General features: G+C 45.6%; 52 protein-coding genes and 1 CRISPR repeat array (2 of these 53 only partly in view). Of the genes, 30 read left to right on the top strand and 22 right to left on the bottom strand.

Going from position 1 to position 57,671, the window contains the following annotated elements:
- The 4 genes from QUB13_RS04265 to menA all read right to left on the bottom strand — a co-directional run.
- Window positions 1–403: the 5' end (the start) of an o-succinylbenzoate synthase gene (locus tag QUB13_RS04265; RefSeq protein WP_333379248.1), read on the bottom strand. It extends 707 nt beyond the left edge of the window; only the first 403 of its 1,110 coding nucleotides appear in the window; it begins with the start codon at window positions 401–403; the stop codon falls past the left edge of the window.
- An 11-nt stretch (window positions 404–414) separates the two neighbouring features.
- A complete protein-coding gene (menH, locus tag QUB13_RS04260; protein ID WP_333379246.1) occupies window positions 415–1,215 on the bottom strand; it encodes a 2-succinyl-6-hydroxy-2,4-cyclohexadiene-1-carboxylate synthase in 801 nt (266 codons plus the stop codon).
- Between the two features lie 190 nt (window positions 1,216–1,405).
- Window positions 1,406–1,672, bottom strand: coding sequence for a hypothetical protein (locus tag QUB13_RS04255; RefSeq protein WP_333379244.1), 267 nt, complete (start codon window positions 1,670–1,672; stop codon window positions 1,406–1,408).
- 151 nt (window positions 1,673–1,823) lie between these two features.
- On the bottom strand, window positions 1,824–2,720 hold the full coding sequence (gene menA, locus QUB13_RS04250; RefSeq protein WP_333379242.1) for a 2-carboxy-1,4-naphthoquinone phytyltransferase: 897 nt from the start codon (window positions 2,718–2,720) through the stop codon (window positions 1,824–1,826).
- A gap of 59 nt (window positions 2,721–2,779) precedes the next feature.
- On the opposite strand from menA, the gene QUB13_RS04245 reads away from it, so the two are divergent.
- The 3 genes from QUB13_RS04245 (at window position 2,780) to menD (ending at window position 6,884) form a co-directional block, all read left to right on the top strand.
- Window positions 2,780–3,070 carry a hypothetical protein gene (locus tag QUB13_RS04245; protein ID WP_333379240.1) on the top strand — a complete coding sequence of 97 codons (291 nt, stop codon included), beginning with the start codon at window positions 2,780–2,782 and terminating at the stop codon, window positions 3,068–3,070.
- A 247-nt stretch (window positions 3,071–3,317) separates the two neighbouring features.
- On the top strand, window positions 3,318–4,751 hold the full coding sequence (locus QUB13_RS04240) for an isochorismate synthase (RefSeq protein WP_333379238.1): 1,434 nt from the start codon (window positions 3,318–3,320) through the stop codon (window positions 4,749–4,751).
- Between the two features lie 183 nt (window positions 4,752–4,934).
- Window positions 4,935–6,884, top strand: a complete 1,950-nt coding sequence (gene menD, locus QUB13_RS04235; protein ID WP_333379236.1) for a 2-succinyl-5-enolpyruvyl-6-hydroxy-3-cyclohexene-1-carboxylic-acid synthase — start codon at window positions 4,935–4,937, stop codon at window positions 6,882–6,884.
- 71 nt (window positions 6,885–6,955) lie between these two features.
- Here the strand turns inward: menD and grxC are convergent, their stop codons facing one another.
- Window positions 6,956–7,270 (bottom strand): glutaredoxin 3, encoded by a 315-nt coding sequence (gene grxC / locus QUB13_RS04230; RefSeq protein ID WP_333092249.1) that lies wholly within the window; start codon window positions 7,268–7,270, stop codon window positions 6,956–6,958.
- 260 nt (window positions 7,271–7,530) lie between these two features.
- On the opposite strand from grxC, the gene QUB13_RS04225 reads away from it, so the two are divergent.
- Entirely contained in the window at window positions 7,531–7,746 is a 216-nt protein-coding gene (locus QUB13_RS04225; RefSeq protein ID WP_333092248.1) for a hypothetical protein, read from the top strand.
- A 255-nt stretch (window positions 7,747–8,001) separates the two neighbouring features.
- Here the strand turns inward: QUB13_RS04225 and QUB13_RS04220 are convergent, their stop codons facing one another.
- On the bottom strand, window positions 8,002–8,868 hold the full coding sequence (locus tag QUB13_RS04220) for a WYL domain-containing protein (RefSeq protein ID WP_333379233.1): 867 nt from the start codon (window positions 8,866–8,868) through the stop codon (window positions 8,002–8,004).
- Between the two features lie 97 nt (window positions 8,869–8,965).
- On the opposite strand from QUB13_RS04220, the gene cas3 reads away from it, so the two are divergent.
- The 9 genes from cas3 (at window position 8,966) to cas2 (ending at window position 20,519) form a co-directional block, all read left to right on the top strand.
- Window positions 8,966–11,146 carry a type I-D CRISPR-associated helicase Cas3' gene (gene cas3 / locus QUB13_RS04215; RefSeq protein WP_333379231.1) on the top strand — a complete coding sequence of 727 codons (2,181 nt, stop codon included), beginning with the start codon at window positions 8,966–8,968 and terminating at the stop codon, window positions 11,144–11,146.
- A 404-nt stretch (window positions 11,147–11,550) separates the two neighbouring features.
- Window positions 11,551–11,802, top strand: coding sequence for a hypothetical protein (locus tag QUB13_RS04210; RefSeq protein WP_333379228.1), 252 nt, complete (start codon window positions 11,551–11,553; stop codon window positions 11,800–11,802).
- A 137-nt stretch (window positions 11,803–11,939) separates the two neighbouring features.
- The gene (gene cas10d / locus QUB13_RS04205; RefSeq protein ID WP_333379226.1) at window positions 11,940–15,308 is read left to right on the top strand and encodes a type I-D CRISPR-associated protein Cas10d/Csc3; all 3,369 of its coding nucleotides are present in this window, start codon (window positions 11,940–11,942) and stop codon (window positions 15,306–15,308) included.
- Window positions 15,309–15,377: 69 nt separating this feature from the next.
- Window positions 15,378–16,391, top strand: coding sequence for a type I-D CRISPR-associated protein Cas7/Csc2 (gene cas7d, locus QUB13_RS04200; protein WP_333379224.1), 1,014 nt, complete (start codon window positions 15,378–15,380; stop codon window positions 16,389–16,391).
- Window positions 16,392–16,396: 5 nt separating this feature from the next.
- Window positions 16,397–17,101, top strand: a complete 705-nt coding sequence (cas5d, locus tag QUB13_RS04195; protein WP_333379222.1) for a type I-D CRISPR-associated protein Cas5/Csc1 — start codon at window positions 16,397–16,399, stop codon at window positions 17,099–17,101.
- A 200-nt stretch (window positions 17,102–17,301) separates the two neighbouring features.
- Entirely contained in the window at window positions 17,302–18,141 is an 840-nt protein-coding gene (gene cas6 / locus QUB13_RS04190) for a CRISPR-associated endoribonuclease Cas6 (protein ID WP_333379220.1), read from the top strand.
- Between the two features lie 106 nt (window positions 18,142–18,247).
- Window positions 18,248–18,844, top strand: a complete 597-nt coding sequence (cas4, locus tag QUB13_RS04185) for a CRISPR-associated protein Cas4 (protein ID WP_333379217.1) — start codon at window positions 18,248–18,250, stop codon at window positions 18,842–18,844.
- 395 nt (window positions 18,845–19,239) lie between these two features.
- Window positions 19,240–20,241 (top strand): type I-D CRISPR-associated endonuclease Cas1d, encoded by a 1,002-nt coding sequence (gene cas1d / locus QUB13_RS04180; RefSeq protein ID WP_333379214.1) that lies wholly within the window; start codon window positions 19,240–19,242, stop codon window positions 20,239–20,241.
- 2 nt (window positions 20,242–20,243) lie between these two features.
- Window positions 20,244–20,519 (top strand): CRISPR-associated endonuclease Cas2, encoded by a 276-nt coding sequence (gene cas2 / locus QUB13_RS04175; RefSeq protein WP_106150523.1) that lies wholly within the window; start codon window positions 20,244–20,246, stop codon window positions 20,517–20,519.
- A gap of 253 nt (window positions 20,520–20,772) precedes the next feature.
- Window positions 20,773–26,092: a CRISPR direct-repeat array (repeat unit 37 nt; unit sequence GCCGCAATAAACTCCACTCCCTTCTAGGGATTGAAAC).
- 7 nt (window positions 26,093–26,099) lie between these two features.
- Here cas2 and QUB13_RS04170 read toward each other — a convergent pair.
- Both QUB13_RS04170 and QUB13_RS04165 read right to left on the bottom strand, forming a co-directional pair.
- Window positions 26,100–27,302, bottom strand: a complete 1,203-nt coding sequence (locus QUB13_RS04170) for a glycosyltransferase family 4 protein (RefSeq protein WP_333379212.1) — start codon at window positions 27,300–27,302, stop codon at window positions 26,100–26,102.
- A 549-nt stretch (window positions 27,303–27,851) separates the two neighbouring features.
- Window positions 27,852–30,143: an IMS domain-containing protein gene (locus QUB13_RS04165; RefSeq protein ID WP_333379209.1), complete on the bottom strand. Its 2,292-nt coding sequence runs from the start codon at window positions 30,141–30,143 to the stop codon at window positions 27,852–27,854.
- Between the two features lie 261 nt (window positions 30,144–30,404).
- On the opposite strand from QUB13_RS04165, the gene pdhA reads away from it, so the two are divergent.
- Both pdhA and QUB13_RS04155 read left to right on the top strand, forming a co-directional pair.
- Entirely contained in the window at window positions 30,405–31,439 is a 1,035-nt protein-coding gene (gene pdhA / locus QUB13_RS04160; protein ID WP_333379207.1) for a pyruvate dehydrogenase (acetyl-transferring) E1 component subunit alpha, read from the top strand.
- Between the two features lie 112 nt (window positions 31,440–31,551).
- Window positions 31,552–32,004, top strand: a complete 453-nt coding sequence (locus QUB13_RS04155) for a clan AA aspartic protease (protein WP_333379205.1) — start codon at window positions 31,552–31,554, stop codon at window positions 32,002–32,004.
- A gap of 333 nt (window positions 32,005–32,337) precedes the next feature.
- On the opposite strand, the gene galT is transcribed toward QUB13_RS04155, so the two are convergent.
- Both galT and QUB13_RS04145 read right to left on the bottom strand, forming a co-directional pair.
- The gene (galT, locus tag QUB13_RS04150) at window positions 32,338–33,444 is read right to left on the bottom strand and encodes a galactose-1-phosphate uridylyltransferase (RefSeq protein WP_333379203.1); all 1,107 of its coding nucleotides are present in this window, start codon (window positions 33,442–33,444) and stop codon (window positions 32,338–32,340) included.
- A gap of 289 nt (window positions 33,445–33,733) precedes the next feature.
- Window positions 33,734–34,240, bottom strand: a complete 507-nt coding sequence (locus QUB13_RS04145) for a hypothetical protein (RefSeq protein ID WP_333379201.1) — start codon at window positions 34,238–34,240, stop codon at window positions 33,734–33,736.
- Between the two features lie 379 nt (window positions 34,241–34,619).
- On the opposite strand from QUB13_RS04145, the gene QUB13_RS04140 reads away from it, so the two are divergent.
- The 6 genes from QUB13_RS04140 (at window position 34,620) to QUB13_RS04115 (ending at window position 41,016) form a co-directional block, all read left to right on the top strand.
- A complete protein-coding gene (locus QUB13_RS04140) occupies window positions 34,620–34,862 on the top strand; it encodes a hypothetical protein (protein WP_194011923.1) in 243 nt (80 codons plus the stop codon).
- Between the two features lie 130 nt (window positions 34,863–34,992).
- Entirely contained in the window at window positions 34,993–36,075 is a 1,083-nt protein-coding gene (locus tag QUB13_RS04135; protein ID WP_333116071.1) for an ATP-dependent 6-phosphofructokinase, read from the top strand.
- Window positions 36,076–36,430: 355 nt separating this feature from the next.
- Window positions 36,431–37,879 (top strand): YcjF family protein, encoded by a 1,449-nt coding sequence (locus tag QUB13_RS04130; RefSeq protein ID WP_333379199.1) that lies wholly within the window; start codon window positions 36,431–36,433, stop codon window positions 37,877–37,879.
- 130 nt (window positions 37,880–38,009) lie between these two features.
- A complete protein-coding gene (locus QUB13_RS04125) occupies window positions 38,010–38,618 on the top strand; it encodes a Uma2 family endonuclease (protein WP_333116065.1) in 609 nt (202 codons plus the stop codon).
- 197 nt (window positions 38,619–38,815) lie between these two features.
- Window positions 38,816–40,360 carry a GTP-binding protein gene (locus tag QUB13_RS04120; protein WP_333379197.1) on the top strand — a complete coding sequence of 515 codons (1,545 nt, stop codon included), beginning with the start codon at window positions 38,816–38,818 and terminating at the stop codon, window positions 40,358–40,360.
- Window positions 40,357–41,016 (top strand): type I restriction endonuclease subunit R, encoded by a 660-nt coding sequence (locus tag QUB13_RS04115; RefSeq protein WP_333379195.1) that lies wholly within the window; start codon window positions 40,357–40,359, stop codon window positions 41,014–41,016. Before QUB13_RS04120 ends, QUB13_RS04115 begins: the two co-directional genes overlap by 4 nt.
- 164 nt (window positions 41,017–41,180) lie before the next feature.
- Here QUB13_RS04115 and QUB13_RS04110 read toward each other — a convergent pair whose 3' ends face one another.
- Together QUB13_RS04110 and QUB13_RS04105 are read right to left on the bottom strand one after the other, a co-directional pair.
- The gene (locus tag QUB13_RS04110) at window positions 41,181–41,870 is read right to left on the bottom strand and encodes a hypothetical protein (protein WP_333379193.1); all 690 of its coding nucleotides are present in this window, start codon (window positions 41,868–41,870) and stop codon (window positions 41,181–41,183) included.
- 136 nt (window positions 41,871–42,006) lie between these two features.
- Entirely contained in the window at window positions 42,007–42,933 is a 927-nt protein-coding gene (locus tag QUB13_RS04105; RefSeq protein WP_333379191.1) for a TlyA family RNA methyltransferase, read from the bottom strand.
- Between the two features lie 321 nt (window positions 42,934–43,254).
- Between QUB13_RS04105 and QUB13_RS04100 the strand changes: the two genes are divergently transcribed.
- Window positions 43,255–43,443, top strand: coding sequence for a hypothetical protein (locus QUB13_RS04100; protein WP_333379189.1), 189 nt, complete (start codon window positions 43,255–43,257; stop codon window positions 43,441–43,443).
- Between the two features lie 107 nt (window positions 43,444–43,550).
- Here the strand turns inward: QUB13_RS04100 and apcB are convergent, their stop codons facing one another.
- The gene (apcB, locus tag QUB13_RS04095; RefSeq protein WP_333379374.1) at window positions 43,551–44,060 is read right to left on the bottom strand and encodes an allophycocyanin subunit beta; all 510 of its coding nucleotides are present in this window, start codon (window positions 44,058–44,060) and stop codon (window positions 43,551–43,553) included.
- Window positions 44,061–44,419: 359 nt separating this feature from the next.
- Here apcB and glnA point away from each other — a divergent pair, with 359 nt between their 5' ends.
- Window positions 44,420–45,841 carry a type I glutamate--ammonia ligase gene (gene glnA, locus QUB13_RS04090; RefSeq protein WP_333379186.1) on the top strand — a complete coding sequence of 474 codons (1,422 nt, stop codon included), beginning with the start codon at window positions 44,420–44,422 and terminating at the stop codon, window positions 45,839–45,841.
- A 427-nt stretch (window positions 45,842–46,268) separates the two neighbouring features.
- Here glnA and QUB13_RS04085 read toward each other — a convergent pair whose 3' ends face one another.
- Complete coding sequence (locus QUB13_RS04085; protein WP_333092226.1) at window positions 46,269–46,769, bottom strand: hypothetical protein; 501 nt, start codon at window positions 46,767–46,769, stop codon at window positions 46,269–46,271.
- A 16-nt stretch (window positions 46,770–46,785) separates the two neighbouring features.
- Between QUB13_RS04085 and QUB13_RS04080 the strand changes: the two genes are divergently transcribed.
- The 4 genes from QUB13_RS04080 (at window position 46,786) to QUB13_RS04065 (ending at window position 48,888) form a co-directional block, all read left to right on the top strand.
- Entirely contained in the window at window positions 46,786–47,112 is a 327-nt protein-coding gene (locus tag QUB13_RS04080) for a hypothetical protein (RefSeq protein ID WP_333092225.1), read from the top strand.
- 2 nt (window positions 47,113–47,114) lie between these two features.
- On the top strand, window positions 47,115–47,339 hold the full coding sequence (locus QUB13_RS04075) for a hypothetical protein (RefSeq protein ID WP_194008599.1): 225 nt from the start codon (window positions 47,115–47,117) through the stop codon (window positions 47,337–47,339).
- Window positions 47,340–47,523: 184 nt separating this feature from the next.
- Window positions 47,524–47,805 (top strand): hypothetical protein, encoded by a 282-nt coding sequence (locus tag QUB13_RS04070; protein WP_333379183.1) that lies wholly within the window; start codon window positions 47,524–47,526, stop codon window positions 47,803–47,805.
- Window positions 47,806–47,982: 177 nt separating this feature from the next.
- Window positions 47,983–48,888 (top strand): ferritin-like domain-containing protein, encoded by a 906-nt coding sequence (locus QUB13_RS04065; RefSeq protein ID WP_333379180.1) that lies wholly within the window; start codon window positions 47,983–47,985, stop codon window positions 48,886–48,888.
- 508 nt (window positions 48,889–49,396) lie between these two features.
- On the opposite strand, the gene QUB13_RS04060 is transcribed toward QUB13_RS04065, so the two are convergent.
- From QUB13_RS04060 to QUB13_RS04045, 4 genes are all read right to left on the bottom strand, one after another.
- Window positions 49,397–50,089: a hypothetical protein gene (locus QUB13_RS04060; protein WP_333379178.1), complete on the bottom strand. Its 693-nt coding sequence runs from the start codon at window positions 50,087–50,089 to the stop codon at window positions 49,397–49,399.
- Window positions 50,090–50,223: 134 nt separating this feature from the next.
- Complete coding sequence (locus tag QUB13_RS04055; RefSeq protein WP_333379176.1) at window positions 50,224–50,664, bottom strand: hypothetical protein; 441 nt, start codon at window positions 50,662–50,664, stop codon at window positions 50,224–50,226.
- Between the two features lie 607 nt (window positions 50,665–51,271).
- On the bottom strand, window positions 51,272–51,631 hold the full coding sequence (locus QUB13_RS04050; RefSeq protein WP_333314788.1) for a hypothetical protein: 360 nt from the start codon (window positions 51,629–51,631) through the stop codon (window positions 51,272–51,274).
- A gap of 1 nt (window position 51,632) precedes the next feature.
- Window positions 51,633–51,863 carry a hypothetical protein gene (locus QUB13_RS04045; protein ID WP_333379174.1) on the bottom strand — a complete coding sequence of 77 codons (231 nt, stop codon included), beginning with the start codon at window positions 51,861–51,863 and terminating at the stop codon, window positions 51,633–51,635.
- Between the two features lie 855 nt (window positions 51,864–52,718).
- Here QUB13_RS04045 and QUB13_RS04040 point away from each other — a divergent pair.
- A complete protein-coding gene (locus QUB13_RS04040) occupies window positions 52,719–53,222 on the top strand; it encodes a YbjN domain-containing protein (RefSeq protein ID WP_333379172.1) in 504 nt (167 codons plus the stop codon).
- A gap of 74 nt (window positions 53,223–53,296) precedes the next feature.
- Here QUB13_RS04040 and QUB13_RS04035 read toward each other — a convergent pair whose 3' ends face one another.
- The 3 genes from QUB13_RS04035 to QUB13_RS04025 all read right to left on the bottom strand — a co-directional run bounded on the left by QUB13_RS04035 (window position 53,297) and on the right by QUB13_RS04025 (window position 55,773).
- Window positions 53,297–53,755 carry a divergent PAP2 family protein gene (locus tag QUB13_RS04035; protein WP_194008601.1) on the bottom strand — a complete coding sequence of 153 codons (459 nt, stop codon included), beginning with the start codon at window positions 53,753–53,755 and terminating at the stop codon, window positions 53,297–53,299.
- A 14-nt stretch (window positions 53,756–53,769) separates the two neighbouring features.
- Window positions 53,770–54,696, bottom strand: a complete 927-nt coding sequence (gene crtE, locus QUB13_RS04030; protein ID WP_333379372.1) for a geranylgeranyl diphosphate synthase CrtE — start codon at window positions 54,694–54,696, stop codon at window positions 53,770–53,772.
- Window positions 54,697–54,885: 189 nt separating this feature from the next.
- Window positions 54,886–55,773 carry a LysR family transcriptional regulator gene (locus QUB13_RS04025; RefSeq protein WP_333379169.1) on the bottom strand — a complete coding sequence of 296 codons (888 nt, stop codon included), beginning with the start codon at window positions 55,771–55,773 and terminating at the stop codon, window positions 54,886–54,888.
- A 112-nt stretch (window positions 55,774–55,885) separates the two neighbouring features.
- Between QUB13_RS04025 and QUB13_RS04020 the strand changes: the two genes are divergently transcribed.
- A complete protein-coding gene (locus QUB13_RS04020; protein WP_333379167.1) occupies window positions 55,886–56,374 on the top strand; it encodes a GNAT family N-acetyltransferase in 489 nt (162 codons plus the stop codon).
- Window positions 56,375–56,443: 69 nt separating this feature from the next.
- The gene (locus tag QUB13_RS04015; protein ID WP_333379165.1) at window positions 56,444–57,208 is read left to right on the top strand and encodes a methyltransferase domain-containing protein; all 765 of its coding nucleotides are present in this window, start codon (window positions 56,444–56,446) and stop codon (window positions 57,206–57,208) included.
- A 206-nt stretch (window positions 57,209–57,414) separates the two neighbouring features.
- Here QUB13_RS04015 and folD read toward each other — a convergent pair whose 3' ends face one another.
- Window positions 57,415–57,671, bottom strand: partial view of a bifunctional methylenetetrahydrofolate dehydrogenase/methenyltetrahydrofolate cyclohydrolase FolD gene (gene folD / locus QUB13_RS04010; protein WP_333092612.1) — the end only. Its footprint extends 619 nt past the window's final position; the window shows 257 of its 876 coding nt (coding positions 620–876); its start codon lies off the right edge, out of view; its stop codon occupies window positions 57,415–57,417.

The raw sequence follows: 57,671 nt of genomic DNA, 5'->3' as shown, positions 1-57,671 counted from the left end.
CGTTCCCAGGCTCTGCCTGGGAATGCTTTTCTGGCGGCTCTGCCGCGTGTAAAATGGAGGCAGAGCCTCCGAATATGTGTTCCCAGGCAGAGCCTAGGAACGAGTTTAAAAAGTTTGATAGTGCTGACTCAAAGCCAAATTGACAAGCTGGTAATTCAGCAGAAATCGCCAAAATCATCTCTGATGAAATCTTAGCAGGTAACTGGTGACAAAAATCTAAAGCTTGCTCAAAAGTTTCGGAACCAAACCAACTTAAAGGGGCAATTTCTCCCCAACCAATGCGGTTGTTTTCACCAATAAGTCGCAGAATAATTCCTTCTCGAATATCCCAAATGCCGTGACTTGTTCGCAGCGGGCGCTTAAATTTTCGCTGATAGGCGCGAAACTCGAATTTATATAGCATTTGTTTTGTAGTTAATCATAAAATTGTCTCACAACAGATCCAAATTGATCAATGTTTTCAAAATGGATATTGTGACCTGCTTTTGCTATAACTGCTAGACTCGCGGCCGGACACAAGCTAGCAATTTCTGCATTGATAGCTTGAAATTTTTCATCATCTTCTCCCGCTAGCAAGAGGAGAGGGATTTGATTTTGTGTTAGTTTTTCCCAAAGAGATGGTTGGTTGCCGGTTCCCAGGTTGCGGAGAGATTTCGCTAATTCTAAGCGATTGTTTGCTAAGCGGCTTTCGATGAGTTGGTCGAATTTGGGAGATTTTTTTAAGGATTTGAATAAAGGGCGATCGTACCAGTTTAAAATAAAATCTTTAATGTTGCTATTTTCCAGATTTTGTGCTAGTTGTAAATCGGATTGCAGTCTGTGCGATCGCTCTTTTTCACTTTTCAATCCCGGAGAAGCTGACTCTAACACGACTTTCTCGAATCTTTCAGGAAAATGTAATGTCATGTACAGCGCCAATCGCCCGCCCATTGAATAGCCCAACAACAAACATTTGTCTATTTGTAAATCATCTAATAAGTCTATCAAAGCTTGGGCTGTATTTGACATATTGTAGCAACTTTCGTCGCCGTTGACTCTAGTTTTTCCGTGACCGGGAAGGTCAACGGCAAGACAGCAGTATTTGTGAGATAGTAAGGAAATAACGCTGCTAAAATCTTGATTTTTGCCTGTAAATCCGTGCAATAATAAAATTGTTGACTGATTTTTATTGCCAGTTAAGGAATAGTAAAATTGATATTTTTTAAATCTTTCCATATACAATTTTTACTATAATTACCGGATTTACTGACATCTAATTTCCGCAGTGCCAACAGAGATGACTGCCTGAAAACGAGTGAGAAACTCCATACCAAGAAGACCGTCTATGCGGATATTTGGCGGTATATCGTGGGCAACTACGTCAAGATTTTCTATTACTTGACCCACGCAATTAAACCAAGATACGTTAATTACAGGAACATAGATTATTCCTTATTACTGCTATGTTATCAGGTATCGAGCCAGTATACTCTATTGCGACAGATTTTCCATTCCTTAATGAAAGCTTGCTGTAAATTTCATCGCGTTCTGCTGCATGGGCTAAAACTTCCCCTCGAATCACGTTTAATTCTTCATCTAATTCAGGATTGACAATGAGCACCCACTCATCAGGATACAGGCGAAAAATTTCTTCTAAGCTCAATATTTTGCTAATTTCTGTTTGCGTACTCATGATTTAATTCTCTTTTTTTACGATGTAATGTGAGGTAAGGATTGCTAAACTAAAGAAGATTTTGAGAATTCGCCGAAAAAGATTAACTCCGCCAACTCCCTCAACTTAGCAAACCATACCTCCATTTTACCGGAATTCTTGATCGCCCGAACTACAAGACAAACCCCAGCGCCAGCAGCAATCCGCTCGAAAAATGCAGCGCGACTGCGATAAACTTACAGTTGCTGACCTTTGCCGGTTGGTCGTGATATTCTGCGACATGGCGAGAAAGGTCGATCGCAAAAAACAAACTCCCAAAAATCAACAGCGTCCAAATTGGAAACATTCGCAACGCCACAAACAGCACAGTCAAAGCATAAATGCTGCCGCACGACCACTGCAACAACAGTGCACCTTTTTTCGTACCCAACCGGACAATCGGTGATTTTTTGCCCGCCGCCAAATCGTCATCAACTTGATGAAAATGCGAACAAAATAAGATGATACTCGTAGTAATTCCCACGATTGTCGAAGCAGCAAAATTAGTCGCAGACCAAGTTTGAGTTTGACTGTAATAAGCAGCAGCTAAAGCTAGCGGCCCGAAGGTAAAAAAGCAAATTATTTCGCCTAAACCCTGATAGCCCAAACGAAACGGAGGCCCTTGATAGGTATAGCCGAGGGCGCAAGACAAAACAATTAGCAAAATTACTGTTGGGTCTTTTTGCCACCAGGAAATAGCGCAGATTCCCGACACTCCGACGGCTAAAAATAAATTGGCAATCCAGAAAACTAAAGCTTTATTTCCGGTTAAGTTAACTACGGAATGCGCTTTGTTTTTATCGATGCCTGTTTCCGAGTCAAATACATCATTGCTGAGATTCAGCCATGCTATAATTAAAATGGCTGACATTAAAAATGTCGAAAAAATTGACGAATTAATCGTTTTAGTTTCGGCAAAAGCTATTGCAGTTCCTACTGAAATAGGAATCACCGCAACACTGTACATAGGCGGCTTGATAGCGGCCAGCCACAATTTACTATTTGGACGTTCAATTATCTTTGTTGTCATTACACAAACTGGATGCAATTGATAGCAGCTTGGTAATTTTACAATTTTATTGGTGAACAATGTCTGCTCTGTATCCGCTTGAGTGCGCCTCCGGCATCCGTCGATCGCCTTTGTGGGTTCTGGCGCGCCCGAGAATGCCCGCCAGTCAACCTCTGCGGGGTCGATCGCAGGCGAAGCCCAGACTTAGCGGCTCAATCTTAAGTTTTATGTCTAAATGTTTCGGTCGATCGCGCGTTGGCGCAGCCCTAGAACAGGATCGTCTGTTTTTTGCCCGCAGCGCGCCCAAACTGTCGGGAAACTCGAAAGGTCATGTTTTGCGATCGACCCAGACCGTGGTTAGATCGAAATAGGGTTTCTAGCGCCCTACGCTTGGGCTCAGAAGACCGGGCGCTTGAAACCGCGTCTATACAAACAAAACCCCAGCTCAGAGGGGTTGAAGAGTGGGCGGTTAAAATTACGCTATCTTCTTCAGTTCGCGGAGGCGGACTTCGTTTGATTTGACAAGAAGCGGTTTCAACCGCCGACTTATCAATCGCGCATTGGGTTCTAGCGGGACAAAACCGCACTCTTTCTGACAAATCTGCTATTCTCGATTTCATGACAGTAATACCGCACCGCCCTAATATTTTGCAAGACCGCAATCAACTGCATAAGTTTCTGTTAGATTGTCAGCAGTCTTTAACAGAAAAAGATCGAACAAAAATAGTTAGTATTTCTCAGGAGATTTCCCCCGTCGATCCGCTAGCGGTACTGCAAGAAATTGCCGCACCCGACGGCAGACATTTTTATTTTGAAAAAAGAGACCCTCTTGGAGACAATAGTTTTGCCATCGCCGCCCTAGATTCCACCATCCATTTCACAGCAGCGGGAAGCGATCGATTTACCCTCACTCAAAATTTTATTCAATCTTGTCTTGCTCGAACAATTACCATCGGTACAGAACGCTTGCCCTTCAGCGGGCCTCACTTTTTTTGTAGCTTTGCTTTTTTCGATGAAAATTTCGCCACCAATTCTTATTTTCCACCGGCCACCATATTTTTACCAAAATGGCAAATTACTAGCCTAAAAGATAGCTGTACGCTAGTCGCGAATACCATCATCAGCCGAGATATAAATATTAAAGATATTGCCAAAAATATTTGGTTAGAAATTGACAAAATTGCCTCTCTAAAATTTATTAAAAAACCTAGCAATAGCAACCTTCCAATATCTTTAAAACAAATTCCTGTAAATGATGCGGCTCAATTCAAAACATCTGTAAAATCTGCCTTAGAATCGATCGACTCTAAATATTTCAGTAAACTTGTGTTGTCTCAAGCCATAAATGTCATTTCTCCAACACCTTTTAATTTAATAGATTCCTTAAACAACTTGCGCCTTTCCTATCCAGGTTGCTACGTATTTTCCACCAGTAACGGCAAAGGTCAGCAATTTATCGGTGCCAGTCCCGAACGGTTAATCAGCATTTACAACAATCAGTTAGTAACATATGCCTTAGCAGGTTCTGCGCCAAGGGGAAAAACAGAGGTGGAAGATGCGGATTTAGGCAAAGGTTTACTGAACAGCGAAAAGGATATTAGAGAACATCAAGTTGTGATTGATTTTATAGTCGATCGCTTTTTGACTCTGGGTATAAATCCCGACTTTTCCCCGCTGCCGAAACTGCTGAAACTGTCAAATATTCAGCATTTGTGGACACCAATCACTGCTCGAATTCCCGTAGATATTCACTTGTTAAAAATTTTAGCACAACTGCATCCAACACCAGCGGTGGCAGGCCTGCCGAGGGATATTTCCCTACAGCAAATTCGCGCTTGCGAAAGCTACGATCGCTCTTTGTATGCAGCAGCCCTGGGCTGGATCGATCGCAGCGGTAACGGCGAATTTGCCGTGGGCATCCGATCGGCATTAATCGACGGATCTCGCGCTATACTCTATGCTGGCGCTGGTATTGTAGCAGGTTCGGAGCCCGAAAAAGAACTTGCAGAAATTCAACTGAAATTACAAGCACTTTTAAACGCTTTAGTTTAGGAATATAGCCTTTCAAGCTCTCATATGAGGTACTATCCGGCATAGGGCATAGGGCATAGGGCATAGGGCATAGGGCATAGGGCATAGGGCATAGGGCATAGGGCATAGGGCATAGGGCATACCTCACCGCGCTTGAGAACCGCTATATCTCATAAAAATACCATCGATCGCCAAAACAACAAAATGCTTGACTTTCGGAACACAAACACCCTCTGGGCTTCCATAATAGCCGAGACTTTGCAGCGACTGAAACTAACAACAGCCGTAATTTGTCCAGGTTCGCGATCGGCACCGCTAACAATAGCCTTCGCCCAAAATAATCAAATAGAAACTATCCCCATACTCGACGAGCGATCGGCAAGTTTTTTTGCATTAGGAATAGCCAAAAAATCCGGTGTACCAACTGCACTAATTTGTACCTCTGGAACCGCTGCAGCCAACTTTTTCCCTGCGATAATAGAAGCAAGAGAAAGCCGAATTCCGCTGCTAATTTTCACAGCAGACAGACCTCCCGAACTCCGCGACTGTCACGCCGGACAAGCCATAGATCAAGTGAAAATCTACGGCAATTATCCCAACTGGCAAGCCGAATTAGCAATCCCTTCAGCAGAATTAGGAATGCTAGGCTATCTGCGACAGACAGTAATGTATGCGATCGAGCGATCGACCTTTCCCACACCAGGCCCCGTCCACCTCAACATCCCCCTGCGCGATCCGCTGGTACCCGTTCCAGATCCTGCGGTACAATCCTTAGAAACACAATTTGATATCGAATATTTTTTTGCAGGATTAGAACCCATTATTGCAGGAGAAACCTCTACCCCCCCCAGCCCCCCCTTGTTAAGGGGGGGGGCAGGAATTACAGTAGAACAATGGCAGAAGTGTAGCAGAGGGATAATTATTGCTGGAGTTGCACAGCCTCAGAATCCAGAAAAGTATTGTAGCGCGATCGGCCGAATTTCCCAACTATTAAACTGGCCAGTTTTAGCAGAAGGATTATCGCCCTTAAGAAACCGCGCCCAACTCAACCCTCATCTAATTTCCACCTACGATATAATCCTGCGAAACCGCGAACTAGCAGAAAAATTAAGACCAGAAATCGCCATTCAAATCGGAGACTTACCCACAAGTAAAGAACTGCGAAACTGGCTAGACAAAACCCAACCCAAACGCTACATAATCGACCCAGCCCACCACAACTTCGATCCCCTACACGGCCAAACAATTCACCTGCGAACCTCCGTAGAAAACCTAGCAACTAATCTCGCAACTAAATTAACTCCAGTCCCCCCCCTTACCAAGGGGGGGTTAGGGGGGGATCGAACAGGCAAAAACTCCCCTCCAGACTCTCCAGTCCCCCCCCTTACCAAGGGGGGGTTAGGGGGGGATCGAACAGGCAAAAACTCCCCTCCAGACTGTCCAGTCCCCCCCCTTACCAAGGGGGGGTTAGGGGGGGTTCAAACCTCGCCATCAAACCAATACCTCCAACTTTGGCGCAACACCGAAATCCAAGTCAGACAAACAATAGACCAAAAAATATCAGAAATTAACAACATAATCGAACCCAAAGTTTCCTGGCTGCTTTCCCAAATTTTGCCGCTTGGAACACCGATATTTATTGCTAACAGTATGCCGGTGCGAGATGTCGAATTTTTCTGGAAGCCGAACAACTTAGAAATAAAACCATTTGTCAATCGCGGCGCTAACGGCATCGACGGCACACTGTCAACAGCTTTAGGAGTAGCCCACCGCAATCAAAGCAGTATATTGCTAACAGGCGATTTAGCACTTTTGCACGATACAAACGGTTTTTTAATTAAAAATAAATTTGTCGGTCATCTGACAATTGTTTTAATTAATAATAACGGCGGCGGAATTTTTGAAATGTTGCCCGTTGCCAAATTTGACCCGCCCTTTGAAGAGTTTTTTGCCACGCCGCAGGATATCAATTTTGCTCAGTTGTGTGCAACTTACGGCGTGGAACACGAGATAATCGACGACTGGGAGCAGTTAAAAGAAAAATTGTTGGCGCTGCCAAATAACGGGATTCGGGTCTTAGAATTGCTCACAAACAGGCGTACAGATGCTAAATGGCGGCAAGACAATCTCGGTAAATTTGCTAAAGGTTCGTAGTGAGGACTTTAGTCCTTTATTTAAGCATTTAAGGACTAAAGTTCTCACTACGAACCTATTATGAACACTATTTAAACTGCTGGTTGAGCTAGCAGCGGATCTAATTCTCCATCTCTATCAAGTTTGTGAATGTCATCGCAGCCGCCGAGGTGTTGGTTGTTAACAAAGATTTGGGGGACGCTGCGCTTTCCGTTGGCGCGTAGGGCCATTGCATTTCTGGCTGCTTCATCGCCGTCTATTTTGTATTCGGTGTAATTTACGCCTTTCCACCACAGCAAGGTTTTTGCCCGGATGCAGTAGGGACAGGTTTGCCAAGTGTAAATTTCTACATTGGCTTTGATGCGATCGGGCGATCGGCCCAAAATGGGATTGAGAAAATCAAGCATTTTCGGTACTGGGGTAAAAATTAAACTGATTGACAGATTAAATCATTTTAGCGAAACGCCATCGATCCCGCGTCCTACCAAAGGTTAGCCTGCTATGGAATTGCCCGCACCACCTTTGGCGCTGTGATTCGCGTCACACATTGACTAAACTCGGATCACTTACGTACACCCCAAATAATCACCTTCGGAACCTCATTAATATCACTGATCTTTTGAGGAAACCAGAGCATGATTAATATATCGAATTCAACCGCACTGCCATGAACTGCTTACAACTCCTCCCCGGCGCTATCTCTGAAATCATCGCTTCTGTCAGCGACACGGGCGTTTTAACTTTAGCCGATCGCTACGGTTTGATGGCCGCTACTTTGGACGAGTCCCTCAATGACGAAGATAGAGGCTGTGTCAACCGCCTGCTGCGGGCAGTGCTCAGAGGCAGGGTAAGAATCGTGAACGAACTTTCAGCAGCAATGTAAGGTGAGTCAGCGGTAGATAAAGATGGCGAAATTGGTTGGCAGCCGATCGCCCGCCGGAGTCCCTGAGACTTGATATAACGGCGACTTGAATTCGATTTAAAGTTTTCTCCTCTAACAAAACAACGGTTTTTTCGATGTGCAGCCTGTAACGGGCTGCTTTTTTTTGGACTGGTGGGCGGGTTATCAGAAACCGGGTTTTTTACGAAAAACCCGGTTTCTTAAGTCCCTGTGCGTTTTTCGGTACTTCCAAGTCCTCTAATCGCCGATTTTGATGTCGTACTGGCGGCAGAGGGCGACCAGTTTTTGTTGGAAGCGATCGCGCACACTGTCGGGAGAGACAATGACGCAATCTTCCCAATAAGGAGAGATTTCGCGAAAAAACCAGAAAGTATTTGAGATATTCCGAATCACTCGCCTGATAGGCGGATCGCCTTCTGCTTCGCCGACTTCCTCATCTTCCTGCTTGCGTCTGTAATTAAAGGCTAGTCTGCCGGATAGATGAAATTCTACGGGAATCCTGGCTAAATCTGGCAGCCAAGGTCGATCGACCGAAATCACCGCAGCATCTTCAATGCGATCGAGCAGCAGCGTCCAGTTGTGTTCGAGTCCCGCTACGTCTTGATTTCCCTCAGATTCTTCGCAGCGACACATTAAATATTGTCGCTTTTCAATGGGGACAATGCGAGCGTGCAAGATGGTGTAATGCCAAAGGCGATCGCTTGCATCCCGGTAAGACAGGCGAAAAGGTTGCTGTCTGTGAATAAAATGGTCGATTTTTTGCCGCCAAACAGGTAAGGGGTTGCTCAAAAATTGATCGATTTCAGCCCGGAAAGGGAGAGTGAGTTCGCTGCGATCGCTCAACAATTCGGCAATTGCCAGCGCTTCATCAATTTTGCCCAAGTCAAGCAATTGCTGTCGGGCGATGTCTAGGGCTTGGATGCGGGTTTGCGGCCAGTCGTGGTTCGGGGCGATCGTCAGTTGGCGGCGGGCGATCGCTTCTATCAGTTTGGAAATGTTCGGGCGATCGCCCCACGTCTTCCCGAATTCTTGGGCCAAGGCTTCCAACTCAGTTTTATCTCGTTCAGAAACCGATAGGGTGATCGATTGACCTTTGCGACTCATAAATGTACGGACACTTTATCTTGGTACAGGGTTGATTATCTCTATTGTCGGTGTCAATATGGGGAATATCCACTTTCTACGGACACAGTTTCAGCATATGTCCGACTACCAAATTACCCTCAAATCCGTTTATTCCTGTCCCGCTGCGGAGATTCCCCAGGGAGTCAAATTACCGGAAGGTTGGACACTTTCTTGGCATCAACTCGAAACTTTAAAGGCAATTCGTGATCCAAATATTGATGTCATTATTAATACCGCGATGACTGGCGACGGTAAAAGTTTAGCCGCTGCTTTAGAAACATTGCAGATATTTTGTTGTGCAATCTGGCTGTATCCTACAAATGAACTGGCGCGAGATCAGGAGACTCAATTTAAGCACTATATCGAACAATTCCAGCCCAAACATCAACCTCGCGTGGTGCGACTCAGTGGCTCGGAATTAGAAATCTATGCAGAAAATGAAGGATTGAGAAAAGCAGCCGCGATCGCATCCCGGACAGGTCAATCAGAGATTTTATTAACGAACCCTGATATCTTGCACCATCTGCACCGAGGAGCGTATTTAAGCTCTGAAGATAGCCCCGATAAACTGTGGGGTCGCATCGACAAAGATTTTGACCTATCCATTTTTGATGAATTTCATGTTTTTGCGGCTCCCCAGATTTCCAGCGTCTTCAATACCATGTTATTAATTCGCAATACAAACCGCCGGAAAAAGTTTGTATTTCTGTCAGCAACTCCTGACGAGCAATTAATTAAGAGACTAGAAACAGCAGGTTTTCGCTGTCAAACTATCGATCCTTTAAAAGAAGGCAAATATCGGTTTCCCGATCGCCCTGCTGAAATCGAACAGTTGAAAGCAGACTCCTGGCGGCAGATCTTAAGGGAAAGTACGCTGACTTTTATTTCCCTAGAACCAACTTCAAAAGCTTCTGAAACTTGGCTGAAGGACAGCGCCAATCTCATCCTGACTCACTTTAAACACAATCCGGGAAGTAAAGGAGCTATTATCCTGAATTCGATTGCTGCCGTCAAGCGACTGACACCATTTTTTCGGGAATTGTTCGCGCCTCACGGTTTAGTTGTTGGCGAAAATACCGGGTTGTCGGGAAAAATGGAAAAAGAGCGATCGCTCTCGTCAGACTTAGTTCTCGGTACCAGCACCATTGATGTCGGGGTAGACTTCAAAATCAATTTGCTAATTTTTGAATCCGCCGATGCCGGCAACTTCATCCAAAGATTGGGAAGGTTGGGGCGACACGATGGCTGCGATCGCAATGGAGAGTTTATTCAGTTTAAAAATTTCACAGCCATCGCACTCACCCCTAATTTCTTAGTCGAACGCTTGTTTTCGGGTGAGACTGCCACTCTAGAGTCTAACGGAATTTACGATCGTCCTTTTTTCTATCAACTAATTCGCGAAAAGTACCGCCAAATCAACAATTTTGAGGGATATTATTCGCGGTGGGGTGCGGTGCAGTCAGTTCAAATTTGTTGGGAATTAGGGCACAAGACAATTAAACAGCAGTACGCATCAAGTCAGAAAGCTTTTCAGGAATCGGCTCAAAAAGTATTTAAAACTAGCTTGGGGAAAGTGGCAGGTGATATTAAAGAGTGGGGTAAAGAGTGGAAAGAGCGATCGGGAAATAAGACAGGAAATCCAATAGTTGAAGATGCTAGCAGTTTTCGAGGTTCTAGTCCCCTGCAATGCGGCATTTGCGATTTAACCGATTCCCATGAGGCAGACAAATTTAAAACCTACGATTTACCAGGAATTTTGAGCAACTTGGAAATCGAACCGATGACGGAATCTGCATTTATGCGAATGTTGAACGAGACATCGGAACGCCTTGGGCAACCAATTGCCAAAGGTCGATTTAAACATTGTCTTGCTTTTTTGAAGTTGCGTAGTTATCGGGAGGAAAGACTGAATTGGAAATTTACTTATTCGGGAAAATTAGAGGAAAATGCTGCTGCTTGGAAAGTTCAGGTTTTGACGGGGATTGAGGTTGTGCAACCTGAGAATTATTGGATCGGGGAAATTAACAAGCGTTTGAAGAAGCAAGCATTGGTTTGTTATGTGCTGCGTTATCCGGTGGCTGAAGTGCGATCGCGCCTGCGACTGCCGATGCACTTTCAGATTTATCCGATTTGCGATCGGTACAGTATCCACGATGCGACTGCACCTTATTCTATAGCTTTTGGGCAGTCGGCCCTGTTGGTGGACACGCTGGCCCACTGGCTCAAGAGCAGGGGGGATGAAATATGGATTGCGTAGAAGTTCAAGCCCTAATAGGGGGGGTTAAGTCAGGTAGAAAGATAGAGGAACGAACGCCATTAGGAGCGCAGCGAATTTTTTCAATCCCTAATAGGGTGTTAAGCTATCAATAAAAATTAATAAGCTTTTTCTACCTGTCCACACCATAGTACATAAATATAGCAAGGATGACAACTATGTTTAGATCGCTTACACTTAGACAATGGAAAGCTTCGCGGCTCTGTGAGCAACGATCGCGAGTAGGAACACAGATATGTAATCGCAGCCCTTCTTGTTCTCTAGACAGAACGGTTTTTAGCGTCACTTTATTTGGGTGGGGGTATAACGCCCCCCTTCTGCTGCTGTTAGCAGTCAGCAGCCGTGAGTCTTTCCAGTCTGTAAAAACTAAACAGGAGACATTCACAATGCCAAAGTCAAAACGCTCTGGTGAGGGAGACCCTTTGCTATTTATTCCCTATTGCCAGAAACCTTTTTTGGAAAACAAAAAGAAAGTTCGGGGGAAAAATCGCCAAATCTTTGAGCGACTAGAACAAGTTGTCAGCGAATTGCAGACTGCACTTGACAGGAATGATTTTGGCTCCAAGGAAGTCATAGAACGATCCCGTGAGTTTTTAGTTTTTGTTCAAGGCTCTAAAAAAGTATCTCAAAGGCGCTAGATAGTAGCACTTTGCGAATTTTCAATAGTTAGGCTCTACAGGATTAGTGTAACTACATCAGAGCCTGTAGAGCTTTTTTGTCCAAAATCTCTATCAAAGATAAGTGAATTCTTTCATAGACTCCCTAGAGGCATAAAATGGCTAAAAAACGTCAAAAACCAGATGAAGAGTATCAACAACTCTCATTATTTGATATTCCAGTTAATTTGATCTCAGAGCGATCGGATGATGCAGATGATAACTGGTTGCAAGATGAAGAATTAGGGTCAAACTTTCAAACGTCCGATCGCACAATCCAACCTCAAACTCGCGACTTACTAACCCTCAAGCTCTTACGAGAAGCCATTCAGAGCCAAAATCCAGGCGATCGCGTCATGGCAGATTTTGCCGAGTACGTACTGCCAAATCTGCTGCGAGTGGCCATTGGTGTCACAGCCAAAGGTGGCAAATTTTTCGACGAACTCGATCGGCAAAAAGGCAAAGAGAATGTTAGACGAGACAATGCAGGCGATCAGTCCCTAAATACTCACCTGCTAAATGGATTATTTCCTGCTAATTTAATTGAACAGCGGTTAGAAAAACTCGACACCACCGTGCGGCGATCCGTGGGAGAAAAAGAACGGCGGTTAGTAATTGCTGGATTTATTCTCCACGACTTTGAAAAATTCCCCGATGTCCCCAACGATTGTCGCAAGTTACCACTAGAACAGCACCGTCAAATTATTGATGAAAAAGTGCGACAGTTAGGACTAGATAGTTTCATCAATCCCGACGATCCAGATGCTTATCGAGAATATATTGACGATTTGCTCTGCCTTGCTTACAACGCTCAGCGGCGTTGGGATACTAACTGGAATTTTTCCGAATTTGGGTTAAATCCAGTGTTGCGCGATCGCACACTCCGCAGTCTCTCAGACTTAACCTGTTTAGCAGATTCCCTAGCATCTATTATCAAACATCCCCAAGATGCAGAAAATACCAGACTAAACGAGTTAATCCACAGCCTCAGCGGCGGGCAATTAAAATTCACTTATCACAGCATCGCTGAAAACAGAGGCGTACTTACCAACGTCGTCAATAACGCTTTAATGGAAGTGCATACGGCGCTGAATACCGACGATCGCACTTACTACGAACCATTGCTTTACCTACCAACAGGTGTAATTTACCTAGCACGATCGGATGCTCCTGCTATTTCAATTGCAGACTTACCAAAACAGGTAGTTAGCAAGATTAAACAACTCTGCGCCGGACAACTGCAACGGCGACAAACTGGATTTGGCAGAGATGGTAAAGGTATGAAATATGCCGAGTATTATAACCTGTTTTTTGATACATCCGAGTTGATGTTAGTTGCAATTAAGGCTACTTTACGCATTCTCAAAACAGGAAAAAACTCTGTTGCCAAAAGTCGCAGCGATAATCTGATAAAATTTCAAAAGCAGGATGTTTTGTCGGCCGATTACAACTTCAAGTTTGACGACGATCTGAGGATTGACCAACTTGCTGAACTAGGCGACTTAGTGAGCCGTAAAATTTGGGGAGAACAGGTTAATACCATCGAAGCTGCACGCAAGAAAGACAAAAAACTACCCGCACTACCTGATCTAGATATTGTCGATGAAATTGCGAAGTTTTGGAACCTATCCGAGTATCTGCCAGCCCTGAGAGAAATTCAACGGATTAATGAACGCCTGAAAGAACTTAAATTAAAAGGCAATACAGGTGGCGTTCCTTACGAATGGTACTATTTAGCAGCAAAGTACCTAGAACATCACCCAGGAATTGAGGATGTGCGGCAAGTTTGCGAACAGGCGATCGCCCACATTTCCCAAATGATTAAACCCATTCTTTCACAGTACAAATTGCCCGACGGTTGGGACGATTTGCGGCTGTGGGTAACGCGGGTTGTCATGTTACCCGGAAATACACCATTGGACACAGCATCCAGTGACGTATTTTTAGATGAATTGGAACGCTACCAACTCGCTAAAAAACAGGGTAGAGGAAGACAGTTAATCTGTTCGATTTCCCATTCAGCTTACACGGTGACAGAACAAATGGAATCAGCCGTTTTGTTCACTCCTCAAGTTTACACTAACAAACAAATGTTGGGAGGTTCTAACGCCAAACGCAATATTTCTAGTATTGCAGGTTTGGAAATGATGCTGAGACAAATTTTAATGAATCAAACTCAAGCTGTGGGCAAAAAATTTGAAGATGGCAAATATCGCTATCTCTATTTTTATCCTACATATTACTTCACCCCAGAGACAAATAAATTTCTGCAGAAAGCCTACACTAGCATTTTTCAAACCCGCTTTGATACCAGCATTCGCAATCATTTTATCAGCAAGGATTTGCAAGCCGATTTTGGACGCGATCGCTACCAAAGCATCGATAGTTTCCTCATAGATGAAAACATCGAACCAGGAAAAGACCGCACCTTCAAACTTTCCTATCCCGAAGACCAACCCCTAACATTTTACTTCATGGCGCTTCCCCCCGGTAGAGATGCAACTGATACCGAATCCTGGGTAATGCCAACTTGGTTAGCTTTTGCCTTCCCGATGATTCTAGATGTCAAAACTGTGGTTTCAGAGTCGCCTATTCCGCCATTTAATGACGGTGCGGAATTTGAAGAGAGCGTATTTCTTGACAGTGTACCCCAAGCTTTTCGGGTTTTGACGAAGCGAGATCGCTTTCGCCTCGACTATATCCTAGAAGGTTGGGAAGAAAACGGCAAATCTTATCCTGCACCTTTGAATGTTTTAACTGCTGCTTATGCCATTCATCTTGATGTTAATGCAAAACAAGGGAAGTCCGGTTATGACTCCAACTGGGGAAAATTAACTGAACTTGCCACTGATTTTGAAACCAGCCCGCTTTATGTGTTTAGCTACCTAAATAAGTGGGTTCGGAAACAGAAAAATGAAACGGCATCAATTCAAAAGATTAAGCTTTATGCTTATCATTTTTACCCTTGTTTTGACTCCTATGCCAACTATAATCATGAAGAGGATAGATTGACTGTGACAACCGCATCAAGCTTAAACCACCCCCAAAAACTCACGGATTTGTATCGCAGATTCTACCGTGCAAATAAGCGATACAATCCCAAGGCAAATGCTGTACTGAAACCGATTGATATTACCTCTAAAACTATCCTGGAAGCCGATCGCAGTTTTCAAAATGAATCTTTAGTGTTGGCTGTTGCTGCGGAAGTTTCAAAACTCATGGATCGCGTTCACTCTTCTACTGCTGAAGGACGCTGGATTTTCAGCAAGCGGGAGGAAGAACGAGAGGCAATTTTAGAGTTTGCTCGCTACTTTGTTGAGGAGGTATTTGAGAAATCGTTTGCAGGCGATCGGGCCCGTTTAGCTGGTCGCCAAATCAACCTAATCCGAGATACCTGCGAATTTCTTTACCGTTTAGAGAATGATAAGGAAAATCGCGCGCGAGATGACAAATCTCCTGACGTATCTCAGGAAGAAGGTGAGGATTAAAGCTGAAGTTATTGTTCGATCCGCTACACGCAAACAACAAAACTAACATTTTTACACAGGACACAAATCATGACTTTCTTGAAAACAGTTGACTCTAAATTTTTCCACACTAACATCCCTTACAAACCAATGGGAAAATATGTACATTTTCTGACTGTGCGAGTCACAGAATCTTATCCCCTATTTCAAACAGATGGAGAACTGAATAAAGCGCGGGTGAGGTCAGGAATTCAAGACCAAAAACCAATCAGCCGCCTGACTATGTTTAAGCGCAAGCAATCTACACCAGAACGTTTAGTCGGTCGCGAGTTGCTGCGTAACTACGGTTTGATGACCGCTGAAGATTGCGAATATAATGTCAAGTTTGCCATGAATAACCCTGATTGCATTATCTACGGATTTGCGATCGGTGACTCTGGTTCAGAGAAATCAAAAGTCGTAGTTGACACAGCATTTTCAATTACAGCTTTTGACGAATCTCACGAGACTTTTACCCTCAACGCTCCCTTTGAGAATGGCACAATGGCATCCAAAGGTGAATCTGGTTCAAAAGTCGGAGAAGTAACCAGTCGCATCAATCAGCAAGACCACATCAAACCGCAGATTTTCTTTCCTAGCATTGTCACCCTAAAAGACCCTACAGAAGCTAGTTTTTTGTATGTTTTTAACAACATTCTCAGAACAAGGCACTATGGCGCTCAAACCACCCGCACAGGTAGAGTCAGAAATCAGTTAATTGGTGTTGTATTTGCCGACGGCGAAATTACCAGTAACCTCCGCTGGACGCAAGCAATTTACGACAAATTGCAGGTTGAAGATAAACTTAATTCCAACAACCCTCTCAATGAAGATGATGTAATTGCCGCTGCTAGCGCTGCTATCGAAACATTAATGTCTGAGGAATTTATCGTGCATCAAGACTTTATTGGGGATAATTTTACGCCATTAATTACAGAAGTTAAAGCTATTATTGGCAATGAAGATGAACTCAAAAAGATGTTGAAAAAAGCTGATGATGAAGCTAAAGCTTACGCGAAGAAGCATATCAAGGGTAAGGCAGGATCTATAGCAGCAGCGGAATAAAAACAATGGCTATTATATATCGCTGTCAAATCGAGTTGCACGACAGCCTTTATTTTGCAACTCGCGAGATCGGGAGACTTTACGAAACAGAGCCAGTAATTCACAATTACGCGCTTTGTTACGCCCTCGGTTTGGTGGATAGCGCCATCTATTCTACCACCGTGGCTGAAGAAGATTCCTATCGCTATTTTTGTCCCGAACAAATTCCTAAATACGAGCAGCATTTAACGGCGCTCAACCAACAGGGGATTTATGTAACTCCGGCGCGATCGATCTCTCACGCATCCACTCTCAATACATGGAAATACGCCAACAACAACTATCACGTTGAGATGGAGAAAACCCAGAAAAATATCCCCAGTTTTGGCAGAACTAAAGAAATTGCACCGGAAAGCAAATTTGAGTTTTTCATAATCTCAGAAAAGTCTCTGAAACTGGCGAAATGGATTCGTCTGGGAAAGTGGATGAGCAAAGCTGAGTTAACGACTGAAGAAATGGGCAATGGCGATAATCGCAAAAATGGCGACTTTATTTTCCCTTATTTGCTCAATCCCTTAGATGTGATGTTTTCCCATCAAGTCCTCAGCTACGACGTGGTGAATATGCCGCCAGTAAGTTTGATTCAAAATATCAAAATTCGCGGTCAACATTACCAGTTTGAAAACCTCAGAATTCCAGCCTGTATGGAATATCGCTTTCGGGCTAATTAAATTTCAAAAACGTTCGTAGTGAGGACTGAAGCCTTCACTACAAACTTACTGAATTAGGACTTACGCACGGGGCAGAAACCGGGTTTTTACGAAAATCCTTCGCTGTTACCTGCAGATTAGGTAAAAAACCCGGTTTCTTTAGCCTTGCACAAATCCTGTAAATTTTCTTTTTTCCATACCAACAAATGAGCTAGCAAACTATGCCGCACAGCCTGATCCTCAACCTCCTCCCCCTCTCCCCAATATCCCCTGGATACCTAACGGGAAGACACCTGCACGCCCTCTTTCTCACCCTCGTGAGCTCGGTTGACAAAGAACTTGGCAACTACCTGCACGAAGCTGCAGCAGATAAGGCTTTCACCCTCAGCCCTTTACAAACTAAAAAATGCCCTTTCAAAAAACACCATTCCTTGCAATGGGAACACTCGCAACCCATTCCCGAACATACCCTTTGTTGGTGGCGAATTACTCTTCTCGATGACTCTCTATTTGGTAAATTAACTCAGCTTTGGCTGAATCTTAATCCCTCGAAACCGTGGCATCTGGGCCCTACTGATTTGTTGATTACTAAGATTTTGGGAACGCCACAAGTAGATATGCCTTGGGCTAATGCTTGCGATTACTCTCAATTGTACGATCGAGCTTCTGACACTAATCGAGCGATCGCCTTCAGCCTCGCTACTCCGACATCTTTTCGTCAAGGGAAATTCGATTCAGTTTTGCCGACGAGAGAATGCGTTTTTAACAGGCTTCTCACTCGCTGGAACAAGTACAGCGGTATTGAGATTTCTCCGCTGTCGCTCGATGCACTTTTTCCGAGTTTTGTCAATATCAAAACAGAAGTTACGAGTAATTATCACAGCAATTTTATCGGAGTTGTTGGGGAAGTTACTTATCGAATCTTGGGAGATGTGGAGCCGTTGGCTGTTAAACAAATTAATGCTTTGGCTGATTTTTCTTTGTACTGCGGGTTGGGGAGAAAAACACCGATGGGCATGGGTATGACGCGCCGGATTTTTGTTAAGAATTCTCAAGATTGAAGCAGAAACCAATAGGGTGAAGTCAACGTTTTAGTTAGGTTTGTCATTGCTTTGCGAGGACGATCGCAATGACAAATAAGAATTTTAAGCACAAATTATTGAGATTATGAATGATACTGATGATTACATTTCGATCGCATCTTTGAACCAATACTCCTACTGCGCCCACCGCTGCTGGCGGATGTTTTGCGCGGGGGAATTTGCGGAAAATCAGTATACCATAGAAGGGACAAGTTTGCACGAGCGCGTTCACACTATGGGAGAACTTAATCGCGATGAAACTTGGCAAGTTCGGGCGATTTGGCTGAAGTCGGAACGCTACAGGCTGATTGGTAAGTCGGATTTGATTGAATCGGAGAATGGCGAGATTTATCCGGTTGAATACAAGCGCGGTAAGAAGGGGGAATGGGATAACGATGAGTTGCAAGTGTGCGCGCAAGCTTTGTGTTTGGAAGAGATGACGGGGAAAACAATTCAAACGGGATACGTATATTACGCGCAGTCGCACCAGCGGCAAAAAGTCGAGATTTCTGAGGATTTGAGACAGGAGGCTGTGGTGACTATTTCGGCTATTCAAATTTTGTTGGGAACTGGAAAAATGCCGCCTGCAAATTACAGTAAACGCTGTCAGGGATGCAGTTTGTACGCTCAATGTTTGCCGCAGGTGAGTAACAAAATTCTTCGCTATCAAGAAGCTAGCTAAGTTGATAAGTTTCAGTTTGTTTTAACTGAAAATTAGGCTCGATTTTAATTGGGTATTTCTGGTGGGTAAGGGCGGGTTTATTTCAATTGTTGGCGAGTGTTAGAGATGGTTGGCGAACTCGCCACTACAGGTTTATTGAGAATTCTGCAATACAATTTTCACTTTGTTTCAACCGACTTGATACCATTTTTCTAAAATCGTGCAACACTCTTCGACCCCCCCTAGCCCCCCCTTGCAAAGGGGGGGGACAAGAATACTGTTGCATTCTTTTTTAAAATTGGTATGAGCTATGAGACAGGGGTTTCAACCTCTGGCGGACTGGCGGACTAGCCCATCCCCTGGCGGACGGGTTAACAAATCAAAAGACAACTAATATATAATTTGAGGACTCTAAGATGGGAACACTTTACATCAATCAAGACGACGCTTTTATCGGCAAAATTGACGAACGCATTGTGGTAAAATGCAATAATAAGATATTGCAAGAAGTACCTTTAATTCATTTAGAAGCAATTGTGATCTTGGGACGGGCTACTGTTTCCCCAGCGGCGATTGCAGAACTTCTCAAACACAAAGTCTCCTTAACTTTTATCTCGGAGATGGGCGAATATCTCGGCACGCTAGAACCGGAATTAACCAAAAACATTTTCGTCCGCGATGCTCAATGGAAAGCTGCGGGAGAAACCCCTCAAGCTATTCACGCTGTTCGCGGATTTATTCGAGGTAAGTTGAAAAATTACCGCTACAGTTTGTACAAAACTCAAGGTCATTATTCGGAACTAAATTTGCAGCCAGCGATGACTATAATTCAGAATGTTATTAACAAGCTGAACAAGGTTGATAATATAAATTCTCTGCGCGGGCTCGAAGGTGCGGGAAGTGCAGCTTATTTTGGAGTTTTCAATCAACTAATTCGCGCTGAGGGATTTGTTTTTAAACCCCGACACAGGCCGGCGATAGATTCAGTAAATTCTTTGATGAATTTCGGTTACACTCTCTTGCGTCGCGATGTGCAAAGTGCGATCAATATTGTTGGTTTCGATCCTTATTTAGGATACCTCCACGTTCAGCGCTACGGCCGCGTTGGACTGGCTTTTGATTTGATGGAGGAATTTCGGGCTTTAGTTGTCGATAGCGTGATTTTAAATGCTATCAACAATCGGATATTGACTCCGAATGATTTTACTGTAGAACCTCTGAGCAATGTGGTGCGACTCTCAGAAAGTGGGCGCAAGGAATTTCTGAAGCTGTACGAAAAGAAAAAACAGTCAGAGTTCAAGCATCCTGTTGTGGGGCGCAAGTGCACTTATCGCGAAGCTTTTGAAATTCAAGCGCGACTGTTGGCGAAATATCTGATGGGCGAAATCGACCAATATCCACCTTTAGTTTTGAAATAATTATGCACATTCTGATTTCTTACGATATCCCGGAAGATAAGCGGCGGACTAAAGTTCACAAAATTCTCAAATCCTACGGGCAGTGGATGCAGTACAGTGTGTTTGAGTGTGCGGATTTGAGCGAAACGCAGTATGCTAAGTTGCGATCGCGCTTGGCTAAATTCATCAAGCCTCCAGAGGACAGTATCCTATTTTTTCCGCTGTGTGCTTGCTGTCAGGGTAAAATTGAGCGCATTGGTGGGGTAGTTCCGATCGATCGAACTATTTTCTTTGCATAAAAATTCGCCAACCTGTAGGTGTAAAATTTGGGGGGTCAAATTTTTAGGCTATAATCTATATAGAGTAAGGGTTTGATGCTCCCTCTCCGAAAATGAGGTTGGCGAAATCGCTAGGACTGTTGCTGGATAAGGATTTTAAGTTAAGGTGCGATCTATGGTATTGACAGAGCGTAAGCTGAAATGGTATTCTCTGAGGAGGTTGGCGAAACTGAACCTTGAAAACCAAATAGAGCAATGGTTTCACACACCGGCGGCCGCAATAAACTCCACTCCCTTCTAGGGATTGAAACGTCAATCCTGGACTTTACCCGCTGAAGCTTTTAAGCCGCAATAAACTCCACTCCCTTCTAGGGATTGAAACGCAAAAGTTGGTTGTTCGGTAGCCAGAACCATAGATCCAGCCGCAATAAACTCCACTCCCTTCTAGGGATTGAAACAGTATTATGTGTACGACTGCTGATGCTGCTGAAATTGCCGCTCTCTTTGCCGCAATAAACTCCACTCCCTTCTAGGGATTGAAACTCAGTTTGTTTAGAAGCAAAAAAGCAAGAATATGTTTGCCGCAATAAACTCCACTCCCTTCTAGGGATTGAAACGTATCCAAGTCTGTACAGATGACAGATTATTTTTGGCCGCAATAAACTCCACTCCCTTCTAGGGATTGAAACCTTTAACTTCATAGAGACATCTTATACCTAAAAATGAGCCGCAATAAACTCCACTCCCTTCTAGGGATTGAAACATTGTATCTGGGGGATAGTTAATATTAGGAAAAAGCCGCAATAAACTCCACTCCCTTCTAGGGATTGAAACATGTTCAACACAAGCTACATTAAATTGTCGGCTGGGCCGCAATAAACTCCACTCCCTTCTAGGGATTGAAACCTGCCAATGAATAGGTCAGGGGGCAAATCCTTTCTCGCCGCAATAAACTCCACTCCCTTCTAGGGATTGAAACCTTAAAACTTAGTGCGGGCATTGGTTCCCGACTGCCGCAATAAACTCCACTCCCTTCTAGGGATTGAAACCAAAACATCTATGTCGTTGTCGAGGCATCAGAAAGCCGCAATAAACTCCACTCCCTTCTAGGGATTGAAACAAATGGAAAGTTCTTATTGAGTTACTTCTCATTGGCCGCAATAAACTCCACTCCCTTCTAGGGATTGAAACAAACAACTAGACCCTCGCCTTGTATCACTTCCATAGCCGCAATAAACTCCACTCCCTTCTAGGGATTGAAACTTGAATTCTTAACAGTATTTATCCACAAACTGTATTGCCGCAATAAACTCCACTCCCTTCTAGGGATTGAAACTCAACCCGCCCAAGTTCTGGTTTGGCGACAAAGTGCCGCAATAAACTCCACTCCCTTCTAGGGATTGAAACGGGCCGCCATTCTCTACTCGCGGTGTCAGACTGCGACGAATAGGCCGCAATAAACTCCACTCCCTTCTAGGGATTGAAACACAGGTTGTTTTTGTATGGCTGATGATATTCCAGGCCGCAATAAACTCCACTCCCTTCTAGGGATTGAAACGCATAACTGTTGAAACTGCCATTAATCCAGAATAAAGCCGCAATAAACTCCACTCCCTTCTAGGGATTGAAACCTTCTTTGCACTGATGATTGGCATTTTGATTTAGGGCCGCAATAAACTCCACTCCCTTCTAGGGATTGAAACATAAGCCTACCGCTTGATTTTGAGGTTCTTAAGTAAGGCCGCAATAAACTCCACTCCCTTCTAGGGATTGAAACTCGCGAACAATCCCGCAATGCCCTACTCGCAGACATTAGAGCCGCAATAAACTCCACTCCCTTCTAGGGATTGAAACGATTGCAAAGTTGCGCCCCGCGTTTGACGCTGTACGCCGCAATAAACTCCACTCCCTTCTAGGGATTGAAACGAATGTGGATGAATCCTCAAAACCGTTGCAGTCGGGCTTCAAGCCGCAATAAACTCCACTCCCTTCTAGGGATTGAAACGCTCAATATGAGGAGGATTACAAGCAATGGCGGGCAGCGAAAGGGGAGGAGCCGCAATAAACTCCACTCCCTTCTAGGGATTGAAACATCTTCCTGAGTCTGCTTGTGAAAATTATCGTTTTTGCCGCAATAAACTCCACTCCCTTCTAGGGATTGAAACCAAATATCCAGAGTACGGATATTTCAACACATCGCCGCAATAAACTCCACTCCCTTCTAGGGATTGAAACTACCGCGAAACAAGATAGATTTTAACATTTCTTGCCGCAATAAACTCCACTCCCTTCTAGGGATTGAAACTGGTAAATGCCGGATCGATTTAACAGTACAAATTCGTTGCCTACGCCGCAATAAACTCCACTCCCTTCTAGGGATTGAAACGAGGAGCCTCGAAAGGTGAAGCGGATGGAATCAGATCCGCCGCAATAAACTCCACTCCCTTCTAGGGATTGAAACTGCTTGATCTACGAGAGTTTGCTCGATCGCCTGCTTGCCGCAATAAACTCCACTCCCTTCTAGGGATTGAAACAACAAATTCAATCCGATTATCGGTGAATTTGCTGGCGCCGCAATAAACTCCACTCCCTTCTAGGGATTGAAACTTGATGCTGTTTGTCGGGGTTAATAGATGGAAACAACGCCGCAATAAACTCCACTCCCTTCTAGGGATTGAAACATGGGAAAGCCGATATATTCTTTAGCCGATTCCGCCGCAATAAACTCCACTCCCTTCTAGGGATTGAAACTAAAAATTATTCCCCGTGGTTCGAGAATCAAAATTGAGCCGCAATAAACTCCACTCCCTTCTAGGGATTGAAACAACAAAATCATCAGCAATTGTAAATTTCTTAGAAAGCCGCAATAAACTCCACTCCCTTCTAGGGATTGAAACAACTTACCAGTTAGTATGTGTACAACTGCTGACGCGCCGCAATAAACTCCACTCCCTTCTAGGGATTGAAACCGTGATTTTTTGGATGCTCAATATCCTGGCCGAGATAGCCGCAATAAACTCCACTCCCTTCTAGGGATTGAAACCCTTATTTCGACTTCAGTAAGGCTGTCAGCTTTGGCCGCAATAAACTCCACTCCCTTCTAGGGATTGAAACGAGCAAAACCCAGCTAAGAAAACTACCACTGATGAGCCGCAATAAACTCCACTCCCTTCTAGGGATTGAAACGGCATCTGCGCCAGCATAAAATTGAGTCGAGCTTGGCCGCAATAAACTCCACTCCCTTCTAGGGATTGAAACGCGCCTTACATCGGGACTGCAACAGCGCGTGTAGAAGAGCCGCAATAAACTCCACTCCCTTCTAGGGATTGAAACAATAACGGAAACACTCATCTCGAACCACTGATTTGCCGCGAGCCGCAATAAACTCCACTCCCTTCTAGGGATTGAAACGACACCGATAATGAGACTTGAACCCGCGACCGACCGCCGCAATAAACTCCACTCCCTTCTAGGGATTGAAACAACTTGCGTTTGTTTTCATCCAAAGCAAAGGGTCGAGCCGCAATAAACTCCACTCCCTTCTAGGGATTGAAACGTCAATAATCGTCGTCAACGATATCGGCATTACGGGAGCCGCAATAAACTCCACTCCCTTCTAGGGATTGAAACGTGAGAAAGCGCGACAGGAAAAACAACCGCACGCATTAGCCGCAATAAACTCCACTCCCTTCTAGGGATTGAAACAGCAGACAGGCAGTTTGGGATTTACTTAGGAAAGCCGCAATAAACTCCACTCCCTTCTAGGGATTGAAACTGATAAAAAGTTCGATCGCTTTCACTACTGCGCCGCAATAAACTCCACTCCCTTCTAGGGATTGAAACGGAAGCTTTGGCAGAGATTGCTGAGGGTCATGCGCCGCAATAAACTCCACTCCCTTCTAGGGATTGAAACTATACTTAAGATGGACTTTTTGTAGGTTTGTTTGCCGCAATAAACTCCACTCCCTTCTAGGGATTGAAACCTGACGTTATACTTTCTTTCATTTGGAGTGACCACGCCGCAATAAACTCCACTCCCTTCTAGGGATTGAAACCAAATTCAATGAAATCATCTTCTGGCTTTTTAGCCGCAATAAACTCCACTCCCTTCTAGGGATTGAAACCGACATTTTCCAGATTGCTTCGATCAGTGCGACGGTATTGGGGGCCGCAATAAACTCCACTCCCTTCTAGGGATTGAAACAGAGCGTGCTTGACCACGGATACTGACTCATCAAGGCCGCAATAAACTCCACTCCCTTCTAGGGATTGAAACACGGCAATAAAATCGGGATTCGGAACGGGGAAAACTGAGCCGCAATAAACTCCACTCCCTTCTAGGGATTGAAACAAGCTTAACTTGCACTAATGCAGGTTTGATATCGCCGCAATAAACTCCACTCCCTTCTAGGGATTGAAACCGGATGCCGACTGCACACATTGCGTCATAAAAGCGCCGCAATAAACTCCACTCCCTTCTAGGGATTGAAACCATCTAAAGCTTTGGCAGTCAATTCAATCGCCAGAGGGCCGCAATAAACTCCACTCCCTTCTAGGGATTGAAACAATTCTTCAGCAGATGTTTCCTCTTCAGTAACTGGAGCCGCAATAAACTCCACTCCCTTCTAGGGATTGAAACTAAATTCGTGAACATCTTTAAACAATAATCTATCATTGCGAGCCGCAATAAACTCCACTCCCTTCTAGGGATTGAAACGTCAATCGTGCTCGGCGACCAGTATTTTCTTGGCCGCAATAAACTCCACTCCCTTCTAGGGATTGAAACGGTGATTTCAGATTTTGGCTCAAACTCTAACCCGTGCCGCAATAAACTCCACTCCCTTCTAGGGATTGAAACTCTACGTCCGCATTTGCATCCCACACTTGCGCCATGAGGCCGCAATAAACTCCACTCCCTTCTAGGGATTGAAACAAATGCAGTGCTCTTTCGAGGGGCGATTAGCCCCACAGCCGCAATAAACTCCACTCCCTTCTAGGGATTGAAACCTGTTTTTCTAACAAACCAAAACTATCATACACCTTGCCGCAATAAACTCCACTCCCTTCTAGGGATTGAAACGTAATGTCCAAGACTGGCAGCTTGGGGCATACAGCCGCAATAAACTCCACTCCCTTCTAGGGATTGAAACGTAAATTCTCTCTTCTTCCGCCGAGATGGCAGGCAAAGCCGCAATAAACTCCACTCCCTTCTAGGGATTGAAACCCTATTTGAATGTTGATGCGAACTGGGGGAAACAGATTAAGCCGCAATAAACTCCACTCCCTTCTAGGGATTGAAACTCAGCTTGTATGCCCAAGTCTTTCAAACCTGCGTCAAGCCGCAATAAACTCCACTCCCTTCTAGGGATTGAAACAAGTGGGAATAGTTTAGTTCCTTTCGGAACAGCTAGCGCCGCAATAAACTCCACTCCCTTCTAGGGATTGAAACTGGTTGCGTAGCCCAGCCAAACCCAAGCTTCCGAGCCGCAATAAACTCCACTCCCTTCTAGGGATTGAAACCCGCAGAGTTATTTGAGCTCGCATTGGTGTGGATGGGGCCGCAATAAACTCCACTCCCTACTAGGGATTGAAACTGCCAAACTATAAAATTATTGGCTCAAAAATAGATCGATCCTCACCCTGTTTATCCCCTCCAATAACCTCAAACAATCGATCGACTCCACAGCGCCAAGAAAAATGTTCAGCCACAAAACCAGGCCCCGCAACCCTAGCTTTGGCAGCTATTCCAGGCTGTTCGATCGCCCGGAGCATCAAATCAGTCAAATGTTCCCACTCAGGAGCTAACATAAACAAAGTTTCCCCATCAACAACCACAGCCGTAAATTTACTCTCGATCCGCAGCGCAAAATCCGATCGCGTAAAATCATCCGTAGGGCCGCCCGCAGTACAGATTACGAGCAAACCGCAAGCTGCAGCCTCCAACACCGGCAGATTAAAACCTTCCGCCAAATAGGGAGAAACATAAACATCCGCAGCTTGGTACAACTCAGCTACTTGAGCAAAAGATAGCTGCGTCCCAGTATAAATCAACCTCGGTAAAACCCTCGCTCTTTCCGCATCGTCGAGTACCACTCGACAGGCTTCCGCAATCTCATCTCTGGAAGGATAAAGCAGTTCAGAACCTTTTAAAACCAATCTCGCATGGGGATATTTGTCAACCACCGCAGCAAAAGCTTTTAATAAAGGGCGAATGCCTTTGCGATCGGTTTGTCCGCCGATGTTTAAAAATATAAAATAGTTTGACCAGCCGAAATTGTCCCTGAGCGATTGACGCCGATCGCCCTTTGCCGGATAATAAATCTGAGGATCGACACCCAAAGGTACAACAGCAATGCGATCGGCCTCAACCCCGCTGCGAATTAAGCCCGCCTTTGACCACGCCGAAGGTGTAAGAATTTTTACTTGTGAATTAACCGGAGTTTGGACGATCGACCTTACCCCCATCGCATCTAATACATTGCGGGTAACAATCCCCCATTCTGTCGCTGCAAATACCCAAGTTTCGGCGCTGCGGGATACTGAAAAGTCCCACGGGCAGTGCATTCGCAGCGTCACGTCGGCTGACTGATTTAACGCAGGGCTCGGAATGCTGCGGAGTAATGTTTCATTTGGGCGATCGAACAAACTAATTTTTGTTTCCCAAGCTGCGTCTATGTAGGGCATATCGCGGTGGAAAAGTTCTATTTCTTTTCGCGGGCGAGCCAGCATTTCTAGCAGTTGAAATTGATTTGCTATGCAGTAGGAATGATAAATAAAACGCCAGCCTTCAACAATAATCTGCAATTTACAACTCCCGCTTTTAGAATTAAAATTTTAAATAATTATCACCAATTGGTAATTAGCAATTATCAACTATAGCAATCCTAAATGATTGTCTGTAGGGAGACGGCATTGCCGTCTCCCGGACACGGGAATGCCGTGTCCCTACAGATGGATTTTGGGAAAATCACATTTATGTTCGCGGTAAGATAATAATTTAGGATTGCTATATAAATCAAGTAAGTAGTTACAAATACACATTCGATGGGGAGGGCGAGTTTTGCATTCATCTTCTAGCTTGTATCAGATATTCTTCGCTAAAGCCGCCCCTACAATATCCTATGTTCTTTATCTTTACCTATTTACTAATTTGTGTCCGCTTGAGGCTAAAACCTTTGAAAAATCTCGCTTTTAGTTAAGTTTCGAGCCCTTGAAAAAAGGGGGTACAGGAGCCTTTTCAAAGTCCCCCTTTTTAAGGGGGATTTAGGGGGAGCGAGGCTCGGCTGTAAACGATAACTACAAAGATTTTAGGCTTAATTTGACACCAATTCCCAATTCCCAATTCCCAATTCCCTACTTCATCACCTGCCAATCCATAATCCGCCACTGTCCCTCCTGACGGATTAAGTCGTAGCGCACGCGCAGGTCTTCGTTGCGAGAACTAACTAGCCGATCGCCATCGAACACTTTAGCTTTTTCTGTTACTTGGGCTTCTACTTGCGCGCGATCGGGATTAGTTGGATTTGTCGTAACTCCTCTAACTTGCAGGCTGTGTTGGTAACTCTGGTAGGCGTTGTTTTTCTGTTGAGCATCTGCCATCAATTGCCAGCGAGACAAAGCCGGTTCTGTGAGAACTTGCTTTAATTCTTCGACAGCGTGGTTAGGGCCCAAAGCCGCCGCTTTCGCCGACAGCCAGCTTTCAACTATTTGTTTGGCTGCTGCCTCAGTCACTACTCCCGACACTGCCGCGTTCGGCTCAGGAGCCGGGGCAGCCGCCGGAATTTGGATGGGCGGTGCTTCTAGGCTGAGCAAGGGTTGCTCTTCTCGCACGGATTGTAGGGCATTCGCCAACAAACTGAGTATTAACCACAGGATTAACAGGCTCAGGACACCTCCGGCGACAAACAGAGCCAGCCTGTTTGGAGGCATGGACTTGACTTGGGCGGAAATTTGTGCTGCTTTGGTGCGCGTCCGATCGACTAAATCGCCTGCTAGACCCTGGCCAGTCGCTCCGCTGCGCCCGCTGGAACCTGTGCGCCTCCGGGTGGAGGTCGAGGCTGTGGGTCGTGGCGCTGTAGTTGTCGGGAGAGAGACGGCGGAGACCGCGCCTAGTGCTGCTGCCGTTGCGTGGTCTTTCGGGGCTGAGGCTGCGGTAGAGCTGCCTACCGGTACGGGGGTCAAGGTAACGCTACTGGCTCCCTGTTGGGCTGCTGGGGGCTGTGGGGGTGCCAGTCGGCGATCGCCCGTTGGTTGCAGTCGTCCCTGGGGTTTGCCCGATCGGGGCTGCACCACAACCCATTCGTTGGCCGTTTCTGCATCCGAAGGCAAAGCTTCTAGATAAGCTTGGACTTTCGGGTCAGCAAAGTAATCTTTCAAGGAGACTGGCTGATTTGCCAAGTCGCGGAAGTGTGGAAACACTTCTTCTTGCAGCCAGTGTTCGGCGTACAAGCACAGTCCCGGCAACAAATCGGGAGAATCTTGGGAATGTTCGCGAATAAAAGCGAGGGGTTCTTTTTCCGAACTGAGTTCTAGGGCTCTGCTGGCTTCTTCTGTTTGGCCCAGCAGCAGCGAACACACGGCTTTTTCGAGGTGAACGTCTTGGCGGCGGCCGAGCTGCATCAGCATCAGCTTAGCGCGGCGGATCATCGCAGGTGCTCTGGTGGCAAATCCTTGGGCTAACAGAGTATAAACCGACAGGTAAGTAGCGACTGCCGAAGGGCGACCGGCTTCGGCTTCAAATAGAGTCTGCTGTTCGCTGCTGGTTAGGTGTTTCCGCAGTTGCTGGACGAAGCGGAGGAAGTCTTCTATGCCTAAACCGGAGCGATCGTCCCCCGATCCGTCGATGCCCTCTCGTTCTTCGAGCATTTCCCGCAGGATTTGCAGTCCCTGACGGCGCTCGGCGACTTTTTCTTCCGGGAGCGAGAGTAATTCTAAAATGTTGTACGGACGGAGTTTGTATATATCGGCTTGCATTTCACCCCTCACGCTTGGAAATAGGCTTTCGCGCAGTAGCAGTTCTTGACCTGCTTCTAATGATTTGGCGGCATTTTGGTATTGACCTTGCTGCCACTGTTCGCGACCGAGTTCTAGACACGCAAGACTTACTGTTAAAACTATATCCGGTCGCACGAGCTGGCGATCGCCGAAGCGGCCTTCGTCGATCGCGATGCTGCCATTGTTGAGATACGGGCGACCCAGTTTCTGTACGAGTTCGTATTCTCCCAGTTCTTGCAGTACGAGCAGGGCTCCTACGAATTGGTTGTCATCGATTTCAATACTTGGAGTGTGGGGGTCGGGAGCGGCGTCTAAAGCCTTAGATTCTGCCGGAGCAGTTTCTCCTGCATCTTGCAAAACAGTGGCCGGCCCATTTGAGGTTTTTAACCTCTGCTTGGCTGCAATTGCTGCTTCCGACTCTCGATCGTATGTTTTGGCTAAAAAACTCGCATCATAAGCTTTGCGCGCGTCTGAGTCTGACAGAACGGCGCAGGCTTCATCGAGCAGTTGTTTGCGGGCGACGATCGCAACTTCGGAATACTCCCGACGCGGAAGCTGTAAAGTTCGATCGCGGTGAGCCTGCTGCAACTGTTCGGCAGTAGCTTGAATCGGTAGACCCAAAATCCGGTAGTAATCTAGTGGAATTAACACTACGTCCACTTCCCCAAAGCGCTAGCAACTAAATTAGCCTATCTTAGCTAAGGTTGGTTTTTAACAAAAGCATTAGTGACAACTTAGTCGGGTTTCTGCAAGAGTCCGTGCTGTCGGAGTGGCACGCCAGCCCCCTGCTTCCCTGATTTTAACAACTTCCCAACAGCAGGGCGAGAAAATTTTCGACCATTTTCTGCTGGGTTGTGTCCTCTGTCGGTTTACATTTAAATGTTTAAGTAGGCGATCGGGTATTAATTTTTTATGGCTGAGGAACGGATTTTACCAGTTTTTGACGCACAGAGCGTAACTATTTCTCGCGAAGAGGGCTTGATGCTCTACGAGGATATGGTTTTGGGGCGTTTGTTTGAAGACAAGTGTGCTGAGATGTACTACCGGGGCAAAATGTTTGGTTTTGTCCACTTGTACAACGGCCAGGAAGCGGTGTCTACTGGCGTGATTCGATCGATGCGCCGCGATAGTACGGATTACGTCAGCAGCACCTACCGCGATCACGTTCACGCTTTGAGCGCGGGCGTACCAGCGCGGGAAGTGATGGCGGAGTTGTTCGGGAAGGAAACCGGTTGCTCGAAGGGCCGGGGCGGTTCGATGCATATGTTTTCGGCCGAACATCGGCTGTTGGGAGGCTATGCTTTTGTGGCTGAGGGGATTCCGGTAGCTACGGGGGCGGCTTTTCAATCGAAGTACCGGCGCGAAGCTTTGGGCGATGAGAGTTCCGATGGCGTAACTGCTTGTTTTTTTGGCGATGGTGCTGCAAATAACGGGCAGTTTTTTGAATGTTTGAATATGGCTGCTTTGTGGAAATTGCCGATTCTTTATGTTGTGGAAAACAACAAATGGGCGATCGGCATGGCCCACGAGCGAGCCACTTCTGACCCCTTAATTTATAAAAAAGCTCATGCTTTTGGCATGGCTGGATTCGAGGTTGACGGGATGGATGTTTTGGCGGTGCGGGAAGTCGCCAAGGAAGCTGTAGCGCGGGCGCGGGCTGGCGAAGGCCCGACGGTGATCGAGGCTTTGACTTATCGCTTTCGGGGTCATTCCTTGGCCGATCCTGATGAGTTGCGCTCTAAGGAAGAGAAGGAATATTGGTTCCCCCGCGATCCGATTAAGAAGTTGGCTGCTGATTTGATCGATCGCACTTTGGCTACTGCTGAAGAATTAAAAGCGATCGACAAAAAGATCGAAGCTGTAATTGATGATGCGGTAGATTTTGCCGAGAAGAGTCCCGAACCCGACCCGAGCGAATTGTATCGGTATATCTATGCTGAAGATTAGTAGTTAGTTCGCGATAATTTGCGTTGAATTGCAGCCGCAGGTGTTAACCTGTGGCTGCCCGCATTTCAAGCTATAATCGAAGGTAGACTTTCTGTAGAAAAAGAGAGGCGCTATGATAAATATCGATCGCAATCTAAGTCAAACAACCAAAAATATGGGTGCAGTTCGAGTCAAAGTCAAGCTAACGAATGCCATTGATGAAGAGTTAGTCAAGAGAGGATTGCTCAATCCAAATCTTCTGCGAGTGTACGAAGCAGAAGCACTGATAGATACTGGTGCAGTACGCACAGCAATTCCTGTAGAAGTTTGCGAACACCTTGGTTTGAGAATTCGGAGTCAGGAAATAGCAAAATATGCTGATGGCAGACAAGAAACAGTGGGATTGACTGGGCCTATGATTATTGAAATGGCAGGGCGCGAGACGATCGAGGCCGCAATGGTTTTAGGCGATATCGTGCTGATAGGTCAAACTGTCTTAGAAACTTTAGACTTGCTGGTAGATTGCAAAAATCAGCGTTTAGTTCCAAATCCCGAAAATCCCGAAAGAGCTGTGTTGAGAGTATAAAAACCATATTCATGACACCTCATAAACCCGGTTTTTTCATAGATATATGACAATCTTAAGTGAACCGTATTGGTTCGTCGTGAGGACTTCACTTCTTCTGAAAAAAGGTTCGTAGTAAGGATTTTAGGATCGACAACTTAATAACTTAAATACCTCATACTGTTCTCTCTACTGTAAGTTGCCTTCCTCAAAGGAGGCAGAGCCTCCGCACCTGCATTACTAGGCAGAGCCTGGTAACGAGCAAGGTTCCCCCTGGGACTTTAGTTTTTCTTAAAAAAGTGTTTAATAAAGAAGAACTAAAGTCATCACTACAAACTAAATTGAGCGAGGTTATTAATAGAGATTGACAGATACGGCTTGCAATTCTTGAGCTTTTTCTTCCGGTAAAGCATCGTTGACAAACATTCCCGCTGCGAGTTCGGTTCCCGCTAGGTATTTGAGCCGATCGCGCGATCGATAGGGCGGATAAAACTCAGCGTGCAAATGTGCCTCTGGGTGAGGCTTTCCGTCTGTGGGCGCTTGAAACCAAGCCATCAAATAAGGAAATGGGCGGTGCCACAAACCATCATATTTAAGGGCGACTGTTTTTAAGGCCTTGGCAAGTCCTTGACGCTGTTTTTCGGTAAGATCGATAAATGTGGCAACCGGTGCGATGGGCGCAATCCACACTTCGTAAGGGTAGCGGGCGCAAGCGGGCACAAAGGCGATCGCATATTCATCTAAATACAGAATTCGCTGTTTGTCTGAAATTTCCTTTTGAATCAAATCTTGCAGCAAACCGCTGCTGTTTTTTTGATAGTAAACCGACTGACATTCTAACATCCGCGCCGGCACCGGTGGCACGAACGGATAAGCATAAATTTGACCGTGGGGGTGGTGCAAAGTTACTCCAACTTCTACGCCGCGATTTTCAAAAGGCAAGACATATTGAATTTCGGGATTGCTGCTGATAACTGAAGTGCGATCTGCCCACACTTCTAATAACAATTCTAAGTGACTTAATTCCAAAGAACCCAACGAAGCCAGCGGATCTTGAGTAAAAACGACAACTTCACAAACGCCGTTAGCTGGCACAGTTTCTACAATATTTATAGGCGCGTTATTTGCCTGGAAACTCATCGATGGAAAGCGGTTGTCAAAAACTGCTATATCGTAATTTCCTCGTGGCAATTCTGTCGGAAATCTGGGATTAATTGTAGCAGCCAGCGGGTTATATTCCGGCGGTGGCATGAAAGTTCTTTCCTGACGGTGGCTGGCATATGCTACCCATTCCCCCCGCAAGGGATGCCAGCGAAAGTGCGGGTTGGCTTTTACAGGTTCATTGCTGGGACTTACGGCGGCGATGCCTTTTGGAATTGGGTAGCGGCTGTACAGTGCGATCGGGCGGCCGTCGGGTTTTCGCAATGTTTGGCGGTACATTTTTTGTGGGCGATCGAGCATTTTTAATATATTTTATTCCTAAGTTTCCTCAAATGTGTTAAAAATGACCGGGCTTGCTCGCGATCGGCTTACAGGCCCGTTAAAAAAACTGTCCGAACTTTTGATGACTGGTAATTAATGGGATATGGCTAGTATTCAGAGGGCGGTATAGCGGTTCTCAAGCGTGGTGAGGTATGCCCTATGCCCTATGCCCTATGCCCTATCCCCTATCCCGGATAGTACCTCAGATGAGAGATCGAAAGGCTATATCTCTGCGATATGCCCTGTAAAAACTGCTTTCTTTGTACTTTTATTTCGCCGATTTCTGCGCCTTGTTTTCGGGTTCTACTGATTGCAAAGCTCCGTCGAGAATTGTCCGCGCTTCCTCAGCTTGGCTCCTAGCTTCTCGATAGCGGACGTTAGCTTGAGCGAAGGTTTTGAGAACCTTGAAACCGTCTTTGAGACGACCAATTTCTTCTGCAGTCACAGACTCATCTGTAAACAAAATGTCGATCGCCTCCCGGATTTTGAGTGCTTCTTCGCGGGATTCCATGACTTTCAATTTGAGACTTGCCAAATTGCTCAAAATCTGCACCGCTTCAGTAATTGCGTCTTCGCCATCCGACGCGGCATCTTCGATCTCCTTAACTTCAACAAACTGCTTGGGCCCAAATCCTTCTGCGAGCTCTGTAGGTAGCTGACCTTCATCCATCAGCAGCATCAGCTTATCCATCGCTTGTTCGCGGGCTTTGACTGAATCTTTCCCTCTGACAGTTAAAATAATTTCGGGGCTTTGAGGGAGTGTATAGCGAACCATATTTTGACCACAAGTGTGCGACAACAATTGAATGATATTTTATCTTTATTCGATCGCCTGTTGCAGCGATCGTTCCGCTCCTTTCCCCACCGCTGGCCCAAATTTGACGCCCTTAAAATGGATGCAAGCCCCCAATTTAAGTCATGGAGAAAGAAAATTTTTCGCTCCAGCTTCAAGATTCCAGATTCAGCGGGAGAGCAAATCTTAAATCTTCAACGCCCCAATCTAAAATCGACTGACATCGTTTCCGGTTGCATCGTAATCATAAAATCGAGTCAAAAGTCAACAGTCAACAATCAACAGTCAACAGTCAACAGCCAACAGTCAACAGTCAACAGTTGACAGTTGACACATATACACTCAAAAGGAACTATTGACCATGAAAGATAAAATTCTTAACTTTATCAACTTGATTTTAGTAGCTGATGTGTTTTTCGTCTTTGCTATTTTTGGGTGGTTTGCGATCGCCGTAGTTGGGCGATCGACCGGAGTGAATCTCGGTTTCGATTTGTGGTACAGTCTCTGGCAGCCCGTATTCAATCCCGCCCTGGGAATTCTCATGGGCGGTGCAATTCTCAGCGGTATCATTAACCAAGTTTCTAAACGCCTCAATCCCAAGTAAAATTTATATTGTATTTGAGACGGTGATTTGGGAGGCTAGAGCCGCTAAATTACGTCGCAAATAAGGATTGGACGATCGGGATCTAAAAAAATCAACCCATGTTCTGAGTAACAAAAGTCTGGCATAAATTATGGGAGAACAAAAGTGTATCGGCATTCTCACTAGCGGAGGTGACTGTGCAGGTTTAAATGCCGTGATACGAGCCGTTGTTTACCGCGCAACGGGAACTTACAATTGGAAAGTAATGGGAATTCGTCAAGCCACCAACGGATTGATGAGTCGTCCCCCGGAAGCAATTCCTTTGAATATTGAGAAAGTAGACTCTTGGCTCACCATTGGCGGTACAATGCTGGGCACGACAAATAAGGGCAACCCTTTTGCTTTCCCGATGGCTGACGGAACTGTGCGCGATCGCTCCGATGATATTATTCAAGGCTATCATCAACTCGGTCTGGATGCCTTAATTGGCATAGGTGGCGATGGTAGTCTCGCCATTCTCAGGAAGATTGCTCTCGAAGGTAATTTGAATTTAGTTGCTATTCCTAAAACTATTGATAATGATGTCGGAGTTACCGAGCGTTCGATCGGTTTTGATACTGCTGTCAATATTGCCACAGAAGCACTAGATCGCTTGCATTTTACTGCGGCAAGTCACAGCCGCGTGATAATTGTTGAAGTCATGGGACGCGACGCCGGACATATTGCAATTAGTGCCGGAATTGCTGGGGGAGCTGATATAATTCTGATTCCCGAAATTCCTTACAAAATTTCTGAAATCTGTGCCAAAATCCAAGAACGCCAACAACGCGGAAAAAACTACTGTTTAGTTGTAGTAGCGGAGGCAGTTCGCACAGAAGCAGGCGAATTAGTAATGCACACAAATCGCTTGGGTCAAAGTCGATTAGGCGGAATCGGTCAGTATTTAGCTGATACAATTTCGGAATGTAGCGGTGCAGAAACCCGCGTCACAGTTTTGGGACACACTCAACGCGGGGGAACGCCTTCTTCGTTAGAAAGATTAATTGCTTCTGCTTTTGGGGTTGCAGCAGTTGATTTAATTGCCGAAGAGAAATACGACTGCATGGTATCTTGGCAGCAGCGAGAAGTTGTCAGCGTTCCGTTGGAAGATGCGATTTCCAAATACAGACCGGTAGACTTCAACGGTACTCTGGTTAAAACGGCCCGCGGTTTGGGAATTTGTTTGGGAGATTAGACAATTATTTGTCTTAGTTCTCAAACAATAACAAGAAGCAAAGAAACCGGGTTTTTTAGCAATAGAAGGTTTTTGGCTAGTATTTAGTTAAAAAACCCGGTTTCTGGCCCCATGTTTTTCACTTTCCCATCAGAAAACCATCGGTGTGTATCTGTGTCGATCGACTTGACAACTGCGATCGATCCTGTGATTTATGCTGAAAGTAGATTTGGCACTTGTCCAAAAACTTGAGGGTGTAATCCGCACCGGTATCCCGCCTGCCAGTTTCGATATCCCAGAGGTACGATGGAATATAGGGACAAAGACCAAGCCCGTTAAGGTTAAGCTTGGCAATAATACCCACAGGAAGGTAAAAATGACACTTAACTTGCGGCGACCGATTTTGATAGGCGGAATAGGACTTTCAGCGGCGCTGTGGCTACTGGAAACTCTACAGTATTCGGGTTCAGAAATGGGCGAAACGGCACTAATCGGCTTGGCGGCCGCTGGTGCGGGTTATTGGTGGTGGAAGCAACAATCCCCCAAACTCGAACTCGCACTCCCGGAACCCCTAGTCAACCGGGAAGCAGCCGAAAAAGCGATCGCCACGGCATCCGCCGCCATTAATTTGCTAGCTCAGGAAGCTCAAAACTCGGCAAATCCGGCTAATCTAACAGCAAAGCTCGATCGGCTCAAAGCGGAATTAGACAGACAAGACTTGCGGATTACCGTAACTGGCGGCAAAGCTGTCGGCAAAACTGCCTTAATTCAAGTTTTAAATTCTAATTGGGCATCACAACAACCGTCAAAGCAGATTTTCTCAGAAACAGCACCGCTGTTTACCAATACAACAAATGTCGATGCTAAAATCAGCGGTGATTTAGTGTTGTTTGTGACAGCGGGCGACATTACGGATTCTGAATTTAAAACATTATCTCAGCTAGCTTCCGCAGGTCAGCGCGTGCTGCTAGTCTGGAACAAACTAGACCAATATTTGCCAACGCAGCAGTCGCAAGTTTTGCAGCAGTTGCACCAAAGAATGCAAGGAATATTGGGAACAGAAGATATAATTGCGATCGCAGCTTCCCCAAATTCTATTAAAGTGCGGCAGCACCAAGCAGACGGCACTGTTAAAGAACGGATCGAAAATCAAGTTTCTCAACTCGAACCGCTGACAGCAAGATTGACTAAAATCGTAACCGAAGAACGGCAACAGTTGGTCTGGGCGAGTGCGGTGCGCGAAGCTGCGACTATTAAATTAGAAGCAAAAACCTTATTAAATGCAGTCAGGCGCGATCGATCGATTCCCATCATCGAACAATATCAGTACATCGCCGCCGCCGCCGTTTTTGCTAACCCAGTTCCCGCCTTAGACTTGCTAGCAACAACCGCCATCAGCACCCAACTCGTCATCGACCTCGGCGCTATCTACCAGCAAAAATTCTCCTTAGACCAAGCTAAAACAGTAGCGGGAACTTTAGCAACCCAAATGTTCAAACTGGGATTAGTAGAACTGTCTACCCAAACTATTACTGGACTGCTGAAAAGCAATGCCGTCACCTATGCAGCAGGAGGCGCGGTGCAGGGAATTAGTGCAGCCTACTTTACCAGAATAGCCGGACTGAGTTTGATTGAATATTTCTCAACTCAAGAATTGGAAAATGCTAAAGGCATCTTCAATCTTACGGAACTGACGAAAACTTTGCAAGCAGTATTTATGCAAAATCAGCAAGTTTCCTTCTTGCAAGGTTTCATCAATCAAGTGGCGAGTCGTCTCGCGCCTCAAATGTCTCAGTCCGAGGCAGTAAATTCAGCCGCAAATTAAGTTGAAATAAAGCAACAGGCAAGATGCCTGTTCCACAAGAAAAATTTTTTTATTGTGGAACGGGCATCTTTCCCGTTACGGAACCAGCTAATATTTTCCTTTTTTGTTATTCCTAAATAAGGTTGGCACGATGATACAAACTCAACCCAAAATACTAACCTTTGAACAATTTATAGAAGACAAACCCGATAACAAATCCTACGAACTTCACGATGGGGTAATGGTTGAAATGCAGCCCACAGGAGAACACGAAGATATCACAGCATACCTTGTTCAAGAATTTACGCTGCTCTACACCCAACTGCAACTCCCATACCGCATTCCCTCGAAAGCGCTAGTTAAGCCACCAGCTAAAGATACAGGATATATCCCTGATGTTTTGCTATTAAACCGTCAGGCTTTAGCCTCCGAACCCTTATGGTTGAAGTCAGCAACAATCACCCAAGGAACATCTATCCCGCTGCTTGTTGAAGTCGTCAGTACCAACTGGCGCGACGATTATCTCAAAAAGTTGGCAGATTACGAAATGATGGGAATCCTCGAATATTGGATTGCGGATTATGCTGCATTCGGCGGAATACGTCATATTGGCGACCCCAAACAACCCACCCTCTCGGTTTGCCAGCTTGTGGACGGAGAGTATAGGATTACACAATTCAGAGGGAGCGATCGCATTATTTCACCTACATTTCCTAATATGGAGCTCAACGTCGATACAATTTTCAGAGGCGGAGCCTAGCGTTAGGGAAAAGAACAAGCTCTCCGGCCTGTGCCACATTTTTTTTGTTATTGTGGAACGGGCCGGAGAACCCGTTCAATATTTTTTGAAAAACTCCCCAATAAAAAACTAGATTTTTATCAAAAATTGTATTAAAATAAGAAATAGAATGTTATAGTTCGACGCTCAATTACATTGCTTAAAAAAGCCGATCGCCAATGGCTGACAATTCCATCCAAGAAAATCGCTTGTCCCTAGCCCGTGCCAGTTTGCGCGAAGCCCTCGCGCGGTATTCTCACTTGCGCCAAGGCAAAAAAAACTCGAACAACACAGAATTAGAAGCGGCGCTGCAAGCTCAGTTAGATATCTTAAGTTACACCTCAGAAAAGCTCGATCGCAATGTGATTCGTATTGCCACTTTCGGCATGGTCAGCCGTGGCAAATCAGCGGTATTAAACGCGCTTCTGGGTCAAAAAATTCTCCAAACAGGCCCTCTCAACGGCGTTACTCAGTGGCCGCGTTCCGTGCGCTGGAGCGTGCCTTTGCCCCTCCTTGACAGTGTAGAACCCCCCCAACTCCCCCTTGGTAAGGGGGGGCTTATGGAACCGCCCCTCAGTCAGGGCGGGCCTATGGAACCGCCCCTCAGTAAGAGCGGGCCAGGGGGGATTCAAGTAGAGTTAATTGATACTCCCGGAATTGATGAAGTTGGCGGCGAAGTGCGCGGCGATATGGCAAAACAAGTCACTCGCCAAGCTGACTTAATTCTGTTTGTCGTGGCGGGCGATATCACCCGCACTGAATATCAAGCTTTGTGCGAATTGCAAACAGCTCAAAAACCGCTGATTTTAGTTTTTAATAAAATTGACCTGTATCCAGAATTAGACAGAAAAGCTATTTACCAAAGTTTGCAATCACTGGGAAATTCTGAAGGTTTAGCAGCAGATTCGGCAACAGATGCCACAGATACGGAAATTTCGGGCGATCGACCAAACAACACTTCCGATCAATCTACACCAAAATCCGCTCCTAAAATTGCTAAATCTTTAGAAATAGTCATGGTAGCCGCCGAACCCGCACCGGTGCAAGTGCGCGTCGAATGGTCAGATGGAAGTGTCACCCACGAATGGGAGTCGCCTCCCCCCCAGATAGACCAACTCAAGCACAAAATTTTGACAATTCTTAACAGAGAAGGGCGATCGCTCCTCGCTCTCAATGCTTTAGTAGAAGCTAGAGATGCCGAAGCAAACATTGCCCGTCAAGTTCTCAAATTGCGGCAAACAGAAGCCGACGATTTAATCTGGCAATTTGCCAAATACAAAGCTTTGGCTGTGGGGATAAATCCCGTTGCTTTCCTAGATGTCATGGGAGCAACTGTCGCAGATTTAGCCTTGATTCGCTCCTTATCCAGACTTTACGGTTTACCGATGACTGGTTACGAAGCCGGGAAACTTTGGCAGACTATTTTCTCTAGCGCAGGCGGCGTACTTTTGGGAGAATTAGGTAGCAGTTTCCTCTTGGGATTTGGCAAAAGTGCCGCTGCTGCTGCTCCACAAATCGGCTTTTCTACTTTTGCCGGAGTCGCTGTCACTCAAGCTAGTTTAGCAGCTTACGGAACCTATGCTGTCGGTCGCGCGGCTCAAGTTTATTTAGAAAAAGGCTGCACTTGGGGCCCTCTGGGACAAGATACGGTAATTCAAGAAATTCTCGCCACCATCGAGCGCAATACAATTATCGATCGCTTGCAGCAAGAGTTTAAAATATGACACAAACAACAGCCATTACTGAAATCATCCCAACTTTAGCAGATGTTGAATCTCGATTCAATATTGCGCGAACAGAATCAGAGGGATTTTTCCCAGAATGGTATACAGATTTACCCGAAATTACAGAAGCGGATCGAGCCGCGCTCAATTCGATCCGGCGACGATATCTCTACCATCTAAATGATGGAAGCCTTACAGAAGGAACCGTCACGCTAATCATGGGTTCGCCTCTCTTGGAACGAGCGGGTTTTTACGATTCACCTTTTAAAATGACTGCTGAAAAATCTGTCAGAATTGTTTTAGAGGAGCAGGATGAGGAAATAGAAACTCTTAAAGGACGGATTGATGTTTTAGTGATGCAAAATCAGTTTTGGGTGACACTTTTAGAGTCGAAGCGCACCACCATCTCAGTAATGTCTGCGCTTCCCCAAACACTAGCATACATGACAGCCAATCCCCGGAAGGATAGACCGAGTTTTGCTGCGATGACAAATGGCAGTGAAATTGTATTCGTCAAGCTAGACTTTCAGAATCCACCTCAATATGACTTATCAAGAATATTTTCACCGCTTCCTCTAACCAACGAACTTTATACGGTTCTTCAAGTCTTGAGAAAAATTGGTCAACTGATATTAATTCCGGTGGCACCGGAATGATATAAACGGAGGACACGGCAGTGCCGTTTCCCTACCCGGATTAATTGTAGGGACACGGCATTGCCGTGTCCTGATTGTGGGTAATATTAATTCCGATGCTACCTGATTTGATATGATTCCCAATTCTTCAATCTAAAATCTAAAATCTAAAATCTAAAATCGTATTACCTTCCCGCGATTCTCACACCTTCCCTAAAATGGGCGATCGTTGCAATTACCGCTATAGAAAAGTAAAATAGTCTGATTAGCCAAAAACAAATCCGCATTGACCAAGTAACAATAGTCGGAGCAACACCTGTTAACTGCACAAATCTGGAATTAACTTTTTTTTCAAAGCTGTCTAAGTCTTTCATCTCCGATTGTTTTGTCGGAATTACCGGAAACTGACCAGTATATACGTAATAACCTAGAAAACCTTGCAATCCTACTTTTCTCTGCAAAAATGAGTTAGTTAATGTTGCTGTTTCTGCCGGCAATAAGTTATCCGATTCTCCGACTTTTTCTAACCAAGAATTGTATCTAATTACTGGCGTAATCATGAAAACTAAGGGAACTACAACTATTAATAATGCTGCACTAATTTTGCGGCCGTATTGAGGAATCAAAAGTTTTGTAGCAACCCCAAATCCCATGCCGATAAAAGCAAATATTAAAATATTTAACAGTTCAATAATTTCGATGCCTCTCAACAAATCACCGATAATCAGAATTGTATATAATAATTTGTCCGCCAGCAGCAGGGCTGCGAATTTGATCAGAATTGAAACGCCTACAATAGTAGCTGCAATCGCTAAATACCCGATGCCCCCTAGAATGTACAGTAAAATCGAACCGGCTTGTTTTAATGGCTGCATGGAATTATTCACTCTTGTGAAAGTTTAGGAGTCTGATTGACAAAACAATTTCAAATTTTAGATAAGTTTTGCTCTCCAAATTTGACTTTTAAAATTGATTAGCTCGATCGGTTGAAGTCAATTTCAAATCTAAAATCTAAAATCGATTGACAAGTTCCCGCGCTGCCGCTTTTGCGACTTGTGCGATGCTTTCCTTGACAACACTTTCTTCGATCGCCCCTGGCTCTGGTTCCTCTTGGCGATCGATCCCCAACCATAAAAGATACTCGATATTACCGGCCGGGCCAAGTAAAGGCGACCACGTTAAACCCCGTTGCTGCCATCCTAAAGCTGTGGCTGCTTTCCATACTTGAAAAATCGCATCGGCTTGAGTTGCTGAGTCTCGCACTACGCCTTTTTTCCCGACACGATCGCGCCCAACTTCAAACTGCGGCTTTACCAACAATACCGCTTCTCGCGGCGGTGCCAACAATTCCCACAGCGCCGGTAAAATCTTATCTAGGGAAATAAACGACACATCGACTACCGCCAAATCGGCTCGCGGTGACTCTTGCTCCCCCCCTTGACAAGGGGGGGCTGGGGGGGGTGACTCTTGCTCCCCCCCTTGACAAGGGGGGGCTGGGGGGGGTGACTCGCCGTAAAGCTCAGCAGCAGTCATGTAACGCAAATTGGTGCGTTCTTTCAAAATTACCCTCGGATCGTTACGCAAGCCCCAGTCAGCTTGACCGTAGCCAACATCTATGCCGTAGACGAGGGCTGCACCGGCTTGCAGCAGACAGTCGGTAAAGCCGCCTGTGGAAATGCCGCCGTCGAGACAAATTCTGCCCGCTACGGGAATCGCAAACACTTCTAAAGCTTTGGCTAGTTTGTCGCCGCCTCTGGAAACGTAGCGCGATCGCTCTTTAATCTTAATTTTTGCTGCAATGTCAACCTCAGTGCCCGGTTTGTCAACTACCTGTTGGTCGATCGAGACTTTCCCCGTCCGAATCAATGCCTGAGCTTGCTGTCGGGAAGCGCACAAATTTAGGTCTACTAATAAAGTGTCTATTCGTTGTTTAGCCAAGGTTTTTAATCTGTACGCCACGGTTATTGACAGTAACCAGATTACCACTTACGCAAAAACCCGACTGCGGATTTTTGGCGATTATTTTGCTTTTCCCAGCAGAAGTACCGCCACGAGCCCGCTGTCATTTTTTCCCTGCTTGAGATAGCTGCGGGGCGAGACCCCTTATCTTGCATGATGTGACTGAGATCGCTTTTTGTGGATAGTTCGATCACAAATAAACATTCTTAGAATCACACAAAAACTTTGGCTAGTAGCGGATTATGTAAATACAGGGGGGATGCGCTACACACACAATCAGGGCGATCGAGCATGAAAACAATGAACTTTCCTATCAAAAATTTGACTATTTGTCAAGAAAATCCCTTAGCCTTCGTCAGCGGTAACATCATCCACATTCTTTATCCCAACGGCGAAGTAGAAGTAACAACAACCGAGCAAATCGATCGCCGCCAAACCAAAAATCCCCTCGACAAATGCCTCGTCTGGGGATGTGTTGGCGACTTTTAACCAATAAAAAAGATCGCTTAGAGGCTGTGATGCCAAAAAAGCGATCGAGAGGGTGCTACCTACAAGCTACAAAAGCATTTTCTGTTAAAAGAAAGAGCTTGCTTGACTTAAATATCTTGTTCGCTCAATTCGCGAATCATGTAATCAAAAGGTTGCTCCAGGAAAGGCCCCACAGACAAGCCTGCAGCTTCCACCTCAGCCTTAACCATCTCCTTCATAATGCCAATCCCCGTCACCGTCGGGCCAATGGGCACGCTTAGAGAATTGTAAGTTTCCCGCAAACCTTGCAGCACGCGCTCGTCGAGCACATCCGTACTTCCAGCCACCAGGGCGTAAGTAGCATAGCGCAAGTAATAGTCCATGTCCCGCAGACAAGCCGCGTAACGGCGAGTCGTGTAGGCATTTCCACCGGGACGGATCAGTTCCGGCTGTTCGGCAAATAGCTGGATACCAGCTTGCTTGACAATTGACGCAGCATTGCTGTTGATTGCCGCTGCAGCCTGTACCCGTGCTGTGCCGGTTGCAAAATAAGATTTCAACCGATCGATACCATCCCGGTCTAAATACCTGCCAGCAACATCATAATTTTCAATCAGACTCGTCACTGCATCGCGCATTAGTTTGTCTCCCAAAAATCTTTATCAATACTTTGCTATCTGAGATAGACCGCCTATTGTAGACTACTACAAATCGGCCTTTGATTAAGATTTGAGATAGGATTTGTACGATCGGCACTAAATGCTCGACCAATAGCCGCAAAATTCAGCCGTTTGTTTTGTATAAACAGCCGAAACACAGACAAGGCAAGAATCACAAACTGCCCGATCGCGATCGGCTCAATTTTGAATTATTGTATCTTTTGCTACAAAAAATTGATAGCTGAAGGCCTACGATCGCCCAAACAGTCTGAAATCTGCCGTTAGCGAAGCTTGCAGAAGAGAATCGCCCGCAACCACACCAATATCAGGAGTAAGTGATGTTCCAGACACCCCAAGAAGCCCTAAACTACATAAAAGAAAATAAAATCCAGATCGTTGACCTAAAATTCATCGATATGCCGGGGATCTGGCAACACCTTTCCCTGTACCACGACCAAATCGACGAAACCGCCTTCACAGACGGCATACCCTTCGACGGTTCCAGCATTCGGGGCTGGAAAGCCATCAACGAATCAGACATGACGATGGTCATCGATCCGACCACCGCTTGGATCGACCCGTTCATGGCAGAACCCACCATCAGCTTCATTTGCAGCATCAAAGAGCCCCGCACCGGCGAACCGTACAATCGCTGTCCCCGCACCATAGCTCAAAAAGCCATAGACTACTTACTGACAACCGGTCTCGGCGATACAGCATTCTTCGGCCCGGAAGCAGAATTTTTTATTTTTGACGACGTTCGCTTCGACCAAACCCAAAATTCCGGCTACTATTACGTAGATTCGATCGAAGGTCGCTGGAATTCTGGCAAAGAAGAACCAGGCGGCAACCTCGGCTACAAACCGCGTTACAAAGAAGGTTATTTCCCAGTAGCACCAACCGATACCTCTCAAGACATGAGAACGGAAATGCTGCTGACAATGGCAAAATGCGGCGTACCCATCGAAAAACACCACCACGAAGTCGCCACCGGCGGACAATGCGAACTCGGTTTCCGCTTTGCCACATTAGTACAAGCCGCCGACTACTTGATGACATACAAATACGTCATCAAAAACGTCGGCAAAAAATACGGCAAAACCATCACCTTCATGCCCAAACCGCTGTTTAACGACAACGGTTCCGGGATGCACGTTCACCAGTCGATTTGGAAAGACGGCAAACCTCTATTTGCAGGCGATCAATATGCAGGTTTCAGTCAAATGGGACTGCATTACATCGGCGGCATTCTCAAGCACGCCCCGGCACTTTTGGCACTCACCAACCCGACGACTAATTCCTACAAGCGTTTAGTTCCAGGCTTTGAAGCGCCTGTAAACCTAGCTTACTCTCAAGGAAATCGATCGGCATCAGTACGGATTCCGTTATCGGGAACCAACCCTAAAGCCAAGCGGTTAGAATTCCGCTGTCCAGATGCCACATCCAACCCCTATTTAGCATTTGCAGCCATGCTGTGCGCCGGCATAGACGGCATCAAAAATCAAATCGATCCAGGTGAACCTTTGGATGTGGATATCTACGACCTTTCGCCGGAAGAATTGAGCAAGATTCCTTCGACTCCCGGTTCCTTGGAAGGTGCTTTAGAAGCTTTGGAAAAAGACCATAGTTTCTTAACTGAAACCGGCGTATTTACCGAAGAATTCATCCAAACCTGGATTTCCTACAAACTCGACAACGAAGTCAACCCGATGCGGCTGCGTCCTCACCCCTACGAGTTTGCTCTCTACTACGACTGTTAGATAAGTTAAAAATCACACCTCAAAAAAATTAAAATTATCATTTTTTGAGGTGTGATATCATGTGCAATCGAACGATCGCGATCGGATGAGTTTGTGGTGAGGAATTTAGTCTTGACAATCGAAGGACTACAGTCCTCACTACAAACCACTTTTATTTTGGGCGATCGACCGAACATGATACGATTCTAAAAAAGGTCGCCGTTGCAGGCGATTTTTTTTTATATTTAATCAATCAATGCGAACTCCAATTCCAAATTCCCAATTATATCGTTTCGGGTTGCATCGGAATAATAAAATCGAGTCAACAGTCAGTAGGGGCGGTGCCTGTGAGTGCGGGCCCTCTTAACAGTCAACAGTCAACAGTCAACAGTCAACATCATAAGGAGTGTTACCGGAAATGATATTACCCATTCCCAATTCCCAAATTTTAGAACATCTGTATTAGCGCCCAAACTTTGCCGTTACCGGAAACCATGAGGGCTACGCTGTGAGTGGTAGGCCCCATAGTAGCGTCCGAGACATCCTCTACAGCCCATTTATTTGCTTTCTCATCGACAATAAACAAATCCTCAGCGGTAGTGCCTTCTTGAACCCGATATATCTTATTCAAAATGAAACGCTGTCGCGCCTCAGCTTTTGGTATCCCCGTAACTTCATCAGGATCGACAGAGAGGGCACTGCCTTCTTTTAATGTACCTTTCGAGTTACTTAAATTGCGATCGATCTTTTCTGATATTTGTAGACTGTGAAGCTGGACGCAAGGCTTTGTCTCAGAGATATTTGAGACAGCAGCTAGTGCCCCACTTTTTTCTAAACCGAGAACCGCTGCAAAAGCTGTAAAAATTAACAAAATCTTAAAATTATTCACCGTAATTATCCTTGTTTGTGTGTTAAGTGCTGCTGTCAGTATAAAGTAGCAATTAGCCATTAGCAATTACCAAACGATGTCCGATATTTTTGTGATGGTTCGCAATCAAAATAACGTCGCCATGACTTCAGTTGATGGCATTGCCTTCATTACTTTACTGAATCGGGACGGACGGGTACTGGCCGAGGAAACGGTTGCTTTGATGGAGGCAGATGCGGGATTTGATGACTTGGCACCAGGACAATATACTGTAATAGTTAGGCATGAACAGGTTGAACCACAATCTGCAAAATGGGATGTCACGATTGGCAAAAAAGATCGAGTCATCATACTGATATTTGTTTATCTAGAACCGGAACGGGTACTCCTTCGCATTCTAGCTACTGTTGAAGATAGACTATAACCATGACAGCTAATGTTATTCCATCACAATCAATTAAAATGTTCCGCTATCGAGTGCATTTCTTGGCAAAAGACCTTTGGAAGGAGAAAAACCCAGTTGGTCGAATGAATTTGGCTTTGCAGTTGGCGGATGCGGCGAGTACGCTGGCCAGATTGGAGGTGGAGGAAGCACAAAAATTTCAACAAGAGTCGGCTTCGGTTCTGGTTTCAGACTCAACTGAGACTTGATATCAATTTTGGGAATTGGGCATTGGGAATTGGGCATGGGGCATTGACAACAAACTTCTAACTTACTTGGTGAATTAGCAAGCCCAAAACTATGTTACAGTTGTGTAGGTATCTTTACAAAACAACTCTGTAGATTATAGGCATCAAGGTTATGCTTTTATTTCTGACAATAAGTCTCGGTCAAATGCTGATTGGTCAAGCTTCCTTTTGTCCCGATCCTAATGGGATACAAATGATAGTGGTAGGGATTTTAATTGCATTACTTATCGCAGTTACTGGCGGGATGATTGTGGGAATTTATTTAATAGCATCAACCATGTTAGCAGGGTTGTCATGGGTAGGATTGATAACAGGGGGAATTTTTAGTTTTCTTCAGCTACCACTAGAGTTTCATACTGTGGGATTTTTTGGGCTAATTATGTTGTTTGTAGTAGGGGGGATCAAGTGGATGTTAGGATGTGGTTAATTAAAATTAACCTCGATCGCCAAAAAACACCACTTTCTGACCACCCGTGCGTCCACGACTAAATTTGCCCCACGGCTCAATTCTCCGATACAAAAAACTTCTGCCTTGCGAGTGAATTGGGAAGCAAAAAAATTGCGTTACACTTATATAGGTATCTTTACAAAACGACATAAAAATATGACTGTTGCCTATCCCCGCAAGCTCCGCAACGCTATGGGAGCGCGCGAAATTTTAGCTCAAGTAGTGCGCGATCGCGAAATCCACCTGATCACCCTCAACCGCTACCGCTTCAGCGAACAGCGCAGTTGCAAAGACCTCACCGACTTGATCGAGCAGCTAGACGGCGAACCGGCCGAACTTGTGCGCGATCTTTCCCGGCACATCTCCGACGAAGCGCGGCACGCCATGTGGCTGACAGATTTGCTGGTAGACTTGGGCCAGCATGTGGGCAAGCCGCCGGGAGTATCCTACATTGACGAGTTTGAAAGGTTGTTCGACAGCGAGAAACAAGACCCTACCAAAGACCGCGAAGATTTTGTAATTTCTTCCCTAGCGGCGATTAATGTCACCGAGAAGCGGGGATGCGAGTATTTCTCAGCCCACATCCACGCCCTGAAAAAGGCTCCTCAAACCGACGAAAACATCAAAATTCGCGAAACCATCGAAAAGATTTTTCCCGAAGAAGCAGGCCACGTCCGCTGGGGGAATCGCTGGTTGGGCGCAATTGCTGCCAAAAGCCCGGAACACCGCCAGAAGGTGGAACAGGCTAAGCGCAAGTATGTGGCGATCGAACAAGCTGCATTTGAATCGGGAATGGATATTATGCTGGGGGCAGAACTCCGCCGCGTCACCCGCTTGGTAGACATTGCCAACACCATGCCGATGTGGGAACGCCCGCAATATTTGATGGAGCGCTTGCCCGCAACCCTGCTCGCCCCCGACTTGCAAATGACTAGAGTCGATGTAGCTCAGCGCGCCTGGAACCGCGACCCGCAGGCATTTGTGGAGAAATTGGTGCCGATGTTCCTCAACGGGTTGAATACCATTGAGAAGAAGCCGCCGGCGACTAAGCCCAAGGCTTAAAAACGATCGCGAACCTGGTTGAAACCGCTCTGCAAGTCAAACTTGCGTCTGCCTCGGCAAACAAGCGAGATATACTGGTTCCGAGGCTATGCCTGGGAACCAGTTATTTAACCCTCTTTTGTCACTTTCGGCAGAAAATAATCTGGGATGGTTATAGCATAAGACTTTTACCAAAAACCTTGATTTGGGCCATTCTGTTAGAAAATAAATGCTCAAATCCTTGATCTATCTACAGTTGAAAATTTTGGTATCATTTTTAATTTCCCAGAGTGAGAAAAGAGGGATAAGGGCCTGTCCTGAGCCAGAGACTAGAACCGCTAAGGTCATTAAATAGTGTCAAGCGTGTGACACACGATTTTAGGCTTCCTCTACCGGACAGGCAGGTGACTATTTTTCCGACGGTCTTCTAAATCTTTTTCAGTTCGGCAAAGACTTAAGAACCCGTCGAAAAAAACCCGCCAGAGGTTTAGGCGGAGATGAGCTCATTTAAACTGGTGGGGTTCATAAGCTAAGGTGTGTCCTTAGCGGGCGCATCTTCAGCGGGCGCATCTTCAGCGGGCGCATCTTCAGCGGGCGCATCTTCAGCGGGCGCATCTTCAGCAGGCGCGTCCTTAGCGTCTCCGGCGGGCACTTCTTCTAAATTGAGACTAATCTGGGCTAACTTCCAGGCATCTGCTTCCGGTAGGTATCCTACTGTGAAGTTTATGCGGGTAGGTGTGGTGGGATAATAGCCTTTGATGACAAGCACACCATCACTATCTATTGCTGGCGCTGGCGTGAAGACTGGTTCCATCTTGTTGACAAAAGGTCCGATATTCGTGCCTTTTGTGTCTAGATCGGTAAACGACTTAAAGATTGCCGCGAATTCCTCCACCGTCACTTCCTTTTGCCAGCGCTTAGAGATGGTCGAATGGAACTCTGTAAAGTTCTTGGTTTGGACGGCCTCGTTCCATGCTAACAGGGTCTCTTTCGTCAACTTTGTTAGCTCTGCCGTTGAAGGCACCTTGTCGGGTGCGAAGCCAGTCGAAGCAACGCCGGGCGAAGCGATAGTGTCGGTATTGCCGGTGGTCGCCGTAATTGTGCAGCCATGTAAAATCGGAACCAGGCAAAGCGCCAGTGGCGCCCATATCAACATCAATTTGTGGCGAATTACCATTTTCTGTCCCTTTGGGTACGTTGAAAAGTCTGGTTTCTGATTCAATTAGTTTCCCCCGCGAGTGAGGAGTCTGATGCCGTTAGGCGTTGAGTAATTCTGACAATTGATTGAGAAATATTAATTTAAAAAGCAATTTAGAGTAGTTTTACTGTAGAAGGCTTTTTAAATTTTTTTTAATTTTAGAAGGTTTTTTCGCTCACAACCATCTCACCATCCTCGGTTGTTACTTGAAAAGAACTTCCCACCGAGTACAGGAATGTTGTTCCATTAACAGTGACCTCTTTTGCCCTATAAGTTCCGTCACCCATAGTGACGCCTATAAGAACATTGGAATCATCGGAACTTTTCTTATTCACATATACTAGATAGTTGACCTCGTATTCATCCTGACAAATGGATATTTCATAGGTGGCTGTTGAGAAGTGTTCATATATTTTGTCATTACCGACGCAAAGGCTGGTAGCTTGTGCGATCAACAAATTTCCCGAAGAGGTGGAACTCAAGTTCTCACCAATAGCAGAAGGCGCAGCTAACAAAGGTAATCCGGGTAACAATAACCCAAAAATGGTACCAACTATAGCAGAATACTTGCAGCCTTCAACCCAAATTTTTGAAGTCATTTTGTTTGTTTTTTACGTGGTAACTTTTTAATTGTATGTTTGTTTTTTTACTGTGTCAACCGTGGTTTCTCGTAAGTATTTATACCCCCTCTATACTGTTTTTGTGAACTTTTAAATATTTGGGAACTTAGCTATAACCAGCTTGAGGGTGAATAGCGCCTACGCAAAATGCAGGAGTGAAATATACAGTGATGCCAGTTGGTCGGAAACAACCTAAAACCCTATTAAGGATTGAAACAATTTCTTCACACTCCGATAGCCTAACCCGACATCAAATCCTAAAAAGCAATCTTTGAATTGGGATTTTAGGACAAAAAAGTCACTGTGTTCAGGGTGCAGGGTAGGGGAGCGCAGGTTGCAGGGTGAGGGTGAGTGAATATCACCCTTCTCACATCGACAGCACTCAAATGTATCAGAAGCTAGAGAGTAGAGATAAGGGTAAGACTAGACGTAAGACAAAAAGTAAGACATTAAAAAATAGGTGGTGGCTATTTTCCGACGGTCTTCTAAATCTTTTTCACTTCGACAAAGACTTAAGAACCCGTCGAAAAAATCCTGCTAGAGGTTAGGCGGGGATAAGCTCATTTAAACTGGTGAGGTTCATGAGTTAAGGTGTGTCCTTCGCAGGCGCATCTTCAGCGGGCACATCTTCAGCGGGTACATCTTCAGCGGGCGCGTCCTTAGCATCTCCCGCAAGGGGTTCATCGTTTAACATGACATTAATTCCGAGCAACTTCCAGGCATCCGCTTCGCGTAAGTATTTTAAGGTGAAGCTTGTTCGGGTAGGTGGGGTGGGGTAATAGCCTTGGAGGACAAGCACACCATTACTATCTATTGCTGGTGCTGCCGTGAAGACTGGTTCCCTCGCGTTGACAAAGGGTTCGATATTCGTACCATTTTCGTTTTCATCGGTAATCGGCTTAGAGGCTGCCGTCAATTTCTCCGCCGTGGTTTGCTGTTGCCACACCTTAGAAATGGTCGAGTAAAATTGTGTGAAGTCCTTGGCTTGGATGGCTTCGTTCCACGATAACAGGCTCTCTTTTGTCAACTTTGTTAGCTCTGCCGTTGAAGGCACCTTGTTCGGTGCGAAGCCAGTCGAAGCAACGCCGGGCGAAGCGATAGTGGCGGTCTCGCCGGTGGTTCCCGTAATTGTGCAGCCATGTAAAATCGGAACCAGGCAAAGCGCCAATGGCGCCCATATCAACATCAATTTGTGGCGAATTACCATTTTCTGTCCCTTTGGGTACGTTGAAAAGTCTGGTTTCTGATTCAATTAGTTTCCCCCCCTAGTGGGGAGGCGGTTCTGCTGTCTGTAGAAACTTTGCTGCTGGAAGCTATGTGTTTCCATTCAATTACTTTCCCCAGCGAGTGAGGAGTCTGATGCCGTTAGGCGTTGAGTAATTCCTTAACCTATGAGTTTCCACTCAATTAGTTTTCCCAGCGATTAGGGAGCTAAAGAAGTAATTGGCAAAGGGTTAGCACTAGAATTCAAGTTTCCATTCAATTGTTTCCCCACTCGCGGGGGAAACTTCTATGATACACCCGAGACAGTGCAAGATGTTTAGAGGCTCTTTGTGAGGCTCAGAGGTTTTCCCTCAAATTTAAACTTGTGACTACTCATAAAACATTCTCAAACCCTTACGCAGTAATCTTGCGAGGCTGACAACACAAAAACATTATTTGAGGTATTTTGTCACTAGCCTCGCAAGGTTAGGGGAGTTACCTAAATCAATAGGGAACTTAACCGAGCTTAGGAATTATTCTCTGAGCAGATTAATGGTTTGCGGGCAGATAGCCTATTTCTCAGCATAACCCTCTTTTGTCACTTTCGGCAGAAAATAATCTGGGATGGTTATAGCATAAGACTTTTACCAAAAACCTTGATTTGGGCCATTCTGTTAGAAAATAAATGCTCAAATCCTTGATCTATCTACAGTTGAAAATTTTGGTCTCATTTTTAATTTCCCAGAGTGACAAAAGAGGGTTAAAGTAATAATTTTAAGCTAAAGCCCAGTAAACTGATTATTGGAATAGTTTTCCATCTAAATATAATCATGACTAACAGCGAGCCGAACATACAAACAGCTTCCGCAGAAAACCAATCGAGTGAAAGCGCGATCGTCGATGCCCAGGTAGAAAAAGCTACAGCAGTCACCTATGCAGAAGAAATTGAGACTGTGATTGCCAGCATGGCTGTAGACCAAAAAGTCATGGTGGGCCAAAATGAAGCTGGCGGGCATCTTTGGAAATTCAAGTACGGCAGCGTCGAAGTATTCGTACAACTCAGCGGCGAAACCGAAGATGATACTTTGACTGTTTGGGCTTTTGTACTGCAGTTGCCGGCAAAGAATGAAGCTCAATTAATGCGGAAAATTCTAGAAATGAATTGGCTGTCTACCTTGGAATCTCATTTTGCGATTGTGGACAATCAAGTTGCAGTAATCTCGACTCGGACGATCGCCGAAATCTCTGCCGGGGAAATTTCTAGAATTATTACTATTGTCGCCACCATCGCCGATGACAACGACGACTTGCTACAAGCAGAATTCGGTCAATAGTCATTAGTCATTAGTCATTAGTCATTAGTCATTAGTTAACAGTCAACAGTCAACAGTCAACAGTTAACTGTTAACTAATATGCAGGCCCTGCAATCCAAGAAATCGCGATTCCCAGCCCCAAACCGACGACTACTTGAAAGGGAGTGTGTCCCAGCAACTCTTTCAGGCGAGCTTCATTTAGGTTGTGATCTTCCTCAAAAAACTCGTCAATTAGTTGGTTGAGAATGCGGGCTTGTTTGCCGGCGGCTTGGCGGACGCCAGCAGCATCGTACATAACGATAATTGCAAAAATCGTGGCGATCGCAAACTCGGAACTTTCCCACCCCATCGTTTGTCCCACACCAGCCGCTAAAGCGCCGACAAAGGAAGAATGAGCGCTGGGCATTCCGCCGGTGGTTACTAAATTCCGAAGATTGAATTTACGATTTTTGACTAATTCGATCGGCAACTTTAATACTTGAGCCGCCAGACAAGCGATCAAAGCCACTATCAGTACATGATTGTTTAAAATGCCGCTGCAAATTTCCTGCATACTGTTTGGTATTTCTAGTTACTGCGGCTTGTAATAAAATCAGCAATCCCCAGCAGCGGTAGAGCTTTGCTCCCAAACACTGCCAGTTGAGACTTAGCATCAGCAACAAGCTGCGAAGCTTGGCGCCGAGACTCATCAATTCCCCACAAACTCGGATAAGTCACTTTCCCTGCTATAACATCTTTCCCAGCAGTTTTGCCCAATTCTTCTTGAGTAGCCGTAATATCCAGAATATCGTCAATTATCTGGAAAGCCAGCCCAATATTCTTGGCAAAACGAGACATCCGCTGCAAATCAGCAGCCGAAGCCCCACCCAAAATTCCCCCACAAACTACGCAGGCTTCTAACAGCGCGCCGGTTTTGTGAGCGTGAATATAATTCAAAGTTTCCAGAGAAACATCTGTCTTTCCTTCCGACTCCACGTCAACCACCTGACCGCCGATGAGTCCACCAGCCCCGGCAGCTCGCGCTAAATGGGCGATCGTCTGCAACACCTGCTGGGGGGGTACGTTCTGAGTTTTACTGGCTATAAATTCAAAAGCATAGGTCAACAAACCATCCCCAGCCAAAATAGCGATATCTTCGCCATAGACTTTGTGGTTTGTCAGTTTGCCGCGCCGGTAGTCGTCATTGTCCATTGCCGGCAAATCGTCGTGAATTAGCGACATTGTATGGATCATTTCCAAAGCGCAAGCTGTCGGAATTGCCATAGAGGTAGTGCCGCCGGCGAGTTCGCAGCTAGCCAAACACAGGATCGGACGCAAGCGCTTGCCGCCCGCTAGCAGCGAGTAGCGCATGGCTTCGTAAATTTTCTCTGGGTAGATGACCGGTAGTGCATTGTCGAGAGCTACCTCGATCGCCCTTTTTTGCTCGACTAAGTAAGTAGATAAGTCGAAAGCGGATTCCGGTTTGGAAGAATCCATTTCTGTTGCCAATACCATCCCTTGCTCTCTTGTACTGAATGTGAATGGAGATACTTTGAGTTGTTCAGGTCGAATCTGGCCGACTTTTAGGGCGGTGGTTATCCGCACTCCGAGTATCAATTAATCATTCTAAGGGTGTTGTTGCACAGAAAATCTTTGAGTTTTGATAACTTTGTGAAATTACCCGTTTATCTAAAATCTACAATCTCAAATCTCAAATCCGCCACTTTGCCTGACAACTTCCAAAAACCGCTGCACCGCTGCCGTAGGATGGTTGCGCCAAATTAGGGCGATCGCCACCATGCAGGTTGATTCTGGCAAAGATTTGTAAACAACCCCGCTGCGCTGGAAATTTTGCATGGATGCCGGGACGATCGCCACGCCCATCTCGGCCGCTACCAAACTGATAATTGTCTGCATTTGAATCGCTTCTTGACCGGCGATCGGGCTAAAACCGGCTTGCTGACAAAGACTGACGATCGCATCGTACAATGCCGGAGCTTGGGAACGCGGAAATAGGATAAACGGTTCGCCTGAGAGTTCGCGCAATTCCACGTAAGGGCGATCGCTCAAAGGATGCGTTTCTGGTAGCGCCACCATCAGAGGTTCTCGAAACACGATTTCGGAATTTATGCCATCTTCCTCGACTGGAGGGCGCACGAAGCCGAGATCAATGCGCCCTTCCCGCAACCGCTGCAACTGTTCGTTAGTTGTGAGTTCGTGCAGTTCGAGTTTGACGGCCCGACACCGAGTGCGAAACGCCTGCAAAATAGGTGGAACCACATTGTGCGCGGCGGAACTCACAAAGCCTACAGTTAGTTGGCCGAGTTCGCCACGGCTGGTTTGTCTGCCGAGTTGAATTGCGCGATCGACTTGCTGCATAATTTTTTGTGATTCCTCAAAAAAAACCTGTCCCGCTTCCGTTAGCTGCACCGTCCGCTTGGTGCGGTGAAACAGTTGAAAGCCCAACTCTGCCTCCAAATGCTGAATTTGTTGGCTCAGCGGAGGTTGAGCCATGTGCAGTTTTTCGGCTGCGCGAGTGAAATTCAACTCTTCTGCAACCGCAATGAAATAACGCAAATGTCGCAGTTCCATACATTTTAAATCATTAATATTTTAAAAGTATAAGTTGTTGTTTAAACAAGTATTGGACATTTATGAGGGCATTTAATACACTGATTAATAGGTGAAATTGAGAATTCAAATAATGGCTAATTTGGCTATCAAAATTAGAGAAGCAGAGCTGGCAGATTTGGAACTCATTCTGGCTTTTATTTCGCAAAAAAGCGAGTTTGATGGAGCCAGACATCTGTTAGCAGCAACAACAGATAAATTGCAGGAAACTTTATTTGGCAATCGTCCGCTAGTGCGGGTTTTGTTGGCGGAAGTTGCAGGAAAAGCGGTAGGATTTGCGATGTTTTATCCTTCCTATTCAAGTTTGTTGGCGCAGCCGTGCCTCTGGCTTGATGATTTGTTTGTGCAAGCTCCTATGCGCGGTATGGGAGTGGGTACAGCTTTGTTGAAACATTTGGCACAAATTGCTGAGTCCACAAATTGCGGGCGGATTGAATGGACTGTTAATACTGGGAATGCGCCTGGTATTGCTTTTTATGAAAAGCAGGGTGCGCGGATTTTGGAAAATATTAGGGTTTGCAGAATTGAGGGGGATGGAATTAATCTGCTTGCTGGGAAATGATTTAATAACGAACCGCGAAGGCGCGAAGAACGCGAAGAGAAGAGAAAAGAAGAGAAGAGGAGAGATGAGATGGCACAAGCTTTTTGGAATTCAGCTCTTTATGAGGGAAATCATGCTTTTGTTTGGCAGTACGGCGAATCGCTTTTGGAGTTGCTGGTTCCGAAGGCTGGTGAACAAATTCTGGATTTGGGCTGCGGTACGGGACAGTTAACTGGAAAAATTGCTGAAAGCGGTGCTTTTGTGCAAGGTATTGATTCATCTTTGACGATGATTTCTACGGCAAAAGTTAACTATCCTCAGATTAATTTTGCGGTGGCGGATGCTAGGGATTTTCAAGTGGAACAGCCGTTAGATGCTGTGTTTTCTAATGCGGTTTTGCACTGGATTAAGCAGCCGGATGCTGCGATCGATTGTGTGGAAAAAGCGCTGAGGCCGGGAGGGCGTTTTGTGGCTGAGTTTGGCGGTAAGGGGAATGTGGGGGCGATCGCCCGGACGCTTTTGAGTGTTTTGTCAGAAATTGGCTTGTCGGAGCCCCAATCGCTTAATCATTGGTATTTTCCGAGTGTCGGCGAGTATGCTGGACTTTTGGAAAAGCAGGGTTTTGAGGTGGTTTATGCGGTTTTGTTCGATCGCCCGACTCCCCTAGCCGGCGGCAGCGCGGGTATGGTAAATTGGATTGAGATGTTTGCAGGCGGGTTTTTGTCGGGTTTGTCGCCGGAAGTGCGATCGCACGTAATTAACGCAGTTGAAGAACGTTTGCGGCCAACTCTTTACCGCGATGGTAATTGGATTGCGGATTATCGACGAATTCGCGTTGTTGCTGTCAAACAATAGTCGCCGCAGCCACAATTAGCCTGTACGGTATTTAATAGACTTTTTGCATAAATGCTCGATCCTGCAACCGTAGATGTCAGAGAGATCAACACAAATAAACGCAGATAATTTGTGAGTGACTGAGTGAGTGCAAGAGATACAATCCATCGCAGAACCCGCATGATGTAGGGTGCGTCCAGCAGGCGCACCTTACCGCTACAGGCGCATTAAACTATCTTTTTCTGATAACTCGAAACGGTATTTTCCAACAGCATAGCAACAGTCATCGGCCCTATTCCTCCCGGCACCGGCGTGATAAATTCGGCTACTGTTTTCACAGCATCAAAATTTACATCTCCGGCCAAACGGCTAGTACCGTCTGGATTTACGACGCGGTTAATACCTACATCAATTACTATTGCTCCCGGTTTGACCATATTAGCTGAAATCATTTCTGTGCGCCCGACTGCAGCTATCAAAATAT

This window comes from Microcoleus sp. B4-D4, from assembly GCF_036705185.1.
In the GTDB taxonomy this organism is placed as follows: Bacteria; Cyanobacteriota; Cyanobacteriia; order Cyanobacteriales; family Microcoleaceae; genus Microcoleus.
This window is presented reverse-complemented; position numbering and strand designations above follow the sequence as displayed.

What these genes read in the sequence shown, in the direction of transcription:
- menH (WP_333379246.1), bottom strand. Translation starts at nt 1,215, where the DNA reads ATGGAAAGATTTAAAAAATATCAATTTTACTATTCCTTAACTGGCAAT.
- cas2 (WP_106150523.1), top strand. Translation starts at nt 20,244, where the DNA reads ATGCACATTCTGATTTCTTACGATATCCCGGAAGATAAGCGGCGGACT.
- cas7d (WP_333379224.1), top strand. Translation starts at nt 15,378, where the DNA reads ATGACTTTCTTGAAAACAGTTGACTCTAAATTTTTCCACACTAACATC.
- galT (WP_333379203.1), bottom strand. Translation starts at nt 33,444, where the DNA reads ATGCTCGATCGCCCACAAAAAATGTACCGCCAAACATTGCGAAAACCC.
- crtE (WP_333379372.1), bottom strand. Translation starts at nt 54,696, where the DNA reads ATGGTATTGGCAACAGAAATGGATTCTTCCAAACCGGAATCCGCTTTC.
- QUB13_RS04140 (WP_194011923.1), top strand. Translation starts at nt 34,620, where the DNA reads ATGAAAGATAAAATTCTTAACTTTATCAACTTGATTTTAGTAGCTGAT.
- cas1d (WP_333379214.1), top strand. Translation starts at nt 19,240, where the DNA reads ATGGGAACACTTTACATCAATCAAGACGACGCTTTTATCGGCAAAATT.
- QUB13_RS04080 (WP_333092225.1), top strand. Translation starts at nt 46,786, where the DNA reads ATGTCCGATATTTTTGTGATGGTTCGCAATCAAAATAACGTCGCCATG.
- cas10d (WP_333379226.1), top strand. Translation starts at nt 11,940, where the DNA reads ATGGCTAAAAAACGTCAAAAACCAGATGAAGAGTATCAACAACTCTCA.
- QUB13_RS04070 (WP_333379183.1), top strand. Translation starts at nt 47,524, where the DNA reads ATGCTGATTGGTCAAGCTTCCTTTTGTCCCGATCCTAATGGGATACAA.
- QUB13_RS04100 (WP_333379189.1), top strand. Translation starts at nt 43,255, where the DNA reads ATGAACTTTCCTATCAAAAATTTGACTATTTGTCAAGAAAATCCCTTA.
- QUB13_RS04075 (WP_194008599.1), top strand. Translation starts at nt 47,115, where the DNA reads ATGACAGCTAATGTTATTCCATCACAATCAATTAAAATGTTCCGCTAT.
- QUB13_RS04035 (WP_194008601.1), bottom strand. Translation starts at nt 53,755, where the DNA reads ATGCAGGAAATTTGCAGCGGCATTTTAAACAATCATGTACTGATAGTG.
- QUB13_RS04110 (WP_333379193.1), bottom strand. Translation starts at nt 41,870, where the DNA reads ATGCAGCCATTAAAACAAGCCGGTTCGATTTTACTGTACATTCTAGGG.
- QUB13_RS04045 (WP_333379174.1), bottom strand. Translation starts at nt 51,863, where the DNA reads ATGGGCGCCATTGGCGCTTTGCCTGGTTCCGATTTTACATGGCTGCAC.
- QUB13_RS04145 (WP_333379201.1), bottom strand. Translation starts at nt 34,240, where the DNA reads ATGGTTCGCTATACACTCCCTCAAAGCCCCGAAATTATTTTAACTGTC.
- cas3 (WP_333379231.1), top strand. Translation starts at nt 8,966, where the DNA reads ATGTCCGACTACCAAATTACCCTCAAATCCGTTTATTCCTGTCCCGCT.
- QUB13_RS04255 (WP_333379244.1), bottom strand. Translation starts at nt 1,672, where the DNA reads ATGAGTACGCAAACAGAAATTAGCAAAATATTGAGCTTAGAAGAAATT.
- QUB13_RS04125 (WP_333116065.1), top strand. Translation starts at nt 38,010, where the DNA reads ATGATACAAACTCAACCCAAAATACTAACCTTTGAACAATTTATAGAA.
- QUB13_RS04120 (WP_333379197.1), top strand. Translation starts at nt 38,816, where the DNA reads ATGGCTGACAATTCCATCCAAGAAAATCGCTTGTCCCTAGCCCGTGCC.
- apcB (WP_333379374.1), bottom strand. Translation starts at nt 44,060, where the DNA reads ATGCGCGATGCAGTGACGAGTCTGATTGAAAATTATGATGTTGCTGGC.
- grxC (WP_333092249.1), bottom strand. Translation starts at nt 7,270, where the DNA reads ATGCTTGATTTTCTCAATCCCATTTTGGGCCGATCGCCCGATCGCATC.
- QUB13_RS04135 (WP_333116071.1), top strand. Translation starts at nt 34,993, where the DNA reads ATGGGAGAACAAAAGTGTATCGGCATTCTCACTAGCGGAGGTGACTGT.
- QUB13_RS04130 (WP_333379199.1), top strand. Translation starts at nt 36,431, where the DNA reads ATGACACTTAACTTGCGGCGACCGATTTTGATAGGCGGAATAGGACTT.
- cas4 (WP_333379217.1), top strand. Translation starts at nt 18,248, where the DNA reads ATGAATGATACTGATGATTACATTTCGATCGCATCTTTGAACCAATAC.
- QUB13_RS04025 (WP_333379169.1), bottom strand. Translation starts at nt 55,773, where the DNA reads ATGGAACTGCGACATTTGCGTTATTTCATTGCGGTTGCAGAAGAGTTG.
- QUB13_RS04220 (WP_333379233.1), bottom strand. Translation starts at nt 8,868, where the DNA reads ATGAGTCGCAAAGGTCAATCGATCACCCTATCGGTTTCTGAACGAGAT.
- QUB13_RS04015 (WP_333379165.1), top strand. Translation starts at nt 56,444, where the DNA reads ATGGCACAAGCTTTTTGGAATTCAGCTCTTTATGAGGGAAATCATGCT.
- QUB13_RS04225 (WP_333092248.1), top strand. Translation starts at nt 7,531, where the DNA reads ATGAACTGCTTACAACTCCTCCCCGGCGCTATCTCTGAAATCATCGCT.
- QUB13_RS04085 (WP_333092226.1), bottom strand. Translation starts at nt 46,769, where the DNA reads ATGGCTAATTGCTACTTTATACTGACAGCAGCACTTAACACACAAACA.
- pdhA (WP_333379207.1), top strand. Translation starts at nt 30,405, where the DNA reads ATGGCTGAGGAACGGATTTTACCAGTTTTTGACGCACAGAGCGTAACT.
- QUB13_RS04245 (WP_333379240.1), top strand. Translation starts at nt 2,780, where the DNA reads ATGTCTGCTCTGTATCCGCTTGAGTGCGCCTCCGGCATCCGTCGATCG.
- QUB13_RS04040 (WP_333379172.1), top strand. Translation starts at nt 52,719, where the DNA reads ATGACTAACAGCGAGCCGAACATACAAACAGCTTCCGCAGAAAACCAA.
- QUB13_RS04055 (WP_333379176.1), bottom strand. Translation starts at nt 50,664, where the DNA reads ATGACTTCAAAAATTTGGGTTGAAGGCTGCAAGTATTCTGCTATAGTT.
- QUB13_RS04155 (WP_333379205.1), top strand. Translation starts at nt 31,552, where the DNA reads ATGATAAATATCGATCGCAATCTAAGTCAAACAACCAAAAATATGGGT.
- QUB13_RS04020 (WP_333379167.1), top strand. Translation starts at nt 55,886, where the DNA reads ATGGCTAATTTGGCTATCAAAATTAGAGAAGCAGAGCTGGCAGATTTG.
- glnA (WP_333379186.1), top strand. Translation starts at nt 44,420, where the DNA reads ATGTTCCAGACACCCCAAGAAGCCCTAAACTACATAAAAGAAAATAAA.
- menA (WP_333379242.1), bottom strand. Translation starts at nt 2,720, where the DNA reads ATGACAACAAAGATAATTGAACGTCCAAATAGTAAATTGTGGCTGGCC.
- QUB13_RS04210 (WP_333379228.1), top strand. Translation starts at nt 11,551, where the DNA reads ATGCCAAAGTCAAAACGCTCTGGTGAGGGAGACCCTTTGCTATTTATT.
- QUB13_RS04240 (WP_333379238.1), top strand. Translation starts at nt 3,318, where the DNA reads ATGACAGTAATACCGCACCGCCCTAATATTTTGCAAGACCGCAATCAA.
- QUB13_RS04065 (WP_333379180.1), top strand. Translation starts at nt 47,983, where the DNA reads ATGACTGTTGCCTATCCCCGCAAGCTCCGCAACGCTATGGGAGCGCGC.
- cas6 (WP_333379220.1), top strand. Translation starts at nt 17,302, where the DNA reads ATGCCGCACAGCCTGATCCTCAACCTCCTCCCCCTCTCCCCAATATCC.
- QUB13_RS04115 (WP_333379195.1), top strand. Translation starts at nt 40,357, where the DNA reads ATGACACAAACAACAGCCATTACTGAAATCATCCCAACTTTAGCAGAT.
- cas5d (WP_333379222.1), top strand. Translation starts at nt 16,397, where the DNA reads ATGGCTATTATATATCGCTGTCAAATCGAGTTGCACGACAGCCTTTAT.
- menD (WP_333379236.1), top strand. Translation starts at nt 4,935, where the DNA reads ATGCTTGACTTTCGGAACACAAACACCCTCTGGGCTTCCATAATAGCC.